A 57,671-nucleotide genomic window follows, 5' to 3' on the forward strand; every position below is an offset into this window, starting at 1 on the left:
ACTTAAGGATTTAAAGCTTAAAGTCATGGCCCGAATGATAAGTGAACCAGACGCTGCATTACAAGACCTGTCCTTTGAGGAACGACTCGGAATTATGGTTGAAAAGGAATGGCTCGCTAAGAAAAACGCCCGGCTCCAAAGACTCTTACATCGGGCCTCCCTCGGATTGAACGCTTGCATTGAAGATATTGATTATACCGTGGATAGAACGATTGATAAAAAAACCATCCAGGCCCTGTCAACATGCTTCTTTATTGAACAGAAACTCAATATCGTGATTTCCGGTAAAACCGGAAGCGGCAAATCATATATTGCTTGTGCCTTAGGAAACTGTGCCTGTCGGCACGGCTATACCGTCAAATACTTCAGAATCCCGGAACTCCTGCTGGAAATCCAGGCTGCCAAAAGTGAAAACAGGTATGCAAGGTTTATGAATCAACTTCAAAATATTAAATTGCTGATATTAGACGACATTGGTCTTAAAGCATATACACTTGAAGAAAGCAGGGACATTCTTGAAATAACCGAAAGCAGGTACAACAAAAGCTCGACCGTGCTATCGGGACAAGTTCCCCACACCCAGTGGTATGATTTGTTCCCGGACCCTACAATAGCAGATGCCATAATGGATAGGTTTATTCACAATTCATATATCCTGGCTCTTGATTCAAAAAAATCAATGCGTGCAGTGATGGCCGAAAAAACAATAAAAGATATGAAAATAACTATAGATATAGGTACGTATTCCGAGCGAAAACGATCACCAATTCCGACCGAAACTGATCACTGATACTCATTCTGAGGAAAAGCGATCAATAGTGCCTAATATTATAGACACTACCGGGGGGTTGAAAATAAAAATGTTTATCCGCTGGAAAGGGCGATATGCTTATCTGGAACGGCGTTATAAGGACAATAATGGCAAAGTAAAATCTCAATCAAAATATCTTGGACAAAACCACTTATTGACGCTGGAGAAGATGGTAACTGCAAGTGAAATTAGCGAACATGATTTCAAAATGTTAGCCGGCTGTGCTCCTGAGGGAATATTAAAAGCCACAAAGGATGGTGCGCTAACAATATATGATGAAGCTTCCTGCTTGCTCAGAAATCACAGAATAGCTATATTTTTCAATGGCAGTTGGCTGCCCGGCTTAGTGGTCAAAGATGAACATGGCTGGTATCTCAAAGATGATAGCGGCAACATTATTGGTTTGCGACCTGGAACAAGGATAAGGTTAATTCTTTGAGCCGGAAATCTTTTGTAGTGTCTAATATTTTGGACACTACGACAACATAAAGATACTTAACTTACAGTTATGTCAAAAAAAGATTTAGTTACACAAGAAGTTAGTATATGTTCTTGTGTCACCAGTGGGTTGTGGACAGTGCCGTCCTGTGGACAACCTTGCCAGGTTGACCACAGGACTTGGATAACGCTCCGCGTTACCCACACTGTCCACAACCCCGGCGGCTATATAAAATTAAATAATGATATTCTCAATGAGCACAAAAAAGGAAAGGAAGAATTTTTATGACGAATACTTGATTTAAATTGGTCAGTGTGTTATGTAAAAAGTGCCAGCGTCGCTTCGCTCAGATAACAATCGTTTTCGTTTCGGAATCACCTTAATGCATTACTGTAAAATCAAACAACCGACAAGCGGTGTCCGGATGCCTCCGGAATCACTGTCCGGATGTTTCCGGAACGGTGTCCGGATGTTCCCGGATTCGCTGTCCGGATAAACCGGAATACGCATGCCTGATTTATATGAGATTATGCTGGCCCAGGCCAGGCTGGATCAGGTGGATGACGTGCCGGTGTTCACTGTCGGCCGTTTGAAGATACCGGAAGAATCCATGATTTTAAAAAGGTTGATTGATATTTGTCTTTCCCTCGTTGCGCTTGTGGTTACCGCGCCTTTGTGTATCCTGGTGGGCATTGCCGTAAAATTAGACTCGCCGGGGCCTGTTTTATACCGGCAAAAGCGTCTTACCATGCAGGAAAAACCTTTTTATCTGTACAAGTTCCGTACCATGGTGGTCGACGCCGAACAGGAGAGCGGGCCGGTGCTGGCCTCGCAAGACGACCCGCGGGTTACCAGGGTGGGGCGCTTGTTGCGGGCGGCCCGGATCGACGAAATCCCGCAGTTGCTGAACGTTTTGAAGGGTGATATGAGCATTGTGGGGCCGCGGCCGGAAAGACCTTTTTTCGTTAACGAGTTGGTAAAACAGGACCTGGCTATTTTACTGCAGACTGTAAAAGTAATGTTGATGAAAGACAGGGCCTCTTGAAGCCAATTTTGGCACTTAAACATTTCACGGATGTTTTGTGACTGCCAGGATGGTGATTTGATCTTTATCCGGACCATAACACCAAAATATCCGGTAAGCCGCCGCGGTGGCTTGTTCAGCATATGCTTCGAAAACTTTTTCCCCCTCGGGGCCTTTCAGGCTGGTAAATTCGTGAGTTTGAAGACTTTTATGGCGGGGATTTTCAGCTAAAAGATAAAGGGCTTTTTTAACAGCTTTATATCTCTTGTTCAGCCCTCGATCGTTCTTAAGCGTATTTAATTGTTGTTTCGCCTGTTCAGTGATATATATCGTAAACATTTTTTACCCCATGCTAAAGCTCATTAAGATCCAGGCGGGAAATTTTACCCTCGGAAGCGTCTTTAATGCCTTTAAGAACGCCTTCCAGGGCTTCTCTGTCCTGAAAGAGCCATAATTCGGAGGCGGGGATTTCGACAATAGGCTGTAGAAAAACTTCGCCCCGGTTATTTTTATATATCCGTACTCTTTTATAACCTTTCATTAATTCACCAATGGTAAGCCTATTTCTTTCATCAATAGTTCGGGTATCAACTTCTTCGAATTCGCTGTTAACAAAAATAGTATTATTATCCATGAATGCACCTGGTTTCTGAAATCTAAACAAATCATTTATTTAGATTCTCTCCCGCCCGACTAAACGGGAGGCAGTTTCACAGGATTCAACTGCGTAAGCTATGGACTCTCGTCCATATTCCGGGTGGCAGAAATGCCGCCTGGTTTTACAGTTCTGCCCGGAAGGGGGTGTTACCCACCGCCTTGGTTGATTTAACCTCCGCGCCCGACTTTCACCGCGTGTCTTTGCGACGCATCATCGGATGTAACTGCTTAGAAACCTTTTCCTCTCTAAATTTTACTTAACAATCATATGCCACTCACCTCCTGTGTCTATTATAAAATAGAACAGGTGTTCGTGTAAACATATTATTATTCTTTACATGCTTTTATTTAACTATTTCGTAGCTGCTTACAACCTCCTCGTAATTATTATAATATCATTCCCATAGTGGGTCAATGGGATATGTTAATATAAATAATTATATTCCATACAGACACCGGGATATGTCTACCGGTGAATGTTAAGTACCGCCGGCCACTGGGCCAAGGATTACATTGCGACTGCGGCCGCGAACGGTATCGTCAACGGATACAGCGCGACGACATTCGGTCCTGATGACCCGATTACACGCGAGCAGATCGCGGTGATGATCGTCAGGGCGGTCATAGTGAAGATACGATTGAGCAGAGTGGCAACGTTTGGTATACTATGTTTATGTGATGCTGCGGGTCGATTTTTCTTGTTAATTGTCAAATTTTCTAGAAAATCGGGGGTGGGTTATGTTATTACTGATAATATGAATAACTCAATTTATTGGATATTGTCATAATTGCGAAAAATTATGGCAGCATTGCGAATTAGCAGCGGACCCGGCATGCTCCGGACCCGGTCAATTTTCTGGCCGGGTCTTCACTTGTAAGTTCATGATGGGTGAAAAAGCAAAACCGGCACTTTTAAATGCCGGTCGTTTGGGTTAGTAACATACCTTTTTGTATTACCTCATTATACAAAAATGTTCCTTCTATGGCTTGATTGTACTCATCTCTGGTAAAAACATGCGGCTCAACTATTAGACCAGTATCAGCAAATTCCTCCATTAAAAAAACTGTTTCATTTATATAATCCTTACCAAATACTGGTGATACCACTGCAATATCAACATCGCTGTAAGGTTTGGGGATTCCTTTGGCGTATGAACCGAAAAGATACACCCTATCAATTGGTATTTTATTACCCAAATTATTAATAACTTCTGTCAGTTTTTTGATGATGGTTTCTGTTGGGATAACCTCTCTTTTATTTTTTCTTTTAACCACTTTACCATCGCCTCCATGATACCAGGATTTTTTTAGCTTCTTCCTTATTGCATTTTGAGAATAACCTCTTTTTCCTTTCAGGATATCTGGCAGCAATCGCATAAGTTGTTAAAGCTCTTAAAAAGAACTTTTGCTCTACTGTTAATAATTCCGCAATTTCAGCATCCTGTGCAAGTATATACAGATCATGAATAGGGTCGGGATATTCATCCAGTGCTGTAATACATGCCTTCAAAATCTTTTCGACAGCTTGTTGACACATAAATGCACAATGTAAAAATTTATAATTTTTATAACAAAGATTTGCAACGTCTAGATCTTCGTCAGATATTGCAAGCCATTCTTGAACTTTTTCTCTGGTAGACATTTTTTTATTCCTTCTCCAGAATGCTTTCTTATTTGTCTATATATTATTACCTCCTTTTAATAATATCAAGCTTATGCCAAAAATATTAGTCGGAATTGTAATAGGCAGTGATTCCGACTTGCCTGTTATGAAGGATGCCGCTGCTGTCCATGACGAACTGGGAGTAGTTTATACAATTTTTTGGGGTGCGGTTAGTATAAACTATTATCTTTCATGTGAACATACATTATTGAGTTGAGTGGTAACTTTTGGTATACTGTTTTTATTCGATGCTAAGAGTCTGCCGCCCCCACCGGCGCCTGTAATCCAGTCGCCCGAGGCGCCGGTCGACAAGCCTGTAACGCCGGTTGAGCAGCAGAATCCGGAACAACAGCGACAAGTGACAATAGACGTTGTCAGTATTGTCACCCAATCACTGTCGCAACCTATTTACATTTTCGTAATAATTTGTACGTCAGGGAGCATGCTTGTTGTTCTCTCAAAATTATTATATAATTAATGTGTAAATTTTGAGAGCGAGGAGGGATATTATGCCGAATATCAGACCGATTTCGGAGTTAAGGAATAATGCCAATGAAATCTCCGAGTTTTGTCATAAAGAGCGTGAGCCGGTCTTTATCACTAAAAACGGTGTTGGAGATATGGTGGTTATGAGCATTGAAACTTATGAGCGTCAGCAAGCGTTATTGGAGCTTTACGGAAAGTTGGCGGAAGCCGAGGCTGAGATCGCAAACGGTGCGGCTGGTGAGGACTTTTTTAAGATTGCAAAGAAACTTAGGGCTGGAGTGCATGGAAAAATATAAGCTGTTGATTTTCCCTTCTGCCAAGCAGGATTTACAGGATATTATTGATTATGTAAACGAACTTTCACCTGATGGGGCTATAAAGCTATATGACGAGATAGTGGAGAAGATAGGATCTCTGTCACAAATGTCCCTAAGATGTCCTTTTGTTAAAAACCCATTGTTAAAAGTAAAAGGCTACCGTGTGCTTGTAGTGAATAATTATTTGTTGTTTTTTATTGTGAGGGAAAAGACAGTTGAGATCCGGCGAATTATTTATGGCCGAAGGCGGTATGAGTTTCTGTTTTGAGGATTAAGTCAAGCTAAACCACTGTGGTCATAAAAACACTTAGATGAAATTACAGTCAAAAAGCTTGTAATACAGGTAGACTTTGCCTTATAATGTTTTTAACGGCAACAGGAAACTGATTACTGATAAATGTTCTTAATAAGAGGGTGCCCTTTTTGATTGACCTGCATGCTCACATCCTGCCCGGTTTTGACGACGGCGCTGAGAGTCTGGAGGAAGCAGTGGCCATGGCCCGGTGTGCTTGTGACGGTGGGATCAGTGCCGTAGTTGCGACACCCCATGTTGTTACAGGACTCTATACTCCGGCAAAGGAGGCAATCCTGGAAGGGGTGGAGCATTTCCGTAATCTTTTAAGCGCGAAGGGTATACCCTTAAATATTTTCCCTGGCGCGGAATATCGTCTGGAGCCCGACCTGCCGGACCGTCTGGCGCGGGGTGAACTGCTAACTTTAAATGATTCCGGGTGCTACCTGCTTGTAGAACTCCCTTCGGTTATGGTTCCCGGCTACACTAACCGGGTGGTTTATGAATTGCTCCTGCAAGGTGTCGTGCCTGTAATAGCCCACCCGGAAAGAAACACCGGGTTTATCAAAGCTCCTTCTTTGTTGTATGAACTGATTAACCAGGGAGCTTTGTCGCAGATTACCGCAGGCAGTCTCACGGGATTTTTCGGTAGTAATGCCGGTGCCGCAGCAAGGCTTTTCCTGGAACACGGTTGCGCACAGTTTGTGGCATCGGACGCGCATTCTTCAACAGGCAGGGTGCCTGTCCTGGCTGCAGCCATGCAAGAAGTAAGCCGGTTTATAGGACAGGAAGAGGCCGACCGCCTGGTAAAGGAAAACCCCCGGCGGGTGGTTCGGGGAGTCAGCGTTGTCAAAGACGATCTTAAAGAAATAGCAACCTCCCGAAGGGGATTTCTTAAGAGGTTGTTTTCAAGATAAAGAATCCAGGTTGGTGCAATAAACATGCTTAAAAATTTTTTAAGCAAGGTGGAATTGTTTAAAAATTTGGATAATACTATTTTGGAGGAAATTGCCGGACAGTTCACAGTACAGGTATATTTGCGTAATAACGTTATATTTATTGAAAATGAGAAGGGAGATAATCTGTATGTTGTTCGTAAAGGTTCATTGAAGATTTACCGTACGGTCGAAGACGGAAGGGAGATAATGCTGGACGTTTTGTTTCCGGGCTGTTTTTTCGGAGAAATGGCTTTGCTCGACAACTTTAGGCGATCGGCGTCTGTTCAGACTAGGGAGAAATCAGAATTGCTGGTCATGCCCGGAAAAATCTTTGCTACCCTGGTCAGACAGCACCCTACAATAGCATTCAATATTATTCTCGTGATGAGCCGGCGGTTGCGCCTGGCCAACCTGCAAATGGAGAGCTTGGCCCTAAAAGATGCCCGAAGCAGGATAATCAATGCAATTTTGAGAATTTCTCAGCGGCAACAAAACCAGGAGTCTAGTAGCGTACTCCGTTACGGGATTAACCTGACCCACCAGGAGATTGGTGATTTCTCAGGGACTTCCAGGGAAACTGTCACCCGCGTTGTTCAGGAATTGCAGGAGAAAAAACTGATCAGTCTGAAAAAGCGCCGCTTGGTGGTTTTGGATCAGGATGCTTTAGAGAATGAATATAAAAAAGTGTAAAAATATTTGGGAAATGTGATGAGCATTACATATTTTAACCGGTTGACGTGATAACATGCCAAGTGAAAGGTGTATTTTTAACATGATTTTTAAAAAAACGATCGTTCTTTTAGTTGTTTTGTCCTTCCTGCTTGTTTTTCCGGCGGTCGCCGGCGCTCGCGGCGATACAGACCGGATGTTTAACGATGTTGAAAAGGAATACATAGATTACCCATTTATCAAGTACCTGTGGGAATCGGGTGTAATTGCAGGCTTTCCCGACGGCACCTTCCGCCCCGGCGAAAATATTACCCGGGCACAGGCCGCCAAAGTGCTCGTGCTGGCCGGTGGACTTACTGCAACATCTTCTTCTTCGGAGAAGTATTTTGCGGACATGGATGAGAACCACTGGGCCTACGGCATGATCCAGTCTGCTGCCGGTGCCGGTCTGCTCATGGGTTATCCGGACGGCAATTTCAGGCCGGAACAACCTGTCAGCCGGGCGGAGTTAGCCACCTTGCTTTTGCGTTTCGGCAATACCCCGCGGGTTAATGTGGAATTGCCAGAATTGGCGGATATGAATGCAACTCACTGGGCCGCCTATCCCGTGGGCGTGGTTTTGAAGGCCGGCCTGCTCGGCTTGTCGGGTAAAGATGCCTTTGCCCCCGAGGAGCCTGCTACTCGTTCAGATATGGCCCGCGGCCTGGCTCTAATTAAAACTTTGAGTCCGGATCTTAGGAAGGTGCAGCTTGCAGGGAAATTAGCAGTCAAAAAAAACGGTGTGTTTTTGTTGCCAAAAGACACACAAACCAGACACCCGGTCAGCGAAGCGGTGTTGTTGAGCGTAGGCGATACAATAATAGTTGATCAAAATGGAGAGGCAGAGATTGTTTTCGAAGACGGTAGCGGTATAAGAATTAACCCTAACACCGAACTGGAAATAAAAAAATTAGACGGGTTCCTCTTTTTGAGAACGGACGGAACAACCGGGAGCGCGGTGGACAGGCTTGAGATCAAGTTAAAAAAGGGTGTGATCCACGGCGCTCTGGCCAGCCGATATAATGAAAAAGAAGAGAAGGCCGCTCCGACTACTTCCCTTAAAAAGATGCAGCCCGGCTATGGTATGGAAGCCCCCGGTAACCCTGGGGAAGAGGGGCTGGCGCCTGTTTTACTGGCATATAAAGGAGTAGATACTGCAAGCGTTTATAGCGGTTTGTATGCCGCCGGAGAACAAGAAGAACAGGCCGGGCCGGCTGAAGAGGTCGCTTGGTGGCAAGAGCCGTATGAGCAGAGAACCAGGGTAGTGGTTGATATGCCCTGGGGGGTTGCGGCGATTAGAAGTACTTTCTGGACGAACTGGGTTACCTCCGATAGCCAGGGCACTAACGTGCTGGTCGGCCAGGCAGTGGTAAGTGTGGGTGGCCGGCAGGTAGTGGTAGACCTGGGCATGAGTTTTAAAATTGCCGACCCCCTGAGGCCCCCTGAGTTACCTGCGAAGATGACAGAAGATGAGAAAAAAGAATGGGCGGAAATAAAGTCATGGGTCCAGGAGAGGGTCGAGAAAATACTGAAGGAAGTAGCGCAGAACCTTTCCGCAAACCCACAGGTGACCTTGGTTCAGAAAGACCAGGTAGTAACAACGAAACTAGAGACGCTGACGCCGGAACAACAGAATGCGATAATCGAGCAGGAACTACAAACAAAACTTAATCAGATTACTAATGAAATAACCGAACGATATAAAGGTCTATTCAAGGAAACGGGGTTGGATATTAATATATCCGGTCCGGGCACAAGTGCAAATGAGCAACAGCAGCAACAGCCCCAACAACAGCAGCAGCAACAGGAACAACAGCCAGTCAGCAGCGGTGGCGGAGGAGGCCATAGTAGCAGTCCGGTGGATACCGTTGCGCCCACAGTAACGGCTACCAGCCCGGTTGACGGCACCACCGGCGTGGCGGTGAACAGCAGCATAACAGTAACCTTCAGTGAAGAAATACGGGGGGTGAACGAAAACACCTTCACGCTGAAGCGTTCCAACGATAACAGCGTAGTGGCGGCTTCAGTTTTTTACGACGCAGCTAAAAGAACTGCGACGCTGGTTCCCGCCGGGGACCTGGCGGCAGGCACGCGGTACAGCGTCGTGCTCACCGGCGGCATAACAGATACAGCCGGAAACGCCCTGGCGTCTTATACCTTTTACTTTACCACTGCTGAAGGTATTACTGTCACGACTGAGTTGAACTTTATTCCGGCGATGCTGAATATCACGGCCGGGGATACGTTCAGTGTAGATGTAGTTGCTAAAAATGTACAGGATCTTTACGGTGTGGACCTTGAAGTTTTGTATGATCCCGCGTTGGCAGAAGCGCAGTATGTGGTTAGCGGTGCAGCGTGGAATGAGGAGTGGGCCTTCGTCCAGAACGGTATTGATAATAAAAGCGGCAAAATTTCAATGATCTTAACCAGGAAAAAACCCTATGGCGGGTGCAATGGGTTGGTAACCATAGGCACAGTTGTCTTTAAGTCCTTATCGCCCGGCGCGTTGCGGCTAAGTTTTTCATCACAGCATGATTTGTGTAACAGCATACCGGAATTTATAGTCCATCAAGTTTCAGCTTGTGATGTCGATATTTTAAGGTAAGGAGTGAGTAAGACTTGAGAAGATACTTACCGGCTGCCGTGTCCAGTTTGGCTGGGACAATCTATGTCTTATGCGTTGTTTCATTTACGGCTCTCCTTCTGCAAGGAGCAGGTGTTGCGGCGGCTCAAGCGCCGGACGGATTTGAAGTTTTCCTGGAAACCGATAAGCCGGAATATGTCCTGGGGTTGGATAGCGCCACAGTTACAGGCAGGGTTTATTACGGGGCACATGTTCTGCCTGGAGCCAACTTGACCCTGGAGTTCTCTGATATCAACGGGCCGCTTGCTATCGATCAGGTTCTTACTGACGGCCAGGGTGCATTTCAATGGGTTGTCGCACCTGGTACATTTAAAATAGAAGGATTGCATAAAGTTTATGTTAAGATAAGCGGTACGGCTAGCCTGTCATCAGTTGAGTTCCGGGTAATAGCGCCCGTTTTAATCGCCGGTTGCATAAAAAAGCGGGACGGCGGCGCATTTAGCGGAGCGAAGGTCACGCTGATCCAAAACGGGCAGCAAAAATATGAAACTATTACTGATTCCCAGGGGGGGTTCACCATACCGAACGTGTTGCCCGGCAACTACCAAATGGTATCTTTCTTTCCCGGATACCGGAAGATATCTAGCAACCTTGAAGTCAGATCCGGGGCAAACATGGCGCTGGAACCCTTGGCCCTTGCGGCAACCAGCCCCTGCGACCTTGACGGTAGCGGTAGTATAACTGACGATGATTTAATAATTATTTTGAGTTATTACCGGCTCAAAGCCGGCGATCCAGGATGGGATCCCGCCTTCGATGTTTTTCCGGATGGGAGAATAGATATTAAAGACTTGGTAATAACGGGCAAGATTTTTGGCGACAGTTTTTAGATGTGTTGTATTGCAAAAAAATCTTTCGTTCAGCAGGAATTGTAGAGAAATTATAGAAGGCTTTTATGGAGGTGTTTTCCTATACGCGCCAATTATTTCTTAAGGGAAGTGTAATTTACTTTTTTTATTTATCCTTGTTCTGTTTTAGCTTACCTGGATCAGGGAAACGTCAAAGTCGTTTCTTAAACACAATATATAGTAATTAATTATATATGAAAATTATCTATATATTGTTATAAAAATTGGACTTTGGAGTTTCCCTTTTGTATGGATTGAAGATATTTTCCCCTGGAGGTGATTGTTTGGCAGTTATTTAAAGAGGTCCGTTAAGAAAATGTAGTAACGGGAGGGGATAGTGAAATCCCCTTGGTTGGCGGGGAAACAATTTAACTATTTATGCAAGTGAGGTGAAGAAAAAATCAATGATAAGGGTTAAAAAGCAGCATTATCGGGTATTTGCCCTCTTGATGGTATTATCACTGCTGTTTTCCTCGGCGGCATCGGCGGCTGTACCCGCAACACCGGGAATAAGCCCCACCCCGGGAACTTATTCGGGAAGTGTTACCGTAAGTGTTTATAATCCCGAAGGGCCGGATTATAATACCGTGGGGGCGAAAGTGTATTACACTACAAACGGCGATAATCCAATAACGGAGGGCACTCTTTATACAGCACCGGTTGTGTTGAGTTCCAACGCGACAGTCAAGGCGGTGGCCTACAACGACGACGGCTACAGTGATATAGGTACGGCCTCTTATACAGTTACAGCAAAGACCGTTTTGGAGCGCCTTAACGACTTGAGTCCGGTTTTGGATAAGTTCTACAAATTGAGTCCTGAACAAATGAGTTCCGTTGTCGAGATAGTGTACAATGAGTTAGGTATTTTATGGACCGAGGTGCTGAGCGATTCCGAGAAGGCCAACCTGGCCCGTAAAGGTATCACTGAGGACGCCTTGAAGGGAGTAGTAAATGCGTTTAAAAGCTATGTGAACGATTCGGTTCATTCAAGCGGTGGCGCAAGCGGCTACGAAGGCTTTAAAAACGCCATCCAACCGGTTCCAAACCGTGACTTTAACTATTTGGGAGCCTACGGTCCCGGTCTGTACCAGTGCATACGGGGTTCTTTCCCGTTGAGCTTCAGAGATAACCTGTTGGCTATGGGTACCAGCGTCGAGGACTTAATCGATACGATAATCAGTCTGGCCGACCTGAACTTGGTAGCGGGACTAACCCTTACTCCGGAATTAAAAGCTCAGGCTAAAAGTATCTTTGAAACTAAAATTGTTAACACCAGCAACATTACTTTACAGATGCTTATCAACAACGGCCTGACTTTTGAGAATGCTCAACAACTGATTGACAAATTGAGTGATCCTGATAAGTATATCTTGCGGGCAGCTATCTGGACAATGGGCTACCTTGGCTCGCCTAAAGCAAACCCGGCGCCGGGAAACTACCCCGGACCGGTGACGGTTTCGCTCAGCAGCGATACGCCCGGAGCGAAAATTTTCTACACTTTGAACGAAACACCGTGGTCCGTCAATGTGGCTACCTATCTTAGTGAAGGATCTCTTAACTTGACGTCTACTACAACTGTACATGCCGCAGCTTACGCAGACGGGGTTTATACTGAGCCTGTCGACTTTACTTACACCATTGCGGCGCCAGTGACACTGAGCAGCATCAGCCTGGACAGCGCCAGTTACAGCCTGAACATAGGCGGCACCCACAACACCGTAGTGACAGCGACCTATTCAGACAGCAGCAGCGCTGACGTTACAGCCGCCGCCAGTTACAGCAGCGGTAACACAAACGTGGCGACCGTAAACGCAAGCGGCGTAGTCACAGCAGTAGGCGCAGGCGACACAGTAATCACCGCGACCTATGGCGGCAAGAGCGCCACAGCGAGCGTCACAGTAAACGCGGCGCCAGTGACACTGAGCAGCATCAGCCTGGACAGCGCCAGTTACAGTCTGAACATAGGCGGCACCCACAACACCGTAGTGACAGCGACCTATTCAGACAGCAGCAGCGCTGACGTTACAGCCGCCGCCAGTTACAGCAGCGGTAACACAAACGTGGCGACCGTAAACGCAAGCGGCGTAGTCACAGCAGTAGGCGCAGGCGACACAGTAATCACCGCGACCTATGGAGGGAAGACAGCCACAGCAACCGTGACCGTAAGCGCGGGTGGCGGTACAGTGAAAGGATCAGTAGTCCCGCAAGGTCTCAGTGCGGGCAAGTTTGCCGGGATAAATGTTATACTGCTTAACGGTAGTCAACAAGTAAGCAGTGTGTCAACTTTGGCCGACGGTTCTTACCAGATGGACAATGTGCCGGAAGGCAATTACACTGTTATGATCGAAAGCCCTAAATACTTGAGCAGTAAAATTTCCAGTGTTGCAGTTTCTGTTGGTTCAACAGTAAATTTAAGTCCGGTCACCTTACTGGTTGGCGATGCCAACAGCGATGACATGATCGGCGGCCTTGACTTCTCTGCCTTGCTTTCGGCATGGAATAAGAGTGAAGGACAGTCCGGATACAACCCGCTCAATGATTTCAACGGAGACAAAACAATAGGCGGTCTAGATTTCAGTTTGCTGTTGCAGAATTGGAATAAAAAAGGCGTTACTGTACCATAAGAACTTAGTTTAACTGTAAGCAGGTGTATGTAATGAGGAAGCGCAAGGTAAATATTACGGTTCCGATGGTAATTGTATTATTTATCTGCGCTTTCCTCTATCCCCATATTTTAGCATGGGCTTCGGGTTCTATTAATAATGTTACAATTGAAGCGTACGACAACTACACAAATGGAGCCCGGCTGTTGGACCCAAGTGCGTTAAAGCCTGGGGAAATATTTTGGGCAAAGGTAATGGTTAGCGGAGGTGATTTGCAGGGAGTAGATATTTTTTTGAAATATGATCCCACTGTGTTGGAAGCTAAAGACGCGAGAGTAGGCGTAATAAATGGAGTTACTTTATTTGATCCAGCCGGCGCCGGCAACATAAACAATAATGATGGCTGGGTTAAATGTGTCGCCGCAAATAGTTCTGGAAGGGACTATGCAATGGCCCCTATCCTTAACGTGGAGTTCAAAATTAAGGATAACGCGTCAAGGGCTGGTAAGGTATGGTGGGATGGGGCTGTCGGTGGTTCAACAGTAGCCATTGACTCTGCCAAAAACCCAATTAGTCTTCCGCAAGTGTACTCGCTTTATGTAATGGCCCCGAGGCCTTCTATAACAGTGGGGAGCAATTATCCCGCCGGCGCCGGTGCTGCGGTAAGTGGTAATATTATAGCGATCTTTTCGCCGGTAGTAAAAAATTCAAATCAAGTAGCTGTTGAACTGGCGCATGACGGCATAGTTGATACTGTTTTCGGTACTGTAAATGGAAATATCTTAATTGTGCAATATTCGGGTTTGGCTTATAATTCCAGTTACTCAGTAACAATACCGGCAGGGAGCGTATTAAGCGAAGTTTACAATTCTGCGAATGAGTCAATAAGTTGGGATTTTACTACGACGCAGGCAATCGCTGGTAACACAATTTGCCTGGAAGGCCTGCCGTCCGGCAGCTATGGAGGAGTCAAAGTCAGGGTGCTTGACAGCCAGGGAACTGAAGTTGCGGCAATAACAAGTAAAGCCGACGGGTCTTATGACCTGGCTGGTATTTCTCCCGGAACCTATACCCTGGAATTTTCCGCCGACAGGCACCTTGAGAAAAAGATTGACAATGTTATATTTAAAGAAGGCGGAATAGCTGAAATTGGCGCGGTAACCCTGCTGACTGGTGACGCGAACAACGATGACATGGTTGGCGGCCTTGATTTTTCCACCTTGCTGGCAGCGTGGAATAAACATTCGGGAGAGGCCGGATACGGCGACAGCTGTGATTTCAATGGGGACGGCCAGATTGGCGGCCTTGATTTCAGTTTAATGCTGGCTAACTGGAATAAAAAAGGTGCGAGTTGGCAGCAGTAAATCATTGTAAGTTGACTCTGTTTATTCAAATTTAGATCTTTGAGTGCGGTTATCTAATAGTTTTAGGAGGTGTATAGCTTGTTCAAAAGGAAGTTTGTCTCTAGGGGTGTTACTTTAGCATTTTTACTGGCGGTAAGTCTGTTTTTGTTTGCCTCAGTTTCTTTTGCGGCAGGCCAGAATGGAAGCATAGACGGTGTTTCTATTGAGCTTTATGACGATAACAGTGGCGTTCCCGGTAATGCTATTACAGCAAAAGATTTAACCGCGGGTAAGTTGTTTTGGGCAAAAGTATTTGTAAATAACCCTGTCAAGCTAAGAATGATTGATCTTATGTTAGAGTATGATAAAGAAGTGTTGTCTGCTCAGAATAGCAAGATCATTAAAGGATCTTATTATCAATATGCTGATAGTAACTTATTTGATGCAAATTATGATCCACTTATTGTTTCGACAGTTTTCACTAGTAACGCGGCCGTAGCTAATGCAAGCGGTGCTATTAAATATAATCCAGGTGTAAAAGGAGATACACTTCCTGATATACCTGCTGAATATTTAACTGGAAACAAGTTAGAATTATTAAGCGTTCAGTTTAAAGTAGCAACATCAATACCTCATGATGGTTATATCAGATGGATTAGAGCTAGCGCTGATGATTTGGCCGGTAAGCTCTTAATTGGTACAGGTGAAAGCGGCAACGAGATACCTTTCCCGACTGCTGCGCCTATCATCACCATTAAAAAGCCCGTTCCTGTCACCGCAATCACTGTTAGTGGAGAAGCCTACGCAGATTCCATCACTGCAAATGGCGGCACCCTGCAGATGTATGCTGATGTGCTGCCTGCGAATGCAGATAATACCACTGTAACTTGGTCTGTTACCGCACTTGACGGAACAGCCACGACCAAGGCGACAATTTCATCTACAGGTTTATTGACGGCTGCAGGAAATGCCTCCGCTAACGGAGACGTTCTGGTTAAAGCAACTGCCAACGACGGATCAGGCATTTACGGGACAAAGACAATCCATATATCCGGTCAAATTGATCTGGTGACATCTATTACTGTAACAGGCCAGAATAACGTTTCGGCAATTACTACAAGTGGCGGAACACTACAGATGCTGGCTACAGTATTGCCAGCAACCGCCAACCAAACAGTAATTTGGGCAGTTTACGCCGCAAACGGAACAGACTCTACGACTATTGCCACGATTGATACCAACGGCTTGCTGACTGCCAGCGGCCTAGCAGGCAATAACGGGGATGTAGTGGTTAAGGCAAAAGCGATAGACGGGTCCGGGGTATCCGGCACTAAAACGATCAATATCTCCAACCAGACAGGCCCGGCCTTGGCTGAGTTGAGGATCGTGGGTACGTTACCAACATCCTTAGTGGTCGGCCAGAGCATTGACCTGTCAACCGTGGCGCAGGTATACGGCAGGTACAGCAACAGTACGGAATTTGTGCCGTTAACCACCGGCTTCACCTGGGTGAGCAGCAACACAGCGGCGGCTTCTGTTTCTGGAAGCATAGTCACCGCTATAAGCAAAGGGACTGCAGATATCTATGTTCAATCCGGTAGCGTCAGCAGCAGCAAGACTACAGTGAGTGTTGAATATCCGTTAAGCGTCGACTTCACTGCCCAGGATTTGAACGGCAACCAAGTTACAACGTTTGCTGCCGGCGGCACCTATAACTTCGTGGCAAAAATAAACGGCACGCTAGCAACAGCGGATAACGTCCTGCTCATTGTCCAGATGAAGGATAATAATGGTGTGGTTTATAACATCGGCAGTATGCTGGACAAGAATGCTACTTCGTATAACAATAAAGAGCTTAGCGCCGGATTCAAGCTGCCTGCCACTGCCGGAACCTATACGGCTGAAGCCTTTATCTGGAACAAGTGGCCCAGCCAGAGCGGCACTCAGTGGATCTGGGCGCAAAAGCAGACGCTGCAGGTAAATGTGCAGTAGTCTGACAAATGTCTACAAGAAGGTTTAAGGCATGGATGCAGGATTTAAATGATGGAATCTACTGCCCGGACCCCGTTGACACGGGGCCGGGCAGGGATCCTTTCCTCAATTCTTGAAAGAAGAGGTGAAGAAATATAAATGAGAATTAATCAAGCAGTCCGCCGAAAGGCAATGACTGTAATTGCTATGGTTATATGTCTGTCAATGTTGATGCCCGGGCCGTTTGGCATTGTAACGGCAGCTACCGGTGGAGGCGGCGGCAGCATTGGTTTTCCTGTTATTGCAACTGTTGGTGACACAGCTATAACCGTAAATGGTAATGTTGGTTCTGAGTTTAATGGTTTCGTGGCAACCGTGGTATTGAAAAAGATAATTGGCAACGATGAAAGTCTCATTACATCTGAGGAAGTTCGGGTTCAAAACGGCAGCTTCACCTGGGTTATTCCGGCGGATACCTTGCAGGGAGCGGGAAGTTACAAGGTTGACGCCTCGATAAATGGGAATGCCTTACAGGGACAGGGTTCTTTTTCAGTAGCACAACCTGCAGCGCCCACAGCGGACCCGCCGGAGGGGACTTACCAGGGTGCCCGCCAGGTAACGCTTTCAGCTGAGGCAGGGGCGAAGATTTACTATACTACTGACGGAAGCCAGCCAAGTACAAAGAGCACACTATTTACAGCTCCTTTCAGTATTACCCAGACCACCACGGTTAAGGCCATCGCCGTCAAGTACGGCGCAGTGAGCAATACTGCCATATTTACCTATACAATTACCGGCGGTGGCGTCGTAGTTCACGTCACTGGCGTAACTGTGGCTCAAACTCTTGATCTGATCACCGGCGACAGTAAAACTCTAGTGGCAACGGTCAGTCCGGCCAATGCAACTAATAAGTTAGTAACATGGACGTCTGATAATCCAACTGTGGCTTCGGTGGACAGCAGCAGCGGCAAAGTTACTGCCAACAGCGCTGGTACTGCTAATATTACTGTAACAACCGTTGACGGGAATAAAACCGCTACCTGCAAAGTAACCGTTTACCCGCGCCGTGTGACCGGTGTGGCTCTGGACAAAGATACAATGAATTTGCTGGTAGGTAACAGTGCCAATCTGATCGCCACTGTCGAGCCTTCCAATGCCACAAATAAAAATGTCGTATGGTCGTCCAGCGATCCCAGCGTGGCCTCTGTAGATAGCACTGGTAGGGTAACAGCTGTCGCGGTTAAGCAGGGCGAACAATTCAGTGTGGCTGATATTACAGTGACAACTGCTGATGGCGGCTATACCGCAATTTGCAAAGTGAAGGTGTATCCTGTTGTAACAGTTCAGCAGCAAACGCAAATCAACCAGAATGCAGCAACTGTTATTTCTTCAACATATAATAGTACGGTTATTACTCAGCAGGTAAGCACTGTTGTGAACAGCCTTACTGCTCTGACGGTAAACACCGGTATTTCTGCAAACGAGCAGTTGACAACTGTACAGCAAACCATTTCCACGGTCTTCTCACAAACTGTGACTAGTATGCAACATGGTTATGTAAGTCAGGACTTCGTTGCTGAACAGGCCAATACCATACTTAATGATGTAATTGGCAATGTTTTAAATAATGTTGGAGCTGCTGGATTAAATGATCAAAACATTCAGGCTGCCCAAGGGTCAATAACTACACTAATTGATACAGTTGTAGTAAATCTAAGCAAAACTGTTGTTCAAACGCAACTCGCCGGCACTCTTACCACTACAGTGAATACGCTGTTGCAAAGGGTTGACCATGTAAGCGTAGTTGCAACAGGTGGTGCGACTAGTGTAGATGTTGATGCTGCTTCCGTTGCAAATGCGGTCTATAATGTAAACAGCATTGCCAACGGCCTGCTGAACAGAAACCTGTCCGATAATACCTCCCTTGCCTCATTAGTTCATGTTCAAAAGCAAGTGGAACTCTTCGTCCAGTCTACAACTGTGACAAGCGTATCAATCTCAAATAATATCGTTAACACATTGAATAGCAATAACTTCGGTTTGGCATTATTCAACAGCGATAATGCCGGTATAGCATTGCCACCTCTATCAAGTATAGTTTCCACAATCCAGACGAACGTGCAGGTGACCATTCAGAAAAACACTACACTAGTGACGGGTCTTCCAAATGCCAGCGATATTTATGATTATCAATTGATAGTCGACAACACAACCGTTACCAGCTTCACCAGTTCAACATGTACCCTAAACATTCCCTTTGGCAGTACCCAGTTAGCGGCATCCAGTCTGTTGCCATACTACTTTAATAACCTGAGCGGCTGGTTGCCGGTAATGCTCCCGAGCGGGACATATGCTTCAGTTATCAGAACTACCTATGGCTATAGCTTCCAAACACCTCACTTGACACCGTTTATGGTAGCAGAGGCTGTTGTACCGCAGGTGATAGCCAACTACCCAGCCAACGGCGCGACCGATGTAGCGGTAGATGCAACAGTAAAAGCAGTATTTGACAGCGATATAAGTGCCGCAAACCTGAACGGTGTTGTGATCAAGGACAGTGCTAACAATATTGTTAGTGGTGTTTCAGCTTCAATTGATGCTAACATGCGCACGTTGCTTATCAATCACCCGAATTTCAGCAACAGCACACAGTACACGGTTACCATTCCGGCAAATACCGTTATAAGTGTGGCTAACAGCACCTATAACAGCGCCGTTAACTGGAGCTTTACCACGGTTGCCGCTTCTGGCGGCGGCGGCGGATCGTCAGCAGCGGCCAGCGTGACCACCCTGTCTGCTGACGACATCGCTAAAGCACAAACCTTTACCTTGAAGAAAGGCACCGACACCGTTGCCCTGACTGCCGCTGCCTGGGCTAAGCTGGCTGAACTGAAATCAGACTTTACCTTGAAAAATGATGCCGGCACCGTAGTGATAAAAGTATCTCCGGATGCGATCGATGTACCCTCCGGATTTACTGTAAGCCTGAAGGCGGCGCAACTCAGTGACGCCAGGGCGGCGGCCCTCCTGGCCGGCGCTGCGGCGGATTTCAAGGCTGCCAGTGCAATTTATGAAATCACTGCCACTGTTGCGGAAAAAGAAAAGGCAGCGAATCCAGCCACGATTAAGAAGTTCGTTTTCATCACCATGTCTTATGCCGGAGCCGCGGTGGATGAAGACAAACTAGGCGCTTACTGGTACAACGAAAAGGCCGGCCAGTGGGAATATGTCGGCGGCAAGGTCAACAAGGCGGACAAGACCGTGACCTTTAAGACCGCTCACCTAAGCAAGTACGCCTTGCTGGAAAGCCTGAAGACCTTTAAAGACATAGCGGACCACTGGGCCAAACGGGACATTGAGATCATGGCGGCCCGCGGTGTGGCCAAAGGTATGAATGCCAACGAATTTATGCCTGATGCCACTGTTACCAGAGCACAATTTGCCGCTTTACTTGCCAGGATTACCGGCGCAGCCTATGATCCGGCCAAACAGCCTGCCTTTGCGGATGTGCCTGCCGGCGCCTGGTACGCCAAAGAAGTGGCTGCCGCCTACGCCGCCGGCCTGATCAAAGGCTATGACGAAAGCTCTTTCGGGCCTGATGATCCCGTTACCAGGGAGCAAATAGCGGTTATGGTGGTGCGGTCGATGAACGCCGCCGGGGTAATTAAGCCGTTGGACGAAACATCTGTACAAGTCAGGCTGAGAACCTTCAGTGACAGTCAGGGAATCTCCGAATGGGCGCGCCAGTCTGTGGCTGATGCCGCCGCAGCAGGTATCGTGCGTGGTTATCCCAGTGGCGCATTCCAGCCGTCAAGCGACTCAACCCGTGCTGAAGGAATTGTCATGCTCAAGCGGATGATGGATCAACTACCTTAATCATTAAAAGCTGTGCAGGGTAAACTTACTGTTTACCCTGCACATTGATGCTTGAATTGATGCTTGAATTGATGTGACGTATGGAACCGAATTCATGAAAGTGCGGAAAAGAGGAATTTAATTATGAGAGCTAAAGGTGAACATGAAAAAGTTCAAAAGTATTTCTTATCGGTTCTAATTGCCGCTTGCTTGACCTTGTTATTTTCTTGCGCTGCAGTTGCAGGGGAGATTGTGTTAAGTGTTAATACTGATAAAGCCGGCTACTTGCCAGGTGAAAATGTTACCATTACCGGCGCAATGCAATCCGGCGGTAAAGGTTTGCAGGGAGATCTGGCCTTGCAAATAAATGATCCCGGTGGAACTCCTGCGGCGGTGGAAATGGTGAGAACGGACGCTCAGGGTAGTTTCTCATTCAAATATCAGCTTGGCACAGATAATGTGAAGTCAGGGAATTACACTGTTTATCTGGCCATCGGAGATTACAAGGCCAGTACGTCATTTACTGTTTCATCAACCGGCACAAACTCCGGTAGTAATGATAACGGCGGTGGTGGTAGCAGTAGTGGTAGTAGTACTTCAACAGCGACGACATCTTCCGGCAATGTTTTCACTGCCGCTGATTTTCAGAAAGCAATAAGCGCAGCAAATGCCGGCAGCGTCGTTATGCATGACATTGAAATGAAGAACGGTGTTGCTTCCCTTTCTATCGAGCCAGGAGTTTTCACCGCATTGAGCCAGCAGCAAAAGAGCCTGGCTTTCCGTGCCGGTGAAGTAACCTTGCAAATTCCTCCAGGTGCGCTGAACAAAGAGGACCTGGATAAACTGGCCGGTGCTGCCGCCGCTGGAGTGAAGTTGACTATTGCTGAAGAGGAGCGATCCGGAGCGGGCAGTTTTCTGGTGAGCGGTCTTTCCTGTGCAAAATTGCTGAGTCTGTCTATGGACATGGTAGCAGGTGGCCAAACAACGGGAAATGTGGAACAATTCGCAGCGCCTGTGACCGTTCAAATTAAATTGTCTGCCAGTGAACTGGCCGGGCTGGACCCAGACCTGCTTGGCGTTTACTATCTCAATCCGGCGTCCGGCAAGGCGGAGTACCTGGGCGGAAAAATCGATACAAGTACCGGGATCGTTACTTTCAGCACCAGTCACTTCTCCGGCTTCGCCGTAATGGAATGCAAAAAATCTTACACCGACGTGCAGTCCACTCACTGGGCATACCGGGATATTTTAATCATGGGCGCTAAACATGTCATGGAAGGAACCTCCTTGAACAGTTTTGCCCCGGAAGACAGTGTAACCCGGGCGCAATTTGCCGCCATGATAGTCCGTTCAATGGGCCTGAAAACAAGCGGTCCGGAACCTGGCTTCGGGGATGTTACACCGGACAAGTGGTACTATAAGGAAGTAACGGCTGCCTATCAAAACGGACTGGTGGGCGGTTATGACGCTGCCACCTTCGGGCCGGATGACCCTGTTACCAGGGAGCAGATTGCAGCCATGCTTATACGGGCGCTGAATAAGCTGGGCAAAGCACCTGTCCTCGGTCAGGACGAAGCCGGGACAATATTAAATAACTATAACGATAAAGAAAGCATTAGCGGCTGGGCTAAGGAAAGTACTGCCGCGGCCGTTAAAATTGGCCTGGTGAAAGGACGCGGCGCAGACAATATTGCGCCCAAGGCGACGGCCACACGGGCGGAAGGTGCGGCGTTGCTAAAGAGATTCATGCAAAACGCGGGGCTAATCTAAAAGGCGACAAGTACGGATAATAATTTTAAATTACAATTACTTGTTATATTAGTGTCTTTGCAATCAAAGGCACTTTTTTGTTCGTTATTGCATAATGATAGCTTCTTTATAACACTTCTCTACAAATAGAAGGACTTTCCTCTGTTGTGTAGTAATATTATATAGAGGTATTAATTTCAATTGTTTTATTTTTGTGATCACCGTTACATTTTAATCTTTGGCGAGGGGATAAAATCTTAAGGCATAGTAGATTAAGTCACTTGCATGGGGGGTGGTGTAAAGGCACTTGTAACCCAACCACCAGGTTGGCTGTTTACCAGAGAATGATAGCTGTTTACCAGAGAATGATAACGGAGGTGATTTTTAAGTTTTAGTTTCTTTTTGAGAAGATATTCTCTACGGATTTCGAAAAATTTGTATTGCTTAGTTTTAAGAGGGGAGGCCCATTCGTGAATTTACAAACTTCTTCTCTGCGAAGCATTTCCTTGGCGCAGAGAATAATGCTCCTTTTTGTATTCGCACTGTTGCTGGCCATGGTAGTATGCGTACCGGCTTACGCCAGTTTGTCCAATGTGACGGTAAATGCGGATAATCCTACAAATCCTACAGTATATGCGGTTTCTGATTATACTTTTAGTTTTAGCGACTCCAGCGGCATGAGTGTAAGCGACGATGTATACATTGCGTTTGCACCGGGTTTTGATGTGAGCAGTATTAATCTTAATGCTGTGACAATGACGGTAAGCGGTAATGTATACCAGGCTCCGGCAAGACTTGAAGGTTCTACGTTGATCGTTACAGTGCCGGAAAATGTCGCTGCCGGTCAAGACGTATCTCTCGTCATTAAAGGAATTAAAAACGCGAGTTATATTGGTAGTAACTATTTCGCTGAAATTTATTTGAGTAGCAATCTTTCGTACGCAAGACCTGCTTCTGTCAACCTGGTCGCTCCAAAACTCGTCATAAAACCGGATCTCGATACTATAGAGGTATACCTGCGTGACAAGTTGACATTAGAGTTGCAGGACAGCAAGGGCAATCCATTAAACGCGCCTTATGATGTTTATGTAAATAGTTTCAAAGTCAATGATTCCTTCTACTACAGTGATGAATTCTATCCCGATATTGCCAACGTAAGCAAGTGCTCTGGTATTTATATTAAAGCAAACAGCTCCAGTGCCGTTCTCTATTACCGGCCGATGTCCACCGGTACTAAAAAAATAACGGCGTACACGTACTCATTTAATGGTGTAAACGCCAACAGCACCAAGGATATCAATGTCACACCGGCAAGTCAGGTGAAAAGCTGGCTGGCTTTAGTGAATGATACAGGCAGCCTGACGGTAGGGCAACCCGGGAAGTTTGAAGTACAGGTCAATTATACCGACCAGTACGGCAACCCGGTTGACAGGCCCAGCGACCTGACGGTAAGCCTGGCGGCCACCCAGTTTGGCGGAGGCACTGCCAACGGAAAGCTGTACAAGGCAGATGAAAATGGGTTCATAACAAACTTTGAGATCACAGGCAATGTGGTGGTTCCGAAAGATCAGTCCAGTATTATCTTCTATTATGTTGACACCAAGTCCACGTCATACAACGGCTACAGGGTTTTTCTGAACGCTGCCGCGGACAGTTATACTGGTGCCAATATGGAGATATCCGTTTACCCGGGCAACGCCAGTGTGCTGAAAGCTGTTCCGGCCAACGGTGCGGCCAAGCCGGTCGGCGATACTTTTGCCTTGAACATCCAGTTGCTCGACCAGTACGGCAACCCGGCTAATGCCCAGCCGTATACCGGTAACTACCCGACTTCATTGACGGCTGATTTAAAGAGTTCGTCAGGTACGGGTAGTTTCTACGAGGATTCTTATGCGGAAGAAAAAATTTCCCAAATAACCTTCCCGTATGACTGGTGGACCGGATCAAACGGTCAGAACAAAACAGTTTATTACAAAGACACTACGGCAGGTGACGTGACAGTATCCGCGGAGGTATACTATCTCCAGTCCGAAACGGCAAGCCTTAAAGTACTTCCGCTGCCCGGATCTGTCGACATCTCTTCCGGCATGTCGAACTGGATTCTCAAACAGCGCGGTAAAGTAACTGTCACCCTCAAAGATGCAAATGGCGGCATTTACACTGTACCAAATGAGTTAACCGGCGGCATCAATGTGATCTTAAATGCCAACCCGGACGGAAATTATTATGACGACCCGGTCGGCGGCAATGAGCTTTCTTATATCTGGAACTACGGCGGCAGGGTGGTAAATATACCGGCTGGCAAGAGCGGCGCCGATGTTTATTTTGCCCCGGCAAGCGCCGGCAAGAATGTTCTTTCGGCCATGGTTCAGGGAAATGGTAATACCACGCCCGGCAAGCTGGAAATAGATATCGTCCCGACCGGCGGGGTCAGACTGCAAATGAGCGGTCCCTTGAGCTTCCTGGCGGGGCAGCCCGGCAAGGTGACGGTATACGTGAAAGACCAGTACGGTAACCCTGTTAACTTAACCAGTGAACTTACCGTCAATCTCTCTGCGTTCCAGAACAACGGCGATTCAGTCACCGGCCAGGTTTACGGCGCGCAAGTGCTTAACACACCCAACCGCAAGGCGGACATCGTCTGGGTGCTGGACAACACCGGGTCTATGTCCGACAAACAAAACGCCGTGGCGAACAATATTTCCGAGTTTTGCAACCAGCTGGCGTCCAGCGGCATGGACTACAACCTGGGCTACCTGCGCTACAATGACTATACCGGCACGGTGTTGAATACGTTTAGCAATGGAAACCTCTTTACCAGTAATGCCAATGAATTCAGCCAGTCGATCCTGGCGACGTCCAACAACACTAATGGCAGCACCGAGTATACCATGGGGGCTGTGCAGGCTGCGTTGAACTATCCCTTCCGCAGCGACGCGGAAAAATATATTATTGTCGTGACTGATGAACAAGGCGATGACAACGGCCTGGAATCTTCAACGGAAGCTAATGCACGCGCTAATGACGCGCGCGTATATGCCATCTGGAACACTTATGATGCCAATTACTCACAAATTGACGAACTGGTTAACAACACCGGCGGCATGCAGGTCGATATCAGCGGGAACTGGAGCACGGCCCTGGCCAGCATCGGCAGCGACATCGCCGAAAGCACCGCTCCGACTTCCAATGTTATTGACCATGTGGTAATTCCCGCCGGGAAGAGCAGCGCCACCTTTTATTATCAGGACACCACCTCTACGATTGGCACCAACTATAGTGTAAATATCGAGGCCGAAGGCGGCAACCTGGAGAGCGCCCAGACCGGCGTCACCATCAACCCCCTTGAAACCGGTAAGGTTTCCATCAAGCCGGTTAACGGGACCTATCAAAAGGCCGGCGATGCATTCACTCTGGCCGTTCAACTGGTTGACCAGTACGGTAACCCGGCTGCACCGCAGCGCACACCGCTTACCTTGGAACTGGGGACAACTTCGGCAACAGGTAAATTCTATAGCGATTATTGGCTTAGCAACAGGATTACCCAGTTGACTATGCAAGATTATTATTACAATTACAGTCAGGGCAGGTATATTTACTATACCGATACCACGCCGGGCGAAGTAACAGTATCAGCTTCAACGTATGAAGTAAAGAGCGGCTCGGCCACCCTGAAAGTGCTGGCAAACCCTGCCGTCAGCGTTGCAATTGAACTTTCTTCCCCGGAAACAAGCTGGCTGATTAACCAGCGCGGCAAAGTGACAATTACGCTGAAAGATAAAAGCGGCAATGTTTACACCGTGCCTTCCGAGTACAATTACGGCTTGGAAGTAGGCCTGGATGCCAAATACGGCAACTTCTACAGTGATCTCGTCGGCGGCTGGGATTTGCCTACCATGTGGTATCCGGATCAGGATTGGAACTGGCACCGCATCACTTACCTTACTATTCCCGCCGGCAAGAGCAGCGTGGACATTTATTTTGCTCCGCTGAACGCCGGGCAAAACACCCTGACGGGCAGCCTGCTGGGATATAGTGTAACCAGCAATACCTTTACGGTGAATGCCAATGCCGCCGGTGGGGTCAGAGTAGTCTTCGACCAAAGCTGCCTGTGTTTCACTGCCGGCAAGGCCGAGACGGTCAATGTGCAGGTTATCGACCAGTATGGCAATCCTGTGCCCCAGGCAAGTGACTTGACCGTAAATCTTTACACGGAGACAGGTGACGGCACGCCTTCAACGACAGGCAAATTCTACAGCAGCATTAAGGCTGACGGCACACCCGACGGCTCCCCGGTCACATCGATAATTATACCCAAGGGCAGTGACAGCGCTTCTGTCTACTACTACGATACCAAGACAACCGGGCAGAACTACAGCCTGTACCTTGGCTTGAATGCCGCGCCGGTCAACGGCAGCCTGACCCCGGCGGAAGTGTATCCTGCAAACTCAAGCAGGTTGCAGGTGAAGGTAAAGGATTATAATGTTTACAATGTAAAAGTAGCCGGTGGTGATACCTGGCAAGTAGCAGGACCTGGCGGCGACACGCAAGATCTGCAGAGCGGTATGCCTTTCCCAATGACGGTTAGTATTGTCGATGCGCAAGGCAACCCTGTGCCGCAACCTTCCAGGCTGGTGGTAAACCTGTCCACAGTCTCCGGATCGGTTTACGGGAAATTCTATCTGGACAAAGTAATGACTATGCCCGTTACCCAGATTGCCTTTGATCCCGACTATTATTACTGCTTCCCGGGTTATGAGCAGGAAGACGGCGGCAGCGGCTATTACGACATTGAGCACGGCGGCGTTGTAAATCTCTACATTAAGGCTGACGGCACCGGCAGCGCGACCGTGAATGCGAAAGCGAGCGGCCTGGTCGACGGCAACTACGACATCAGTGTATATGCCGCGAATTCAGCAGGTCTTGCCATTCACAATCAATATGGTTATATATGGGACGAAAATCAACAGCAATATGTAATGGCTGAAGAAAGCTTCATCGAGCCGGACCAGCGCAAAGCGGTGGGAGTATTCTTGATTGACGAAAAAGGGCGTCCGGTTATGGCCATAAGCGACACCACAGTCACCCTGGCCGCCGATAAAGGAGCCTTCTATGCCAATAGCTGGAGCGGCACGGAGATTACCACGTGCACTATCCCGAAGGGAGTAAGAGGCACCGCGGTATTCTATCAAGCCCCGGATACGGATCAGGGTAAGACGTTTGAAGGTGATGTAAGTCTAACGGCTTCCAAAAGCGGCCTGACAAGCGCAGCCGCAACCATGAGGGTCGGGCCTTTACCGTATTTCGGCACTTGCCTGCAGCGCGGCTGGAACATCATTTCAACTCCTGTTGCTCTTGAGCGCAGTTCATTGGATCAATTGATCAGTGACCCGAGTTATATTGAAATAGCTTATCTTTTCGATGACTCGCAGCAAAAGTGGTTCCCGATTTTCAAGGATCTCGCCAGCGGAAAATGGTATGTCGACAAGGGGCTGGGCACTGCAAATCCAAACTTTTACGTAAAGCCGATGGAAGCGGTATATGTAAAGGTTAAAGGTTATACTTACACCAAGCATTGCCCGTACCGCAACCCCAGCGGTCCTTATACGCGTGCGATGAACCCCGGGTGGAACCTGATCAGCCCGGCTATCGACCTGGCCGAAGGCGGATTCTATAATGACAGTAAAAAGTTGGATCAGGTCCTGGCTAACATCAAAGGTAAATATACCCAGGCAGTCAGCCCCGGTATCGGCATGCAAGACGCGTGGTCCTATGTGCCTGATTCCGATGCTTCCGGCTATAAGCCCTGGATGAGAGCCGGCTGTGGGTATTGGGTATACATGAAGGAAAGTGGGACACTGACCGGATTTAGCTATACTCCGGTTAAGAAAATCACATCCTTGTATAGTGGTAGTAGCGCCGCTGCTGATCAATAAAGTATGTTTTGCAAGGAAGTAGGTGGAATGATGCAGAGGGCCTTACTATTGATTGCGGGGCTCCTGGTCATGCTTCTGGGTGTGTCGCCGCATTTAGCGGCCGGCGACACACCGCCGCTTCCGGCGGCATATTACGGCAGCGTGACATATGATGATGGTAATCCGGTTCAGACGGGCACCATCGAAGCGGTTATCGACGGGGCCATTTGTGGACAAACAAGTATAAGCAACGGCTTTTACGGCTCACCAAATACTGGGGAGCAGAAGCTGGTTGTTCAATACCCGGAAAACATCCCAGGCAAAATTGTCTGTTTTATGGTAAACGGTGTTGAAGCAGGACAGTCTGTCGAATGGCAAAGCGGTACTAGTGTCAGGCTTGACCTTGTGGTTAACAAAGCTTCTTTACCCAAGGTGCCGGCGTTCAGCCCGAACGGCGGGATATTCACCAACAGCGTGACGGTAGGGATCGACAACATAGCGTCAGGCTGCGACGCGTACTACACCCTGGACGGCAGCGATCCGACATTGAGCGGCACAGTATACAAAACGCCGTTCACGCTGACAGCGTCCGGGACAGTAAAAGCAGCCGTGTACGACAGCAGTACGGGACTGTGGAGCAGTATAACAAGCGCGGCATTCACCATCAACAAGGCCGTCGGCGGTACCGTAAGAGGTTCGGTAGTCCCACAAGGCCTCAGTGCCGGCAAGTTTGCTGGAATAAATGTCATTCTGCTTAGCGGTAGTCAACAAATAAGCAGTACGTCAACATTAAACGATGGTTCTTACCAGATGGACAATGTGACGGAGGGTATTTACATTGTTATGATCAAAAGCGATAAGTACCTGAGCAGTAAAATTAACGGCGTTTCAGTTTCTGCCGGTTCAACAGTAAACTTAAGTCCGGTCAATTTACTGGTTGGCGATGCTAACGGTGATGACATGATCGGCGGCCTTGACTTCTCTGCCTTGCTTTCGGCATGGAATAAGAGTGAAGGACAGTCCGGATACAACCCGCTCAATGATTTCAACGGAGACAAATCAATAGGCGGCCTGGATTTCAGCCTGTTATTGCAGAACTGGAATAAAAAAGGCGCTACCATACCTTAGATTAGTTCAGTGAAACAAACAGGTTATTGTGACGAGGAAGCGCAGGGTAATTATTACAATTTAATCATTTTATTGTATTATTTCCCTGCGTCTTTTTCCTTTGCCATAATATTGCATGGACTGCTGATTCCGTTCATATGTTTTAGTTGTTATTTATTACCGCTAGGAAGCCTGTCCAATTCTGTATTAAATTTAAAATAAGTATTAAATAATGGAAGTTAATTGTTTGGGTAAGTTCAGAAGCACAATTTTTATTTGTATATTGTTGTCATTGTTTTTTTCGGTACCGTCTTTTGCCCCCGGTGAACCGATGATTCCCGCGGCATACTGGGGTAGTATCAAGTATAACAATGGCGTTCCAGTTTCATCTGGCACCCTTGAGGCGGTGGTAGATGGTGTTGTTTGTGGTTCGATAGCCGTTAACAACGGGTTTTATGGACAGACAGGGACAGGGCAGAAACTTGTGGTGCAGGGAAATAATCTCGAACCCGGTGATACAGTATATTTCCGGGTTAACACAGGCGGCAGGGTAATAAATGCGTCAGAAAGCGTAGACTGGCAGTCCGGCGACACCCGTCCAGTCAATCTAACGCTGCAATCTGCCGGCATTATTGGAGATGTTAACGGAGACGGTATGGTCGGTGGACTTGATTTTTCTGCCTTGCTGGCTGCCTGGAATAAAAAGGAGGGGGAAAGCGGCTATAACAACCTTTGTGATTTCAACGGGGATAAAACAACAGGCGGGCTGGATTTTAGTATAATGCTGCAAAATTGGAATAAATCAGTATATTAATGGTAATATATTCTAAATTAATGGAAGTGATTTTGGCATGTTTAAGAATAGAATTATTCTTCTTATTTATGTTTTATTATCTTTGCTTTTATTATTACCAGCTCTTGCCTCTGCCGAGCCTATGCTTCCCGCTGCTTACTGGGGAAGCGTCAAATACAACGACGGTGTTTCCGTCCCGTCAGGCACCCTCGAGGCGGTGGTGGACGGTGTTGTTTGTGGTTCTATAGCCTTTAGCAACGGGTTTTATGGAGAGGCAGGGACGGGGCGGAAACTTGTGGTACAGGGAAATAATCTCGAACCCGGTAAAACAGTATATTTTCGGGTTAATACAGGTGGAGTGGTGATCAATGCGGCAGAAAGCGTAGACTGGCAATCCGGCGATACCCGTCCAGTCAATCTAACGCTGCAATCTGCCAGCCCTGCGGGCGGATCTAACGGCAGCAGCACGAATCAAAACAGCAACACAAATCAGGACAGCAGCACGAATCAGGACAACAGCACCACATCAGGCGGCACCACATCAGGCAGCACCACATCAGGCGGCACCACATCAGGCAGCACCACATCAGGCGGCACCACATCAGGCGGCGGTGGCGGTAGTGCGGCGCCGGTTGGAACCACGACACCGTCAAACAATCCTGCGCATGAGAACATCAGCAAGACATATTCTGACGTTCCGTCCAGTCACTGGGCATATGCGGATATCCAGTTTATGGCCGCGAAACACATCATGGTCGGTGTCGGCGACGACAGTTTTGCCCCGGAGGAAAACATGACGCGGGCACAGTTCGCCGCCATGCTGGTGCGGGCAATGGGCCTTTCCACAGACGGAGCCTCGGTTGCATTTAAAGACGTGACATCTGACAAGTGGTATTACCGTGAGGTGGCCGCCGCCTTCCAGAGCGGCCTGGTGAGCGGGTACAATCCGGATGAATTCGGCCCGGAAGACACGGTCACCCGGGAGCAGATTGCGGCCATACTGGTGCGGGCTCTGATCAAGGCGGGCAAGCTGCAGCCTGTGGCGACAGGAGAGATTGATTCAAGCCTGGCGCCGTTCAAAGACCGGGCAAACATCGATGACTGGGCAAGAGAGAGCGCTGCCGCGGCGATTAAAGCAGGTTTGGTCAAGGGGCGCAGTAACGATACATTTGCCCCGCAGGCCACTGCTACAAGAGCTGAAGGCGCTACCCTGTTAAAGAGGTTTATGCAGGCCGGCGGGCTGCTATAAGTAATGTAGTCTGGTTTAATTGCACAAAAGCTTTCAGGGACAGCCTGAATACCCGGCTGTCCCTGAAAGATAAATAAATTGGCTGACTTCTATCCCCGTAGTTAAAATAAAGGAGAAATTTGTACCTGATATGGCAAAAGCTAAAGGACAAGCTCTTATTATTGATTATTGCGCGGCCGGAAAAGTAATGATCCAGTGTTTCATGAAAGCTTCCGTTATCAGCCTGACAGTGCTGTTTTTCTTTTTTCCACCGGTGCAGGCTGCTTCGGCCGGTCCTCTCTATGATCACTATCAGGATCTGAAAAATACTTACCCGCAGTTTTTTCAGCGCCTTCTTGACACACAAATGGTCAGTGACAACGAGATCCGGAACTGGCTTTCGGATATAGACGACTACCTGGCAAACAGGAACGAGGTTGTAACCCAGACAAATTTTAAAGCATATATGACCAACGCTCTGTTGAACACACTTTTTATTGATGAAAACAAGGCTGTCTACGACGCGGTCATATCTGCCTACAACCAGGAACTAAATGAATATTTTAGCACCGGGAACGTGAGTGGTACTTTGGCTGGTTTTTATGATGCAGTTAAGACGGTGATCCTGGGCCATGTGGTAATTGCCGATCCCCCATCAAATAATAGCCGGCTGACTAATTATGGAGGACCCTTAAAAGTAAATATAAGCGGCTTCCTGAAAAGTGTTCAATATTACTATACGCTGGATGGTAGCACACCCACGACATCCGGTACGCTCTATACCGGAATACCAATTGAAATTAGTATGGCAAACGGGCCGAAAACATTGCGTGCAATTGCCGTAAAAAACAACACAGTCAGTGATACTGCTGTATTTACATACGATACCGCAAGAGGAACTATTCAGGGGGTGGTCTGCCAGGAAGCGACGGCGCTGAGAAGAGTGAGGGTGTATTTGGAACTGGATGGGCGGGAGTTTGACGCATCAGTGGATGAAAAGGGGAGTTTTAAACTGGAAAATGTGCCTGCGGGCAGCCGTATTATTAAAATTGTTTCCGATAAATACCTGTCTGAAGGGATACAGGTCCAGTTAATGCCCGGCCAAATCGCCGTGGTTCCGGAATTGACCATGCGGGCCGGCGATTTGAATGGAGATGGCAAGATTGACACGGCGGACTTGGGGATCTTGAGCAGTGATTACGGGTATAAAAAAAGCGGTGAAGCGCCTTACAGTGCGGCCGATATCAACGAGGACGCAGTAGTGGATCTGTCCGATCTCGGGTGGATCGCAACGAATTACGGAGCGACGGCTAATTGATGTAAACCTACAACACAATACGACTACTGGGTCTACATGAACTCCGGTAGTGTAAAAAGCGGAGGGAGCAAATTTGTTTAATAATATTAAAAATAAATATATTTCCAGGGGAAAAATGTTTCTTGCGGTTTTTCTTGTTGCGCTGGCCGTTATCCCCGTGTATGGCGCTGCTGCCGGTACGCTGTCGGACAATTATGACCAGCTAAAAAACAGTTACCGGCAGTTTTTTGACCGCCTTACGGGCACCGGCAAAGTGACCGATACGCAATTGCGGAACTGGGTCGGCGATTTGGACGGCTACCTGAGCGGGGAAACGGTGAGCGACAGCAATTTCGACTCAGTCATGCGGCGCGCTATGGCCGCCACCCTTCTGGCGCCGGAGAACCAGGCCGTTCTGGATGCGGCCAGAGAAGTTTATAGCCAGGAAATTCAGCAGACGATTGCCGGGAATATTCCGCAGGAGTTCAGGGGTTTTTACGATACGGTCAAGAGTCTGATTATAAAGCGGGAAAGTAGTGGTTCGGGATCGTCGTCCGGCGGCGGTTCGTCCGGCGCATCGTCAGGCTCGGGATCATCCACGGGCACCAGTTCGGGCGGAGACTCGGCAAGCTCGTCTACCACCGGCAGTACCAGCAGTACCAGTAGTGCCGGTAGTTCCGGCAACTCCGGCTCATCCGGCGCTACCGGCACGCCTGGCAGCGCGCCTGATGCCGCTGCTTCAAGCGCTCCCATGTTCAAGGATATTGCCGGCCACTGGGCCGCAGGCGATATAGAGTCAATGGCGTCCCGCCAGGTGGTCAAAGGTGATCCGGACGGCCGGTTCAGGCCGGACGATACCGTAACCAGGGCCGAGTTTACGGCCATGCTGGTACGCCTGCTGGCGATCAACGGCGGGGAAGGCGGTAACCGTGTGTTCGACGATGTCGGTGCTGACAAATGGTACTATAGCGCCGTAAACGCGGCTGTCGCGGCCGGCATTGTCCAGGGGTACAGTCAGGAAACCTTTGAGCCGGAGTGCCCGGTAACCCGCGAGCAACTTGCCGCCATGGCGGTGCGCGGCTATGTGCGCGGCGGCGGCCGGCTGCTGGATGGTCCGGCGGCGGAAGCGGTACTGGCGCCGTTCAAAGACCAGGGAGAAACATCCGGGTGGGCGTCAGTTTTCTTGGCTACCGCCGTGGATAAAAAGATTGTCACGGGTTATCCGGGCGGCCTCCTGAAGCCGGGCGCTCAGGCCACCCGAGCGGAAGCGCTGGTCATACTGAAAAGGCTGGCGGCAGTAGCGGCAGTACAGTGAAAATTACAACGCGCCGCGCATTTGTGCCATGGCCTTTGCCATCAACTGCCTGCGTTGGGCGTTCTTTCTGGCAATGTAACTGTCACGGATTTTTGTTGTGATGTCCAGAGGCAGGTTGCAGGCCTGTAGTTCAGCTTCCATTGCGGCCAGCGTGCTGTCAAAGCGTTGGTCGCATTCTTTTTCCTGGGAGCGGCCGGCGGCAATATACTTGTCGGCCATTTTCAATAGTGAGAGGTTTTTTTTGCCGCCGTTCTGCCGGTACTCCTGAAGTGCGGAATTAACCAGTTCGCCCAGCTTTTGCTCATATTCGCCCTGCAGCAAAATAAATTCAGCCTGGTACTTGCTTACGATGCGGCAGTATTCATAATACTGCGCAGGTTCAAAGGATGAGTTGCCGGCTTGCGCGGTAAAGGCCGGCCATTCGGTCGCCGCCGCGATTTCCGGAAACGCCGCCGGATCGGCCGGGCCGGTTGCACCCGCCGGCAGTCCAGTTTTACCCTGGACCGCCTCGCCGCCCGGCAGCGCTATCTGTTCCCGGCCGGGACGCAAAATATAATTAAGCGCAGCCATATACAGGTATTCAGGCGAGTAGATCAGGATCAACACAAACGCCTGCAAAAATAAGATTATTACAATCATGGTTATGGTAAATAATTTCAAGTTCTTACCGTGCATGCGACTGCTTGCCCCCTTGCTAATAAAAGTATGTTTGTATAGTTTGTAAATTTGTATAATTATAACACTTTATTTTGTGATCATGATCACTGATATTTTTCAAATAATTACTATAATAAAAGTAAATTTTATATAGCTTCTCATTTTGTGCCAATGTTAGAAGGATTTCCGGTTCTTTTGTCGAATGTAATCTTATAAAAAGCAGTTGAAATGTGATACGGCAATTGGCCGGTTTTTATTTGCCGGGGGCGGTATTACCGGCTGTGTAGCACGGGGAGGTTTCAGGCAATTGGAAGGCAACAATCACAACAACCCGGTCGAAATAGACGAACAGGTCATTGATTTGCGGGTGTACGTAAAAATATTGAAAAAACGCCGCGCATTAATCGCGCTGGTCACCTTGCTGGCCATACTTACCAGCGCTTTCCTGAGCTTTTTTGTTCTGCCGCCGGTCTACGAGGCCGGGACCCTGCTCCTGGTTACCCAGGCCACGGACAAACAGCAGCAGGTGACGGGCCAGCAGGGCGATCTTAATTCCATTGTCAACACCATTTCACGTATCCCGGTCCTCACCATGAATACTTACGTGGGCCAGGCCAAGAGCGAGGCCATTATGCAGCGGGTGATCGATAAACTCGGGCTTGCCGAAAAGGGTTATACTACCCGCAGTCTGGCCGGACAAATTAAGGCTACCGCCGCCAAAGACTCCAACCTTATCGAAGTGACGGTGAGCAATACAGACCCGTCGCTGGCGGCCGACATAGCCAACACCTTGAGTCGTGAATTCCTGGAGCTTATTTCTGAGAAGAACCAGGAGCAGATGGAGCGGTCCGTGAAGTTTATGCAAGAACAGAAAAGCTCAACTGAAAAAGAACTTGATCAGGCCGTCGAGGAATTAAAGAAGTTCGATTCCGAGCCCCGCGGCGTAGCTATCCTCCAGCAGGAGATGGCCGCCAAGTCCCAGGATTTGAACAAATACCAATCCGAACTCACCCGGGCGGAGGTGGAGCTGCAGCAGATAGCGGCGGCCAAGATGAGCCTCGAGGAAGGTCTGGCTAACACTTCGAAAACGATCCGCGTGCAGAAGTACGACCAGACCCAGGGCCGGGTGGTTTCCAGCGAGGAGATCAATCCAGCTTATACGTCCCTGGTGGAAAAACTTAATGAAAAAGTGGCCGCCCAGGCGGAAAAGGAAGCTCAGGTAACGGGCACAAGGGGTGTGCTTGCCGTCATGAACCAGCAGATCGACCAGCTCCAGGCGGAGCTGACCGATAAAAAGACCAAACAGGACCGTCTCCAGGCGGAGGTTCAACGTCTTGAGAGTACCAGAAAACTGCTGGCGGACAAGACCGCCCAGACCCAGATTGCCCGCTCCATCGACCTGGGCAGCACCAGCGTGGTGGTGTTTTCCCCGGCCATGGCCCCGGCCGAGCCGGTGAAGCCGAAGAAAAAGCTCAACATAGCGATAGCCTTTGTTCTGGGGTTGATGGCTTCTGTGTCGCTGGCTTTTCTACTGGAGTTTCTCGACAACACCATCAAGAATCCCGAAGATGTGGCCCAGCACCTGGAATTGCCCGTGCTCGGGATGATCCCCCTGGCCGATGTGCGGTCAAGCGAATAAACGGAACGAGGTAGAAAAATGCATGTCAGCAGAAACGGAAACAGTGCCCTTTACGCTTATTTCAAACCGAAGTCGGCGATAGCCGAAGCCTTTCGCACCTTAAGGACAAATATTTCATTTTCTTCACTGAACCGGCCCTTCAAAACCATCATGACCACCAGCGCCGGCCCGTCGGACGGCAAGTCCACGGTGACGTCCAACATGGGCGTGGTCATGGCCCAGGCCGGCAGCCGCGTCCTGATTGTGGACTGCGATCTGCGCAAGCCCGTGATGCACAAAAATTTTGAGACTGACAACCACCGCGGGCTGACCAACCTGTTGGTTCAGGACCTGGATATTGCGGAAGTAATCAAACCCACCAGGGTGGAAGGGCTCAGCCTGCTTACCAGCGGCCCGATCCCGCCCAACCCGTCGGAACTGCTCGGATCGTTGAAGATGAAGAACTTCCTGGAAAAAGCCGCCGGGATGTACGATATAGTGTTCATCGACTCGCCGCCGGTGATTGCCGTTACAGACGCCTCCGTGCTGGCCCCGCTGGTGGACGGCGTAATGCTGGTGGTGAAATCGGGCGTCTCCAAGATAGATATGGTCAAGGAAGCCAAGAACCAGCTGAAAAAGGCCAAAGCCCGGATCATCGGGGTGGTGCTGAACGAGGTAAAAATGAAGAGTGAGGACTACCACTACTATTACTACTACAAGAGCAGGAACAAGCCGTCAAAAGAAGTGGTGCTTTAAGCATTATCCACATGTGACAAGGCGCAATGTGAGCAAGCTTGATTTTTTTATCATGAATTTAGGACTTATTTCATAGAAGAAATGGGACTATGGTCCTGGAAAAATGAGGTGGTTCTAAAATGGTTCCCAATGAAAGCCGGGTTGCAACCGTCCATAACGCCACAATAGGCGCCGCCCAATTGTTGACAACACTACCGCGGCCGCTGAAACTGCAACTGCGGAAAGTGATCGAATTAACGTCTGTTTTAACCGTTGATTTGGGCGCCTTGGGAATTAGCGTCGCTTTGGCTTATTTCGCGCGCGTTTTCATATTGCCCTGGCTTTCGGGCGCTTTTCCCCCGGAACTGCCGCCCAACCTGCCGGAGCGCTTGTGGTGGCTGCCGGCAGTGTTTTTGGGTGCTATAGTTTACGAAGGCCTGTACACCAAGAGATATTCTTTCTGGCGTGAGTGCGGCCTGTTGATCAAGGCCGCCACTCTGGCCTTCCTGGTGTCGCTGTCCATAGTTACCCTGGCCAAAACAGGCGGGGAAGTGTCGCGAACCCTCGTCGTCCTTATCTGGTTTTTTTCCCTGGTAATGTTGCCGGCCTTCCGTTATACCGGGAAGAACCTCCTCGCCCGCGCCGGCATCTGGGAGAAAAAAGTGCTGGTGCTGGGCGCCGGCAGGACGGGTGAACTGGTGATGCAAGCCCTGGACCGCGAACCGTACATGGGCTACCGGGTAGTGGGACTTTTAGATGACGATCCGGAGAAGAAATATAGAATTTTTACTGTCAACGGCGGCGCCAGAGTGAAGGTATTGGGGGGATTCCGGGATTCAGACAACGTAATGGCTGAAACCGGGGTTTACAATGTGATAGTGGCCGCTCCCGGCCTGGCGGGCAATGTTCTGGTGGGCCTGGTAAACCGCCTGCAGCGGGTTTGCGATTCTGTAATAGTGGTCCCTGATTTATTCGGTTTGCCGGTTATGGGTGTGGAAGCGTCATACTTCTTTGACGACCGTTTTTTAGCGTTGCGTTTGAAAAACAACCTGGCCAGCCGCACGAATATCTTTTTGAAGCGCGCTTTTGACTTGACCGCCGGCGCGGTAGTCCTGCTCCTTCTGCTTCCCGTGATGGCCGCTATAGCCCTGGCCGTGAAGCTTGATTCCCCCGGCCCCGCCGTTTTTGCCCACCGCCGCATCGGCCGGGGCGGCCGGGAGTTTATGTGCTATAAGTTCAGGACGATGGTAGTTGACGCGCAGGAAGTGCTGGACAAGCTTTTAAAAGAGAATCCTGTTTTCCGTGAGGAATGGGAAAGGGACTTTAAATTAAAGGACGACCCGCGCATTACCAGAGTAGGGAGATTCTTGCGCAAAACCAGCCTGGACGAGTTGCCACAGATATTTAATGTCATTAAAGGCGAGATGAGTCTGGCCGGTCCCAGGCCAATCGTGCGGAAAGAGATAGAAAAGTATAAAGAGAATATTAAATATTTCTACCAAGTCCGACCCGGGCTGACCGGCCTCTGGCAGATCAGCGGCAGAAACGAAATAGAGTATGATGAACGAGTGCAATTGGACGCTTGGTACGTGCGCAACTGGTCCCTGTGGCTGGACATTACCCTGCTGCTGCGCACCGTGGCTGTGGTTACGGCAAGAAAAGGGGCTTATTAATAAAAAAACGAAATATTTTAAACACGGGGGGAAAAATGAACGTTTCGATCATTGGCCTGGGCTATATCGGGCTGCCTACGGCAGCGCTAATAGCATCCAACGGTATAAAAGTTTATGGTGTAGATATAAACCAGGGCGTAGTAGAAAAGATTACCCGTGGCGAAGTGCATATTGTCGAGCGTGACCTGGACGGATTAGTGCAAAAGGCTGTGACAAACGGTTTTTTAACGGCTGGCGCGGTGCCGCAAAAGGCCGACGTTTTTATCATAGCAGTGCCGACACCGGTAACGGAAGGCAACAGGCCGGATGTTACATTCGTCGATAAGGCGGTTGAGAGTGTTATTCCTTTTTTAGAGAAAGAAAACTTGCTTATAATCGAATCCACCTGCCCGGTGGGTATTACGGACAGGCTGGCTGGCCGCATATTCTATCGCAGGCCGGATCTCGCGGGCAGTCTATTCATTGCCTACTGTCCGGAGCGGGTTTTGCCCGGCCGGATTTTATATGAATTAGAACATAACGACCGGATCGTGGGCGGTATTAATGAAATATCGGCAAAAAAGGCGGCTGAATTTTACGCCGTTTTTGTTAAAGGAAGCGTATTTCAGACAGACGCCAAGACTGCCGAGATGTGCAAGTTGGTGGAAAACGCCTACCGTGACATCAATATCGCCTTTGCCAATGAGCTTTCCATTTTATGCGACAAGGCCGGCGTAAATGTGTGGGAATTGCTCAGCCTGGCCAACCGGCACCCGCGGGTGAATATTTTGAATCCCGGCTGCGGTGTGGGAGGGCATTGCATTGCCGTCGATCCCTGGTTCTTGGTGAGCCAGTTTCCGGAAGAAGTCAGGATTATTAAAACGGCCAGGGAAATTAACGATTTTAAGCCTTCCTGGGTTGTGGAGAAGATCGAGGCTATGGCCGGCGACTTTAAAGAAAAACGAGGCAGGCCTCCGGTGCTTGGTTGCCTTGGCCTCTCATATAAGCCTGATACGGACGACACCAGGGAGAGCGCGGCTTTAAAGATAGCCAGACAGTTGATTGACAGAGGCTACCGGGTTCTGGCCAATGAACCGAATATAAATAGCGATTTCGTGGCGGGGATTAAGAATCATACATTATCCAGTGTATTGCGGGAAAGTGATTTGATCATTGTTAACGTGCTGCATTCAGCATACAGTGGCGTTGTAAATAAGGCGGCAGAAAATGTCATTTGTTTCGCCGGCTGAGGTGGATAATTGTGCTGCAGGCAATAATCAAAAAAGGTAAGATATATCCGGAAGAAGTTCCCGTGCCGCAGGTGCAGGAGGACAGTGTCCTGGTAAAAGCTGTTTATTCATGCATATCTGCAGGCACTGAGATCAGCAGCCTCCAGGAGGCCGGGAGGTCCCTGGTTAAAAAAGCCCTGGAAAAACCGGACAAGGTGAAGCAGGTTCTGGAAATGGCCGGACGCGAGGGTGTGGGCCGCACCATGGCCAGGTTGAAAGAAAAGCTTGATGCCGGCAGTCCCACAGGCTATTCCGTGGCAGGTGTTGTTGTGGCTTCAGGCCGGCGCATTAACGATTTTAAAACAGGCGACAGGGTGGCTTGCGCCGGCGCGGGTATCGCCAATCACGCCGAATATATTTCGGCGCCCCGCAACCTGGCGGTGAAAATTCCACCGGGAGTGGAGTACGGAGAAGCTGCCACCGTCGCCCTGGGCAGTATAGCCATGCAAGGAGTGCGGCGCGTGCAAGTCCAACTGGGGGAATTCGTGGTCATCTTTGGCCTGGGCATCCTGGGACAGCTTGCCCTGCAGATGGTCAGGGCCGCCGGCGGCCGGTGCGTAGGGGTGGATATCGATCAGCGCCGCCTGGTGCTGGCCGGCCGCTTTGGCGCCGAATTGATTTTAAATCCTAATGAGGAGGATGTTGTCAAGCAAGTCCTTCATCTTACCGGCGGGCACGGCGCTGACGCCGTGATTTTTACCGCCGCCGTCACCGACCCGGCAGTCCTATCCCAGGCATTCACTCTGACCCGCCGCAAGGGGCGTCTGGTGATGGTGGGGGTTTACGGCAAGGAACTAAACCGCGACGACATATATAAAAAGGAGATCGATTTTCTTATTTCCACCTCTTACGGGCCGGGCCGTTATGACGAGCAATACGAACTGAAAGGCCTGGACTACCCTTACGCTTACGTGCGCTGGACGGAGGGCCGCAACATGGAAGAGTACCTGCGGTTGCTGGATGCCGGCATAGTAGACGTGAAGCCCATAATTGAAGCTGTTTACCCTATTGCGGAAGTGCAAAAAGCCTATGAATCTTTAAATTCGCCTCAGCGCCCTTTAATCGTGCTGCTGGAATACGGCCAACCATCCGACAGCCTTGCAGACGAAGCCGGTCGGTTTCGCAAAACCGCAGCGCCGCGAGTACGGACATCACAGCGTGAAGGTGAAATAAGAGTGGGCCTGATCGGCGCCGGCAGTTTTGCCTCCGGCATGCACTTGCCCAATATGCAGAAACTCAAAGGCAAATACCGCCTGCAGGCGGTATGCAGCCGCACCGGCTATACGGCAAAAGCGGTGGCCGGGCGGTTCCAGGCCGGCTACAGCACCACCGATCCGGCCGATATTTTTAGTGATCAGGATATAGACTTGGTAATTATTTGCACACGACATAATAATCATACTGATCTGGTCATGCAGACCCTGCAGGCGGGCAAGCATGTTTTTGTGGAAAAACCGCTGGCCTTAAACCAAGCCGAACTAAACCGGATCAAGGAATTTTATGCCGGCGGCGCAGACGGCAAGCCGCTTTTGACGGTCGGGTTCAACCGCCGCTTTTCAAAATACGCGCGGGAGGCAAAAAAACACACTGGCAGGCGTATCAACCCCCTGTTCATGCATTACCGCATGAATGCCGGTTACATCCCTTTGGATCATTGGGTGCATACTGAAGAAGGCGGCGGTCGCATCATAGGCGAGGCCTGTCACATAATCGACCTGTTTACATTTTTCACCGGCTGCGCCGTGCGCTCCGTGGCTGTGAGCAGCCTGTCTCCAAACACAGACAGCCTCAGTTCCTCAGACAATAAGGTTATTACCCTGGAATATGTGGATGGCTCCGTGGCCACGCTGGAATATTTCGCTGTAGGTTCAAAGCAGTTACCAAAGGAAACCATGGAGATTCATTTTGACGAAAAGTCTATTATCATTGATGATTATAAAGGTATTAAGGGATACGGGTTGAAAGTACATGATTTAAAAAGTTCTGTCAGCGAAAAGGGCCAGCTGGAAGAATTGGAGGCGCTTTACGAATGCCTGGCTTCCGGGGGCGGCAGGTGGCCCATTGAGCTTTGGGACTTGGTGCAGACGACGGAAATAACATTTATGGCAGTATTTTAACGTGATTAAAAAAAATAAACTTATAGTTGGTTTATATAATTATTCTTATTAAGAAGGTATACCATGCCCGGTCAGTCGCTTAAAATTTTTATAAAAAAATATTCTAAGATCGAAAACCTTGTAAGAAATCTAATAAACATTGCCCCTTTATCTATAAGATTCGGCAAAGACTTTTGGGATTGGTACGCTTTTTTTGAGGTGACTGAATCTTGGTCCCAGGAGCAGATTTTGGAGTACCAATTAGAAGCTCTTAAACTTTTACTTAATGAACTAGTTCAAAACAGTGAGTTTTATCGAGATAGACTGTCAGGACTTAATATTAATCAGTTGGATTCAATCGATAAGTTTCGCTCAATTGTTCCGGATTTGTCTCGTGAAGAGTTTAGGAATAATTTTAATTATATTTTATCAAAGAGCGCAAATAAGAAAGCTATTATAAAAAGCCAGACTTCAGGTACAACAGGGATGGCATTACAGTTTTATCATCTTAAAAAAGATAATGCCCGGGAATGGGCAGCTATCTGTCATCAATGGAAGCGAGTTGGTTATGATCCCGTTAAATCACGCCGGGCAGAGTTTAGAGGATTAACTCAAAATAACAAAATTATAGATTTTTTCCCCGAACAAAATATGATTCGCGTTTCAATATTGCACCTTAAGCATGAATATTTAAAATACATTTCAAGTGAAATTATAAAAAATGAAGTAGATTATTATCACGGCTATCCAAGTGCCATTTATTTGCTGGCAAAAGAAATTTGCGATTATAGCATTAATTTTCCACAACCTAAAGCAATCTTACTGGCTTCAGAAATGGTACATAAATGGCAATTAAGTCAAATTCAAGAAGCATTTCCAAATACAAAAATATTTTCTCATTATGGTTGTGCTGAGCGCACTGTACTTGCAGGTTGGTGTGAGTACCGGCAAGAATATCATATCTTCCCGCAATATTCGTTAGTCGAAATAGATGAACATACTTATGAAATAATAGGTACAAATTTATTTAATACGATTAATGGTTTTGTACGATATCGGATGACGGATGCTGTTCTCGAATCCGACTTTGATATTTGTCCTGATTGCCATAGGCCGTATACTCCTAGATTAATAAAATTAGGTGGCCGTGCTGAAGATTTTCTATATAGCCCTGAAAATGGCTGGATTGCGCCTGCAATTGTGACCTATCCACTAAAAGGTTTAAAGAGCATTCGAGAGATACAGTTTTTCCAAAAAGAAAGGAACGAAATTTTAATACGATATACGATTTCTTTAAGTAATGAATTTTTATTGAAAAACGATCTTGAACAAATAGAAACCGGACTATATTATCTTTTCGGTAAAAATATGATACTAAGATTTGAACAGGTGGATGATTTTGCACGGGGCTCATCTGGAAAGTTTAAATGGATTATTTGTGAATTGGATCGCTATATTTGAGTAGTGAATTTGAATAGTTGACAATTTTATAAAAGCTGTAAAAGATTTTGTTTTTAGAATTAAGTGGAAATTTTAGATATAAGGAATGGCGTAAATGAGGGAACAAATTGCTGTTGGTGTTACAATTCCAGCCTATAATAATGAAGCACCATATCATCCGTATGTTTCCTACCCTGAGGTTCCTTTTTCAGAAACGTCGAAATACCCAAATTTCCCATATCATCTTTTGAGACAGTTATTTTTAAAACTTGGCCTTGATAAAGAGCATTATGGTACTCCTCATTGGAACCCGCTCGGCGCAATTATCCGGCTGGGCCAGACTGTTTTAATCAAGCCGAACTTTGTTTTAAGCTCTAATCTAAGCGGTGGCGATTTGTTTGCTGTGGTAACTCATCCGTCAATCATACGTGCGTTGATTGATTATATTTATATTGCTTTAAAAGGAACCGGGCGAATAATAGTTGCCGACGCTCCGCAGATGGATTGCGACTGGGAACAGTTGATGGCAGCTCAGAGACTGGATACTATCCAGACTTTCTATCGTCGAAAATTCAGTTTTGAGATAGAACTATATGATCTTAGAAATTTTGCATTAATTGATCCTTCGAAACCGGCTTATTCTGAGAATAGAAAAGAGCTTCCCGGCGATCCTCAAGGCAGCGTGATAATTAATCTCGGCAGAGAAAGTGAATTTTATGGCCTTCCAAGTGAAAATTATTATGGTGCCGACTATAATCGAAATGAAACAATAAGGCACCATCAAGGAGAGATACATGAATACTGCGTATCTGAAACGGTTTTGTCCGCGGATGTTATTATTTCCGTTCCTAAAATGAAGGTGCATAAAAAAGTCGGGGTTACTTTAAATCTGAAAGGTCTTGTCGGGATTAACACTAATAAAAACTATTTAATTCATTACAGGGTAGGTACAGCAGGTGAAGGCGGAGATCAGCTCCCAAATAACCTTAAAGCAGATGACCTGTTATTAATAAAAATACAGCGCTGGCTATATGATCACGCGCTCGCCAAGCAAAATAAGATGGGCGATTCAATGTATAAATGGGTGTTATCATTGTACAGGTTTTTTATCAAACCGTTTATGCATGTAGATAACTCCATAGCAATGTATGATGGAGGAAACTGGCATGGCAATGATACGGCTTGGCGCATGACTGCCGACCTTGCCAAGATACTTTTTTTTGCAGATTCTCAAGGCAATCTCTGCGATAAAATACAACGCAACTTTTTTTGCGTTGTTGATGGGATAGCAGGTGGTGAAAATAACGGTCCATTAGCTCCTGATGTTAAGCGATGTGGTTGTTTGGTTGCGGGGCGGAATCCTCTAGCGGTTGATTTGGTTACAGCCAGATTAATGGGTTTTGATATAAAAAAGATAAAACAATTTAGCATGATTTTTAAAGAAGGCAGTAAGATTTTACCTTGTTCAGCTGAAGATATCAATATCATATTAAACGGATTAATTATTAAAGGGCGACATTTTTTTGACGATCATTGGGATGATCCGGTTTTTGGCTTTAAACCACATCCCGGCTGGACAGGACATATCGAAATATCTCAAGATAGGTTAGGTAGGTGAATAAAACGGCAGAAATAGCAATTGTTGGAGACTTGGCGCTTCATTATGGCCCTCAAAAATGTGATAAAGATATTTTAGATTGTTTAGGTTCAATGAGTTTTGTAATTGCTTGTTTAGAGGCTCCGATATGTTCTTATGGGACAGGGCCGAAATATAAAAAGAGAACGGTTTTTCGTATCGATCCATCCCGGGCCGAAAGGCTAAAAAAATATAACTTGAAAGTAGTATCATGCGCCAACAATCACATTATGGATTTTGGGAAGCGGGGAATCGCCGAAACATTAACAATTCTCAATAAAATAGATATTTCTCCCATAGGGCTGAAGACACCTTCTGCGAACCATACATTTGTTGACTTGAAAGAACCTTTTAAAATGAGGATCGCTGCTGGTATGGGCAAAGGTCTTTCTATTGGTTCATTCTACATATCTTCAATTAAAGATGTGGCGAATGCTTTGAAAAAAGCCCCTGAAGATGTGCTGCGCATCGCTTATTTACACGGCGGCACTGAATACGTGTCATTTCCGGATCCACACCAGTTTAGAGAGACGTTGCATTTATTAAGAGAATGCCGGGTGGATATTATCTGCTGGTCACACTCCCACGCGCCGGCGCCTTTTACCGTGAAAGGCGGTGTCTTTATTGCCTGGGGTCTCGGCAACTGGGACTTGACCAGTCCTGAAAACCGCCAAAGGAATGTTTCAAAGCGCGCGCTGGCGCTTACCATTAGTAGAATGGAAACAATAGGTCTTAATAATTTATTAACTGCTTTTGAGCGAAGGATACTACCGGATGGAAATAAAGATGTTTTACATAAAAGCACATATGAATGGTCACAAAGAATAATATCAAATATAAGTTGTGAGGAAATTGCAGAAATTCATAAAAAATGGGCTGAAATAGACGCCTGTGTGTGGCTGCCGCAAACATGCGCCGCTATTAAGTGGAGGATCCAAAAATATGGCTATCGAACGGTGGTAAAAGATTTAATTAAAATTATATTGTCCGGTAGATGGTGGAAAGCACTATATAAAATCAACTTTGACAGGATGAATGAGGCATGTGCCGAATGGGATGGGTTCAAAAAAAGCTTGCGGTAAACAGTTTCTTTGTTGCGTCGGCACAGGTTATAACAGGTCTGTTAGGTTTGGGCACACAGGTTCTGGTTGTGCGGAAGATTGGTGTGAGCGGGGTAACGGATGGTTTTTTTGTTGCTTACGTGATACCGGATGTTGTCGGCGGTATTGTTATGTCGCTTGCCTTGCTTGTTTTACTGCCCCGTGTCGTCGACAAAGAGGGGCTTTCCCCATACGGGCGTAATCTTTGCTGGATGTTTGCTTTATTGAGCGCGGTCATATTGTCAATAGCAGCCTTAATTGTTATTGTAACGAATATTTCACTCGCTGCATTTCTCGGCCCCGGCTTGACGGAAGAAGGGGTAAAAGTGGCAGGAAAAGCATTGTCTATCATGGCTCCAGCAATCATGCTTCAAGGAACCGGAGGAGTAGCCATAGCAATGCTGCAGGCTTGCAATTTTTTTGCGGCTGCTTCTTTAGGACGCGTATTTTTTATGTTGGGGCCTTTTATAGCTGCAGTTGCGTTAGTGGATATTTATGGGATATATTCGCTTGCTTGGGGTGTATTGGCCGGTTCTTTTTCGGCTTGCATTTTCCTTGTCTTAATCACCTTGGCGGTTACAGGGCGACCCCTGCTTTATGAGGTATGGGCTACCCGGTTAGAAGCGGTTGAGATAACAAAAGGCGCCGTCCCCGTTCTATTTGCACGCTGTGAAGGAGAAGCATGGGGGTTTGTTATCCGCGCCGTTGCCACTACTACATTGCCCGGTGGGGTAACGCTACTGGTTTTAGTTCAGAAGCTCGCGAATTTATTATATCTGGCAGGCAGCAGTATATCTACGGCAGCTTATCCTGATATCGCCCGCGAGAGCAGGTTTGGAAGCGAAGGTTTTATCGGCCTTACCCGGAAGAGAGCGGGACAGATATTTTTGGTGATGAATGTTCTTGCCTGGCCTTTGGCTGGCGTGGCAGCCAGCATAATGAACATGATAACCAACAGCACTGTTTATGTAGAACCGTCAATTGCATATTTCGCACCCGTATGTTTGTCGCTTTTTTCAATAATGGCACCCTGGGTGAGCATAAACGGTCTCATAGGCAATGCAACCTGGGCTGTTGGAAGGGTGTGGGGACGACTTGCCATTGAAGCAGCTACTCTCTTTATGCTCCTGCCGGTATTGTGGTTTTGCGCAAGAATATGGGGTTTCATAGCAATACCAGTTATTTTTTTCGCCGAGTGGCTCATTTTAGTTTTTGCCGGCGAGCTTCTATTAAGATATTCCCTTCGTCAACCGGTCTTATCAAAAAATGATGTTATCGCTTATCTTGGCATAACGGTTGGAAGCCTGCTTGGGGGTTGCGCGGCACGGATAACCGCAAATGTTTTAGACAGAATGCTCTCTTTTTATCTGTTTTACCAATTTCTTTCTTCAGTTGCAGCTTTTATTGTTGGTGCCGTTGTATCGGGGCTGTTTGCTTTTATCATTGTGCGCAAGGTCTTGAAATATGAATTTGCTTAATTATTGCAAGAAAATAGTATCCCTTCCTCCCAAAGTTCTTGCCGTAAAAGTGGTTCGTTTGATGAAACGCAGGTTGATGGAGAGAAGACAGCGTTACTTTGACCAACTCTGTATTACTTTTGATAAAAATATTGTTAAAGGTAAGTTGTATCAATATTTGACTGGAATTTCAGTCAGTCGTTTAGAACCGTACAGAGAGACAGTAATTTCACTGGTGGAGCTTTATTTGAATCACAGTTTTGACCTGCTTGGTTCTGGATGGGTTCAGGTGAAACATGGGATGAATTGCCGCGGGCTCGAAAATTATCGTTACGAGATGAGTAAAGCAATTTTTGCGGATAAAGAAGGAAGATGGCTGGAAGGCCGGATTAATACGACAAACTCAAAAGAATCTCAACGTATCTGGAGTCTTGTTGACGACTATTATGTACCCATTGACTGGCACCTTGACTTTAAGTCCGGTTACCGCTGGGACGAGTCCACCTGGTACAAGGACATCCGTTATGGACATAAACCGGGCGTGGATGTCAAAGTGCCCTGGGAACTGGCCAGAATGCAGCACCTGCCGTTATTTGCCTGGGCCTATGCCTTGCAAAAAAACACTGCGCGCTACGGGCCAACGGGCCAGGCTGAATTCCTGCCTCCTGAATTGTACGTCCGTGAATTTCGCAACCAGGTGCTGGATTTCATAGCCTCCAACCCGCCCCGTTTCGGCGTAAACTGGCACTGTACCATGGACGTGGCCATCAGGGCGGCCAACTGGCTGGTGGCATACGACATGCTGCATGCTTTTGGGGCAAAATTTGATAATGAATTTCTTGAAGTGTTTCAGCATTCCGTATATGATCATGGCAGGCACATAATAGATAATCTGGAGTATACTCCCGAACTGCACGCCAATCATTACCTGGCCAATATTACCGGCCTGCTGTTTGTGGCAGCTTACCTGCCCCGCACTGAAGAAACAGACCGCTGGCTGGCCTTTGCCGTACAGGAACTGATATCCGAGATGGATTACCAGTTTAACCCGGATGGAAGCAATTTTGAAGCGTCCACAAGCTACCACCGCTTGTCGACGGAAATGATGTTATACGGCTCCATCCTGTGCGTTACCCTGCCCCCGGGGAAAAGGGAGGCATTGAAAAATTATGAAACAGCGGGCCACAAGGTGAGGCCGAGGCTGAAGCCATATCACGAGCAATTATATAATGTAGACGACCCTTTGCTTTTTCCGCCCTGGTTCTGGGAGAGACTGGAGAAAGCCGCCGAATTTACCTTGCATATCACGAAACCAAATGGAGAAGTCCCACAGGTGGGCGATAACGACAACGGCCGTTTTTTGAAAATATGGCCGTCTTACCGGAAAATGACAGTAAGAGAAGCTGTTAGAAAATACAAAAATCTGGAGAACTACAATAATCTGCCGCCAGACGCTGTTTACTGGGAAGAGAATATTCTGGACCACAGACATATCACCGGAGTGGCAGGGGTGCTTTTCCGGCGATCTGACCTCATTAATTTAATAGAAATGAGTAATCCAGAGGTACAGTTGGTGCAGAACTGGTTAAGAGATATTTATGTGCCTTCGTATCATGTCGACCCGGGGCGGCCTCACCCTGCTGCTGAAGGCAGGACGGCAGGTGATTGCATATCCCTGGAAGCCTGCTTGGAACAACTGAAGAGCGAATACGGGGAGCCTGTGATAACTTTTTTTGGAGCGGAACGTCCCGGTCCGCCTCTGACGCAGGACTTGGAAATAATTTCGTACCCCGGCTTCGGTTTTTATCTTTACCGCTCGCAGCGGTTGTACCTGGCTGTACGATGCGGCTCTCTCGGCCAAAAAGGTAACGGCGGCCACGCCCACAACGACCAGTTGAGCATTGAACTGAACATAGATGGCAAAGATATCATCCGTGATCCGGGAACTTACCTTTACACACCCATGCCTGAAAGGCGTAATCATTTCCGGTCCACTGCAGCTCATTTTACGCCTCAAGTGCCGGGAAAAGAGCAAAACGAGTGGTTTCCCGGAATGAGTGGACTTTTTCAATTAAAAGACCGGGCCAGGGCAGAATGCCTTTATTTTAATAAGGATGGCTTTACAGGTCGCCATTTTGGCTTTGGTAAATGTGTGACGCGGTTAATAATGATTGAAAAAGAAGGCGTTTATATTTACGATTTTAATGCGTTTTCTCCAGGTGAAACAGCAAAGTCTTATTCAAATGGTTATGGTTTGTTAATTGAAAAAAATAATTAAAAAAAGTTTAAGAAGAATAATTCAAGAAAGATCGAGATTAGAAGAATATATGTTAATGAATAAAGATTGGCCCCAAAAAGCTAACAGGAAAAAAGTATTAATGGCTGTGGGAAATTACTGGACATCGCCATTTCAGGTAGGAAGCCATCATATCGCTAAAGGTTTTGTAGAAGCTGGTTGGGATGTTGCTTTTATTTCCGATCCAATATCACCTGTTCATTTGTTAGGTGGGAATTTGGAAGATTTAAAGAAAAGGTTTAAGATATACGGTACTGGCGGGAAAAACTATTTGGAAGGAAAATTATGGACGTATATTCCTTTTGCGATGTTTACTCCACATAATAAGCCATTTCTTCGTTCACAATTTGTTGCTAAAAACTGGTATAAGTTTACTGTTCCCAATCTGGTAAAAAAGATAAAAAATGCTGGATTTGAAGAAGTGGACCTGCTTTACTTTGATAGTATAAATCAGTATTTCTGGCTTGATAAGATTAATCATAAAAATTCTATTTTGCGTATAGCTGATAAAAATTCCGGTTTCAGAAAATATACCTCTGCGGCCAGGGTGATGGAAACAAGACTGGCTCAAAAGGTAGATGCTGTTATTTATTCTGCGCATAATCTAGAAGAATATGTTAAATCATTGCGACCAAAAAAAATGTTTCATGTACCAAACGGCGTTAATTTTGAACACTTTGCCGGCGGTTCACGGGCAATGCCTCCAGATTACAGGAATATACCAAGGCCTATAGCTATTTATGTAGGAGCTATGGATTTATGGTTTGATTATGATTTAGTAAGTGAAGCGGCTCGAGAGTTGCCTAATATTTCTTTTGTCTTAATTGGTCCTGCCGAATTGGCGCGAAAAAAACTGCAATTGCTTCAAAACATCCATTTGTTGGGGCCACGTAAATATGACGAACTACCGCCCTATTTATATAACAGCGATGTAGGCATAATACCTTTTGATGTAAAAGGTCATGCAGATTTGGTAAATAGTATTCATCCTTTAAAGCTTTATGAATATATGGCCTGCGGCCTCCCGGTAGTGTCTGTAGAATGGCAAGAAATAAAAAAATTAGGGAGCCCAGCAATTTTATGTAATTCAAAAGAAGATTTTGTAAAAAACCTCTTGGAACTCCATTTTATTTCAAATAATAAAATAGATTATATAAATTATGCAAAACGACAAAATTGGGTGAAAAGAATAGATAATCTCATTAAAATTTTAGGAGATCTATGAAATGAGAATTAAAATAATAATTATAAATAATATGCTTATATTTATTTTTTTGTTTTTCTTGTTATACTCAAATTTTATTAGTAGAATTATTGGTTACAATTTAAATGCGCTATTTTATTTATCATTTCTTTTGTTATTAATTTACTCCTTAAGAAAGTATTTCTTGAATAAAATTATAATTTTTCAATTATTTATTGTTTTATTCTTTGCTATATATATTTTTGATACATCATTTGATTTTTCTGCAAATTTATTAACTATAAAAGATTTTATTGTTCCGCTTTTATGTTTGGGAATTGGAATGTTTTTTACTGAAAATAAACTTACAGCAATTAATTATTTAAATATATTATATTTATTTTTTATTGCATATGGTATAATTCAAGAAGTTTGTTTTTATACTGGATATTTTTATTTTTTGCCCTGGGATGTGAATTATAGTGAATTATGTATTGCTAATGGTGTTGTTAATATATACCAAGGGAATCTTTTGCGCTTTTTTGGAATGATGAATTCTTCTATAGAATATCAAGTATTTGTTTCAATGATTCCATTGTTTCTTTTGCTAAATTATAATGTTATAGTTAATAAGCGGATTTTTATTATAAATTTTATATTGTCAATTTTGTTTTTAACATTCTCATTTGAAAGAAGTCCAATAATAATGTTTTTAATAGTGTTAATTATATGGAAATTCAAAGATGTTTTAAAGTTTAAAAATTTTATTATAGTTTGTTTTATGGTATTAACAATATTTACTTTTATAAATTATAATATTGATTTTTTATTAAATAATGAATATACAAAGTATGCATACCAACGATTAATAAATGGTTTATTTTTAAAATATAATGAAGATGCTGCAATATTGGAAAGGAATAATTTACAATGGAAAATATCTAAAGATATAGCTACTAAAGAATTTTTCGGTATAGGACCAGGTAGAATAACTCCTTCAGCTTCAGAATACAAGGGATATATAGGTCCACATAATAATTTTCTTGCCTTTTATTTGGCTTACGGTATAGTTGGCTTAATTTTGTTTTTAATATTTATACTATTTATTATAATGCGATTATCTAAAATTAAAAATAATTTTAAGTTATTTGGATATGGTATAATAGTAAGTTTTTTTGCGATGGCAATGTTTAATATGCCATTCAGCGGTAAACAAGGCATAATATTTTATATGTTATTGGGATATTTAATTAATGAACCATTATCACAAACTATTGTGCCTCTATCAAGCAAATCAACATTGAAATTAAAAGAATCCATGTAAGTAGTTGGTTAAAAGAGGTGTATAAATTGGTAAGTATAAATTATAGGTTCATAAATCAAAATAATAAACGATATATGCGCTTTATTTCAAGAATTGATAAAATCGGTTATAAAATTTTTAATAAAAATAAGAATAGAATAGATTATTCTTCTGTAAAAAGTGTAGCTATTTTACAACTTGCCCATATAGGAGATTTTATTTTAACATTACCTTTTGCCAATTTATTGCATCAAAAAATAAGTTCAAAAATAATTTTTGTTGTTAATAGTACAAATGCTTTATTGGCAAAAAAATGTTCATTTATAGATGATGTGATAGAGGTAGATGCGCCATATTTTGCAAGAAATAAAAATAATAATAACTTATTTTCCTTTGTAAAACAACTTTCCAAGATAAATGCTGATCTTATTTTTGATTTGCGTGGAGATATTCGTAATTTAATATCGGTTTATTTTGCATCAAAATATAAATATCTTGTTGGTTATGCCGAAGGTGGCTGTGGATTCTTATTAAGTAAAAGATTGGATTATCCATGGCATGGGCATATATCTGAAACTTTTAATAAATTGTTACTGGAATTTGATATAAATGAAAATCCTATTGATTATTGGAATAAGGATAATATTCCTTATATTGATTGCAGATTAAAACTTCCTAAAAATTATTTATTGATTCATATCTCTACTGCTGCCCAAGCAAGACAATGGCCTATTGAAAATTTTATTGAACTAATTAAAAAAGTTTCTAAATATATTCATGTCATTGTGCTTGGGGTAAAAAATGATTTAACACCTGCGCAATTTGCTGATATCAAATATATACCAAATACTACAGTTTTAATTGGAAAAACTAATCTTTTAGAATCAATTGATATCGTACGTAAAAGTAGTTATTTTCTTGGATTAGAATCTGCATTTGTGCATATAGCTGCATTATTAGGTAAACGTGTTGTCGGAATTTATAGCGGCACAACAAATAAGTTGAGATGGGGTCCATTTTCTCTTTATCCTGATCAAATAATAATCATTAAAAATAAACCCTCCTGCAGTGGTGAAGATGGATGTGGAAAGCTAAATTGTATAAATAATATATGTATGATGCAAATAAATATTGACAGAGTTTTTCAAGCAGTTAATGAAATGATAGAAAAAAATTAATTTAGTTTTTTGGGGGGATATGGGTATATGATTAGTAATAAAATTATAAAAGAACATATTTCAATTATTAATGCTTTAATAGAAGTTACCATGCGCGATATTGAACTATTCGGATCTTATTGCCAAAAAACTATTATGCTAGGCAATACTATCTACCTTCTCGGCAATGGTGGTAGTGCAGCTGATTGCCAGCACCTTGCGGCAGAACTGGTCGGCCGTTTTAAAAGTCAGCGAGGAGCTTTACCCGCTGTAGCTTTAACAACGGATACTTCCATACTTACGGCAATAAGTAATGATTACGGCTTTGAGGAAATATTTGCAAGGCAGGTGGATGCCCTTGTAAGGCCTGGCGACCTGGTGGTGGGCATTTCCACTTCGGGTAACAGTCCAAATGTGGTCAGAGCTATTCAGTTAGCTAAAGAAAAAGGTGCACGGACGGTGGGCTTGACTGGTAGGCATGGAGGAAAGCTGGGTAATATCTGCGACCTGTGCGTTAAAGTGCCGTCTGATGTGACAGCCAGAATCCAAGAAGCCCATATCTTGATTGGACATATAGTATGTGAAATGGTTGATGAGGTGGCGGACGGTGTTTAATAATTTAAAAAAAGTAACAACTTTTTTAAGCGAAGAAATTCAAGAATATAAAGTATTGGTGTTGGGTGACGTGATGCTGGACAAGTATTATTTCGGTGAAGTGAGTCGCATTTCCCCGGAGGCTCCGGTGCCGATAACGCGGGTTCTGGAGGAGCGTGCATCCCTTGGTGGCGCGGCAAATGTTGCCCATAACCTTTCTCTTCTGGGCTGCAGGGTGTTATTGGGCGGCATTGCAGGAGACGACGAGAATGGGAGGTATCTGATACATCTGTTGGATGAGCGGGGTATTGATTGCAGGGGGTTGGTTTTTTCCAGCAGGCTGACTACCACTAAATTAAGGGTGTTCGGTGCCCACCAGCAGGTGGTACGGTTGGACTTTGAAGAAACAGGCCAGTTGGATAATGAAGTGGAACAAAAACTGATTGAGTGGATTGATGCAGCTATGGCTTCGGGGGTACACGCCCTGGTGATTTCTGATTATGCCAAGGGGGTCTGTACAATCGGCCTGTGTCAGTATGTAGTGGGGGAATGCTCTAAAAGGGGAGTTCCTGTACTGGTCGATCCCAAAGGGACTGATTGGGATAAGTATAGAGGGGCGACCTTCATTACTCCCAACTTAAAGGAACTGGGTGAAGCAGTGTCTCAAAGCCTGGCGAACGATGATAAGGCGGTAGAGCGGTGTGCGGTCTTGGCCCGTGGACGGTATGGGTTGAAAAATATCGTTGTAACCAGGTCGGAAAAAGGTTTGAGCTTAGTCAACAGTAAAGAAGTTATGCATATATTAACGCGGGCGCAGGAGGTTTACGATGTTTCCGGCGCCGGCGACACGGTTGCTGCAGTTTTGATTGCTGCAGCGGCTGGCGGGCTCGACCCGGTGGACGCGGCGCACCTGGCCAACCTTGCGGCCGGCGTCGCGGTGAGCAAGATTGGAACTTATGCCGTGTCCAGGGCCGAACTGATGAACGCTGTACAGCAGGCTTGCAGCGTCTCTGGGCTTAGCAGCAAAATTGCCGGGTTTTCCGAAGCCGTAAATCTGGTGGAAGGCTGGCGGAAGAAAGGGCAAAAGATCGTTTTTACCAATGGGTGTTTTGACATTTTACACGCAGGACACGTTATTTATCTGGAAAAAGCCAAAAAATTGGGTGACCGGCTGGTGGTCGGGCTCAATACCGACGATTCGGTCCAGCGCATAAAAGGCTTTGCAAGGCCTGTCAACAGTGAAATGGACAGGGCCAGACTCCTGGCTGCCCTGGAATGTGTCGACTGCATTGTTCTTTTTAATGAAGACACTCCTTCAGAATTGGTTTGCGCCATGAGGCCGGACATTCTAGTAAAGGGAGGCGATTACCAGGTGGAAGAAGTAGTAGGGCGGGAATATGCCGGCAAAGTAGAAATCGTCCCATTTGAAGACGGGTATTCTACCAGCAAGATAATTGAAAATATCATTGTAATGAATATGCGATAGGCTAGTGATAAAGTTTTATTAGCTAAAAACATACTTATTGACAATTAAAATATGCCATGGCTGATTACTGTCAGTACCTTTGGAAAGAATGGCGGGTATTTGTATTGATTTCTCTTGGTCGTGTATTAAAACCCGCGGCCTTTATGGACCGCGACGGTGTACTTAATGTAGATACCGGCTATGTATTTCGCTGGGAGGATTTTGTGTGGGTGGCTGGGGCGAAGGATGCGGTGAAGCTGTTGAACGAAGCGGGCTACCTGGTTTTTGTGGTGACAAACCAGAGCGGCATAGCACGGGGGTACTTCAAGGAAGCTGACATTGTTGCCTTGCATTGCTGGATGAACCAGGAGCTTGGTGCATGCGGCGCCCATGTTGATGCTTTTTATTACTGTCCTCACCACCCGAATGCTACGTCAATACCCTATCGGAAGGTCTGTGGTTGCCGCAAGCCAGCGCCTGGATTGCTTCTGCAAGCGATGGAAGAATGGCCGGTGGACAAGAGTGGATCTTTTCTGGTGGGCGATAAGAGGAGTGATCTTGAGGCTGCGATCGGTGCCGGGTTGCCGGGGTATTTGTTTAAAGGTTCCGATCTGTTTGTTTTTATAAAGAATCTTTTGGTAAAGCGGAGGGGGTATGCTTTTGAGAGAACGTGGTAATAAAATCTTAAAGTTTTTTGATAAGTTTATAGGTATCCCGCTTATTTTTATACTCGGCTTAACGAAAAAAAAGAAAAAATTTAATTTTGAAGTTATAAAAAATAAAAACAAGCTAAAATTTATTTTGTTGAAGACTGCTGGCATAGGAGATACAATTCTTCTTTCTGCCGTTGTATGTGAATTAAAAGATAGCTTTCCCTGTTCCAAAATAACGCTGGTTTGTTCAAGTAATAATTGCCAATGTGCTAGGTATTTGCCCGGTATTGATGAAGTTGTTTTGTTTAACATGTCTAGGCCACTGGAGTCGTTGAGGTCTATAGCAGCGCTGGATGAATTCGATATTCTGTTTGATTTTGCGCCATGGGCTAGGATTAACAGCTTGATTTCGTACTTTGCCAGGGCTGAACTTAAAGTAGGTTTTAGAAGGAAAAATATGTTCAGGCATTATGTATACGATATAAGCGTGAATCATATGGATGATACTCATGAAATAGAAAACTACCGTAAGTTGTTACGTGCTGTTGATATAGACATAAAAAATTTTAAACCTGCATTTTTGATAAAAAATAGTCTTTTACAAAACACTGCCTGGGTATTGGAAGACGGTAGGCGTAGCGTGGTAATGCACCCCTTTCCTGGTGGCTCAAAAAGTTACTTGAAAGAATGGCCTTTGGAGAACTGGGTGGAAATTGGTATGCAATTGATAAAAGAGGGATGCAAGATCTTTATCAGTGGGGGAAAAGAAGATATAGGTAGGGCTGAATATATAGCGAGGGAGATAGAGAAAGGTGGAGGGGAATGTTCCGTTTTAGCGGGGAAGCTTTCCCTAAATGAAGTAGCTGGAATATTAAAAAAGTCTTCATTATTGATAACTGTCAATACAGGTATAATGCACATGGGAGCAGTAGTAGGAATTGATCTGGTAGCCCTGCATGGGCCAACCTCACCTTTGCGCTGGGGGCCGGTGAGCGATAAAGCTGTCGTCATCAAGCCAAAGATTGAATGCTCGCCGTGTATTAGCCTCGGTTTTGAGTATGGGTGTGAAGATGGTGGCTGCATGGAGACAATAACGGTTGAAGAGGTGCTGCTGGCTGCGAAGGGTATATTAAGTAGGAACGGATGAAATGGTAGCCTGATCAATTCGGGCTAATATCTGAACGCTGTCATAAAGGTAAGGCGTTTCAGAAATGATAATCAGGTTTCCCTGGAGTAACGTGGTAAATAGCTTATTTTGATGAAATTCTGGCTGGCTTAATCGGGCCGGGTTGCAAACAAAAGAAAAACGGGGTTGTGTTTTATGCGGCGGTGGCTTT

At 46.3% G+C, this 57,671-nt stretch carries 45 protein-coding genes and 1 pseudogene (1 of these 46 running past the window's edge); 40 read left to right on the forward strand and 6 right to left on the reverse strand.

The annotated features are described in order from the left end of the window. The 3 genes from istB to L7E55_RS00015 all read left to right on the forward strand — a co-directional run. Positions 1–790 (forward strand): IS21-like element helper ATPase IstB (gene istB / locus L7E55_RS00005; protein ID WP_277441898.1); only part of this gene is annotated, 790 nt, incomplete at its 5' end. 70 nt (positions 791–860) lie between these two features. After that, positions 861–1,250, forward strand: coding sequence for a hypothetical protein (locus tag L7E55_RS00010; RefSeq protein ID WP_277441899.1), 390 nt, complete (start codon positions 861–863; stop codon positions 1,248–1,250). A gap of 508 nt (positions 1,251–1,758) precedes the next feature. Next, the gene (locus L7E55_RS00015) at positions 1,759–2,295 is read left to right on the forward strand and encodes a sugar transferase (RefSeq protein WP_277441900.1); all 537 of its coding nucleotides are present in this window, start codon (positions 1,759–1,761) and stop codon (positions 2,293–2,295) included. A gap of 24 nt (positions 2,296–2,319) precedes the next feature. Here L7E55_RS00015 and L7E55_RS00020 read toward each other — a convergent pair whose 3' ends face one another. Both L7E55_RS00020 and L7E55_RS00025 read right to left on the reverse strand, forming a co-directional pair. Then, positions 2,320–2,613 carry a type II toxin-antitoxin system RelE family toxin gene (locus L7E55_RS00020; protein ID WP_277441901.1) on the reverse strand — a complete coding sequence of 98 codons (294 nt, stop codon included), beginning with the start codon at positions 2,611–2,613 and terminating at the stop codon, positions 2,320–2,322. 13 nt (positions 2,614–2,626) lie between these two features. Then, complete coding sequence (locus tag L7E55_RS00025) at positions 2,627–2,908, reverse strand: hypothetical protein (protein WP_277441902.1); 282 nt, start codon at positions 2,906–2,908, stop codon at positions 2,627–2,629. A 499-nt stretch (positions 2,909–3,407) separates the two neighbouring features. Here L7E55_RS00025 and L7E55_RS17625 point away from each other — a divergent pair, with 499 nt between their 5' ends. After that, positions 3,408–3,719: an S-layer homology domain-containing protein gene (locus tag L7E55_RS17625; RefSeq protein WP_420851980.1), complete on the forward strand. Its 312-nt coding sequence runs from the start codon at positions 3,408–3,410 to the stop codon at positions 3,717–3,719. 124 nt (positions 3,720–3,843) lie between these two features. Here L7E55_RS17625 and L7E55_RS00030 read toward each other — a convergent pair whose 3' ends face one another. From L7E55_RS00030 to L7E55_RS00045, 3 genes are all read right to left on the reverse strand, one after another. Next, positions 3,844–4,206 (reverse strand): nucleotidyltransferase domain-containing protein, encoded by a 363-nt coding sequence (locus L7E55_RS00030; protein ID WP_277441903.1) that lies wholly within the window; start codon positions 4,204–4,206, stop codon positions 3,844–3,846. Between the two features lies 1 nt (position 4,207). Then, positions 4,208–4,573 (reverse strand): HEPN domain-containing protein, encoded by a 366-nt coding sequence (locus tag L7E55_RS00035; RefSeq protein WP_277441904.1) that lies wholly within the window; start codon positions 4,571–4,573, stop codon positions 4,208–4,210. A 262-nt stretch (positions 4,574–4,835) separates the two neighbouring features. Beyond that, a complete protein-coding gene (locus tag L7E55_RS00045) occupies positions 4,836–4,985 on the reverse strand; it encodes a hypothetical protein (protein WP_277441905.1) in 150 nt (49 codons plus the stop codon). Between the two features lie 118 nt (positions 4,986–5,103). On the opposite strand from L7E55_RS00045, the gene L7E55_RS00050 reads away from it, so the two are divergent. The 17 genes from L7E55_RS00050 to L7E55_RS00130 all read left to right on the forward strand — a co-directional run bounded on the left by L7E55_RS00050 (position 5,104) and on the right by L7E55_RS00130 (position 34,003). Further along, positions 5,104–5,376, forward strand: a complete 273-nt coding sequence (locus L7E55_RS00050; protein WP_277441906.1) for a type II toxin-antitoxin system Phd/YefM family antitoxin — start codon at positions 5,104–5,106, stop codon at positions 5,374–5,376. Further along, entirely contained in the window at positions 5,363–5,665 is a 303-nt protein-coding gene (locus L7E55_RS00055; RefSeq protein ID WP_277441907.1) for a type II toxin-antitoxin system RelE/ParE family toxin, read from the forward strand. The genes L7E55_RS00050 and L7E55_RS00055 overlap by 14 nt, the downstream gene beginning before the upstream one ends. A 155-nt stretch (positions 5,666–5,820) precedes the next feature. Then, positions 5,821–6,606 (forward strand): tyrosine-protein phosphatase, encoded by a 786-nt coding sequence (locus tag L7E55_RS00060; protein ID WP_277441908.1) that lies wholly within the window; start codon positions 5,821–5,823, stop codon positions 6,604–6,606. Between the two features lie 24 nt (positions 6,607–6,630). Then, positions 6,631–7,317, forward strand: coding sequence for a Crp/Fnr family transcriptional regulator (locus L7E55_RS00065; protein ID WP_277441910.1), 687 nt, complete (start codon positions 6,631–6,633; stop codon positions 7,315–7,317). A gap of 82 nt (positions 7,318–7,399) precedes the next feature. Beyond that, entirely contained in the window at positions 7,400–9,940 is a 2,541-nt protein-coding gene (locus L7E55_RS00070; RefSeq protein ID WP_277441911.1) for an S-layer homology domain-containing protein, read from the forward strand. A gap of 14 nt (positions 9,941–9,954) precedes the next feature. Then, the gene (locus L7E55_RS00075; protein ID WP_277441912.1) at positions 9,955–10,809 is read left to right on the forward strand and encodes a carboxypeptidase regulatory-like domain-containing protein; all 855 of its coding nucleotides are present in this window, start codon (positions 9,955–9,957) and stop codon (positions 10,807–10,809) included. A gap of 422 nt (positions 10,810–11,231) precedes the next feature. Beyond that, positions 11,232–13,451: an FN3 associated domain-containing protein gene (locus tag L7E55_RS00080; RefSeq protein ID WP_277441913.1), complete on the forward strand. Its 2,220-nt coding sequence runs from the start codon at positions 11,232–11,234 to the stop codon at positions 13,449–13,451. A gap of 32 nt (positions 13,452–13,483) precedes the next feature. After that, a complete protein-coding gene (locus L7E55_RS00085; RefSeq protein WP_277441914.1) occupies positions 13,484–14,794 on the forward strand; it encodes a cohesin domain-containing protein in 1,311 nt (436 codons plus the stop codon). Positions 14,795–14,872: 78 nt separating this feature from the next. Further along, positions 14,873–16,765 (forward strand): Ig-like domain-containing protein, encoded by a 1,893-nt coding sequence (locus L7E55_RS00090; RefSeq protein ID WP_277441915.1) that lies wholly within the window; start codon positions 14,873–14,875, stop codon positions 16,763–16,765. A 138-nt stretch (positions 16,766–16,903) separates the two neighbouring features. Continuing rightward, the gene (locus L7E55_RS00095) at positions 16,904–20,620 is read left to right on the forward strand and encodes an S-layer homology domain-containing protein (RefSeq protein ID WP_277441916.1); all 3,717 of its coding nucleotides are present in this window, start codon (positions 16,904–16,906) and stop codon (positions 20,618–20,620) included. 123 nt (positions 20,621–20,743) lie between these two features. Beyond that, positions 20,744–22,369, forward strand: a complete 1,626-nt coding sequence (locus L7E55_RS00100) for an S-layer homology domain-containing protein (RefSeq protein WP_277441917.1) — start codon at positions 20,744–20,746, stop codon at positions 22,367–22,369. Between the two features lie 449 nt (positions 22,370–22,818). Beyond that, complete coding sequence (locus L7E55_RS00105; RefSeq protein WP_277441918.1) at positions 22,819–28,284, forward strand: vWA domain-containing protein; 5,466 nt, start codon at positions 22,819–22,821, stop codon at positions 28,282–28,284. Between the two features lie 27 nt (positions 28,285–28,311). Next, positions 28,312–29,391, forward strand: a complete 1,080-nt coding sequence (locus L7E55_RS00110; protein ID WP_277441919.1) for a chitobiase/beta-hexosaminidase C-terminal domain-containing protein — start codon at positions 28,312–28,314, stop codon at positions 29,389–29,391. A gap of 226 nt (positions 29,392–29,617) precedes the next feature. Continuing rightward, positions 29,618–30,184 carry a dockerin type I domain-containing protein gene (locus L7E55_RS00115; protein ID WP_277441920.1) on the forward strand — a complete coding sequence of 189 codons (567 nt, stop codon included), beginning with the start codon at positions 29,618–29,620 and terminating at the stop codon, positions 30,182–30,184. 37 nt (positions 30,185–30,221) lie between these two features. Further along, positions 30,222–31,412 (forward strand): S-layer homology domain-containing protein, encoded by a 1,191-nt coding sequence (locus L7E55_RS00120; protein ID WP_277441921.1) that lies wholly within the window; start codon positions 30,222–30,224, stop codon positions 31,410–31,412. Positions 31,413–31,542: 130 nt separating this feature from the next. Further along, a complete protein-coding gene (locus L7E55_RS00125) occupies positions 31,543–32,709 on the forward strand; it encodes a chitobiase/beta-hexosaminidase C-terminal domain-containing protein (protein WP_277441922.1) in 1,167 nt (388 codons plus the stop codon). A gap of 73 nt (positions 32,710–32,782) precedes the next feature. Beyond that, complete coding sequence (locus tag L7E55_RS00130; RefSeq protein ID WP_277441923.1) at positions 32,783–34,003, forward strand: S-layer homology domain-containing protein; 1,221 nt, start codon at positions 32,783–32,785, stop codon at positions 34,001–34,003. Between the two features lie 3 nt (positions 34,004–34,006). Here L7E55_RS00130 and L7E55_RS00135 read toward each other — a convergent pair whose 3' ends face one another. Further along, the gene (locus L7E55_RS00135) at positions 34,007–34,678 is read right to left on the reverse strand and encodes a hypothetical protein (protein ID WP_277441924.1); all 672 of its coding nucleotides are present in this window, start codon (positions 34,676–34,678) and stop codon (positions 34,007–34,009) included. A 349-nt stretch (positions 34,679–35,027) separates the two neighbouring features. Between L7E55_RS00135 and L7E55_RS17630 the strand changes: the two are divergent. From L7E55_RS17630 to L7E55_RS00225, 19 genes and pseudogenes are all read left to right on the forward strand, one after another. Beyond that, positions 35,028–35,303: pseudogene (locus L7E55_RS17630) on the forward strand (Wzz/FepE/Etk N-terminal domain-containing protein); the annotation flags it as partial. Between the two features lie 606 nt (positions 35,304–35,909). Continuing rightward, positions 35,910–36,299 carry a GNVR domain-containing protein gene (locus L7E55_RS17635; RefSeq protein WP_420851982.1) on the forward strand — a complete coding sequence of 130 codons (390 nt, stop codon included), beginning with the start codon at positions 35,910–35,912 and terminating at the stop codon, positions 36,297–36,299. A gap of 18 nt (positions 36,300–36,317) precedes the next feature. Further along, on the forward strand, positions 36,318–37,034 hold the full coding sequence (locus L7E55_RS00145) for a CpsD/CapB family tyrosine-protein kinase (protein WP_277441926.1): 717 nt from the start codon (positions 36,318–36,320) through the stop codon (positions 37,032–37,034). A 119-nt stretch (positions 37,035–37,153) separates the two neighbouring features. Next, entirely contained in the window at positions 37,154–38,686 is a 1,533-nt protein-coding gene (gene wbaP / locus L7E55_RS00150) for an undecaprenyl-phosphate galactose phosphotransferase WbaP (RefSeq protein WP_277441927.1), read from the forward strand. Between the two features lie 35 nt (positions 38,687–38,721). After that, positions 38,722–39,915, forward strand: a complete 1,194-nt coding sequence (gene wecC / locus L7E55_RS00155) for a UDP-N-acetyl-D-mannosamine dehydrogenase (RefSeq protein ID WP_277441928.1) — start codon at positions 38,722–38,724, stop codon at positions 39,913–39,915. An 11-nt stretch (positions 39,916–39,926) separates the two neighbouring features. Beyond that, positions 39,927–42,071, forward strand: coding sequence for a bi-domain-containing oxidoreductase (locus L7E55_RS00160; RefSeq protein WP_277441929.1), 2,145 nt, complete (start codon positions 39,927–39,929; stop codon positions 42,069–42,071). Positions 42,072–42,134: 63 nt separating this feature from the next. Beyond that, positions 42,135–43,511, forward strand: coding sequence for a phenylacetate--CoA ligase family protein (locus L7E55_RS00165; protein ID WP_277441930.1), 1,377 nt, complete (start codon positions 42,135–42,137; stop codon positions 43,509–43,511). A 94-nt stretch (positions 43,512–43,605) separates the two neighbouring features. Continuing rightward, complete coding sequence (locus L7E55_RS00170) at positions 43,606–45,108, forward strand: DUF362 domain-containing protein (RefSeq protein ID WP_277441931.1); 1,503 nt, start codon at positions 43,606–43,608, stop codon at positions 45,106–45,108. Then, positions 45,105–46,208 carry a CapA family protein gene (locus L7E55_RS00175; protein WP_277441933.1) on the forward strand — a complete coding sequence of 368 codons (1,104 nt, stop codon included), beginning with the start codon at positions 45,105–45,107 and terminating at the stop codon, positions 46,206–46,208. Before L7E55_RS00170 ends, L7E55_RS00175 begins: the two co-directional genes overlap by 4 nt. Beyond that, complete coding sequence (locus L7E55_RS00180) at positions 46,178–47,704, forward strand: lipid II flippase MurJ (RefSeq protein ID WP_277441934.1); 1,527 nt, start codon at positions 46,178–46,180, stop codon at positions 47,702–47,704. The genes L7E55_RS00175 and L7E55_RS00180 overlap by 31 nt, the downstream gene beginning before the upstream one ends. After that, positions 47,691–49,961 (forward strand): alginate lyase family protein, encoded by a 2,271-nt coding sequence (locus L7E55_RS00185; protein WP_277441935.1) that lies wholly within the window; start codon positions 47,691–47,693, stop codon positions 49,959–49,961. Before L7E55_RS00180 ends, L7E55_RS00185 begins: the two co-directional genes overlap by 14 nt. Further along, complete coding sequence (locus L7E55_RS00190) at positions 49,945–51,204, forward strand: GumK N-terminal domain-containing glycosyltransferase (RefSeq protein WP_277441936.1); 1,260 nt, start codon at positions 49,945–49,947, stop codon at positions 51,202–51,204. Before L7E55_RS00185 ends, L7E55_RS00190 begins: the two co-directional genes overlap by 17 nt. Before the next feature lies 1 nt (position 51,205). Further along, entirely contained in the window at positions 51,206–52,486 is a 1,281-nt protein-coding gene (locus tag L7E55_RS00195; RefSeq protein WP_277441937.1) for an O-antigen ligase family protein, read from the forward strand. A gap of 26 nt (positions 52,487–52,512) precedes the next feature. Then, positions 52,513–53,643: a glycosyltransferase family 9 protein gene (locus L7E55_RS00200; protein ID WP_277441938.1), complete on the forward strand. Its 1,131-nt coding sequence runs from the start codon at positions 52,513–52,515 to the stop codon at positions 53,641–53,643. A 27-nt stretch (positions 53,644–53,670) separates the two neighbouring features. Beyond that, positions 53,671–54,237 (forward strand): D-sedoheptulose-7-phosphate isomerase, encoded by a 567-nt coding sequence (locus L7E55_RS00205; protein WP_277441939.1) that lies wholly within the window; start codon positions 53,671–53,673, stop codon positions 54,235–54,237. Beyond that, positions 54,230–55,702 carry a bifunctional D-glycero-beta-D-manno-heptose-7-phosphate kinase/D-glycero-beta-D-manno-heptose 1-phosphate adenylyltransferase HldE gene (hldE, locus tag L7E55_RS00210; protein WP_277441940.1) on the forward strand — a complete coding sequence of 491 codons (1,473 nt, stop codon included), beginning with the start codon at positions 54,230–54,232 and terminating at the stop codon, positions 55,700–55,702. The genes L7E55_RS00205 and hldE overlap by 8 nt, the downstream gene beginning before the upstream one ends. 104 nt (positions 55,703–55,806) lie before the next feature. Further along, positions 55,807–56,358: a D-glycero-alpha-D-manno-heptose-1,7-bisphosphate 7-phosphatase gene (locus L7E55_RS00215; RefSeq protein WP_277441941.1), complete on the forward strand. Its 552-nt coding sequence runs from the start codon at positions 55,807–55,809 to the stop codon at positions 56,356–56,358. Continuing rightward, positions 56,342–57,481, forward strand: coding sequence for a glycosyltransferase family 9 protein (locus tag L7E55_RS00220; RefSeq protein ID WP_277441942.1), 1,140 nt, complete (start codon positions 56,342–56,344; stop codon positions 57,479–57,481). The genes L7E55_RS00215 and L7E55_RS00220 overlap by 17 nt, the downstream gene beginning before the upstream one ends. 174 nt (positions 57,482–57,655) lie before the next feature. Beyond that, positions 57,656–57,671, forward strand: the 5' end (the start) of a protein-coding gene (locus L7E55_RS00225; protein ID WP_277441943.1) for a VanZ family protein. It continues 443 nt past the right edge of the window; only the first 16 of its 459 coding nucleotides appear in the window; its start codon is at positions 57,656–57,658; the stop codon falls past the right edge of the window.

This window comes from Pelotomaculum isophthalicicum JI (assembly GCF_029478095.1).
Taxonomy (GTDB): domain Bacteria; phylum Bacillota; class Desulfotomaculia; order Desulfotomaculales; family Pelotomaculaceae; genus Pelotomaculum_D; species Pelotomaculum_D isophthalicicum.

Coding starts and splice junctions, on each gene's coding strand:
- L7E55_RS17635 (WP_420851982.1), top strand. CDS start 35,910: ATGAACCAGCAGATCGACCAGCTCCAGGCGGAGCTGACCGATAAAAAG.
- L7E55_RS00135 (WP_277441924.1), bottom strand. CDS start 34,678: ATGCACGGTAAGAACTTGAAATTATTTACCATAACCATGATTGTAATA.
- L7E55_RS00015 (WP_277441900.1), top strand. CDS start 1,759: ATGCCTGATTTATATGAGATTATGCTGGCCCAGGCCAGGCTGGATCAG.
- L7E55_RS17625 (WP_420851980.1), top strand. CDS start 3,408: ATGTTAAGTACCGCCGGCCACTGGGCCAAGGATTACATTGCGACTGCG.
- L7E55_RS00025 (WP_277441902.1), bottom strand. CDS start 2,908: ATGGATAATAATACTATTTTTGTTAACAGCGAATTCGAAGAAGTTGAT.
- L7E55_RS00165 (WP_277441930.1), top strand. CDS start 42,135: ATGCCCGGTCAGTCGCTTAAAATTTTTATAAAAAAATATTCTAAGATC.
- L7E55_RS00180 (WP_277441934.1), top strand. CDS start 46,178: ATGGGATGGGTTCAAAAAAAGCTTGCGGTAAACAGTTTCTTTGTTGCG.
- L7E55_RS00035 (WP_277441904.1), bottom strand. CDS start 4,573: ATGTCTACCAGAGAAAAAGTTCAAGAATGGCTTGCAATATCTGACGAA.
- L7E55_RS00050 (WP_277441906.1), top strand. CDS start 5,104: ATGCCGAATATCAGACCGATTTCGGAGTTAAGGAATAATGCCAATGAA.
- L7E55_RS00145 (WP_277441926.1), top strand. CDS start 36,318: ATGCATGTCAGCAGAAACGGAAACAGTGCCCTTTACGCTTATTTCAAA.
- L7E55_RS00125 (WP_277441922.1), top strand. CDS start 31,543: ATGGCAAAAGCTAAAGGACAAGCTCTTATTATTGATTATTGCGCGGCC.
- L7E55_RS00195 (WP_277441937.1), top strand. CDS start 51,206: ATGAGAATTAAAATAATAATTATAAATAATATGCTTATATTTATTTTT.
- L7E55_RS00065 (WP_277441910.1), top strand. CDS start 6,631: ATGCTTAAAAATTTTTTAAGCAAGGTGGAATTGTTTAAAAATTTGGAT.
- wecC (WP_277441928.1), top strand. CDS start 38,722: ATGAACGTTTCGATCATTGGCCTGGGCTATATCGGGCTGCCTACGGCA.
- L7E55_RS00080 (WP_277441913.1), top strand. CDS start 11,232: ATGATAAGGGTTAAAAAGCAGCATTATCGGGTATTTGCCCTCTTGATG.
- L7E55_RS00185 (WP_277441935.1), top strand. CDS start 47,691: ATGAATTTGCTTAATTATTGCAAGAAAATAGTATCCCTTCCTCCCAAA.
- L7E55_RS00205 (WP_277441939.1), top strand. CDS start 53,671: ATGATTAGTAATAAAATTATAAAAGAACATATTTCAATTATTAATGCT.
- L7E55_RS00120 (WP_277441921.1), top strand. CDS start 30,222: ATGTTTAAGAATAGAATTATTCTTCTTATTTATGTTTTATTATCTTTG.
- L7E55_RS00170 (WP_277441931.1), top strand. CDS start 43,606: ATGAGGGAACAAATTGCTGTTGGTGTTACAATTCCAGCCTATAATAAT.
- L7E55_RS00085 (WP_277441914.1), top strand. CDS start 13,484: ATGAGGAAGCGCAAGGTAAATATTACGGTTCCGATGGTAATTGTATTA.
- L7E55_RS00010 (WP_277441899.1), top strand. CDS start 861: ATGTTTATCCGCTGGAAAGGGCGATATGCTTATCTGGAACGGCGTTAT.
- L7E55_RS00020 (WP_277441901.1), bottom strand. CDS start 2,613: ATGTTTACGATATATATCACTGAACAGGCGAAACAACAATTAAATACG.
- wbaP (WP_277441927.1), top strand. CDS start 37,154: ATGGTTCCCAATGAAAGCCGGGTTGCAACCGTCCATAACGCCACAATA.
- L7E55_RS00095 (WP_277441916.1), top strand. CDS start 16,904: ATGAGAATTAATCAAGCAGTCCGCCGAAAGGCAATGACTGTAATTGCT.
- L7E55_RS00110 (WP_277441919.1), top strand. CDS start 28,312: ATGATGCAGAGGGCCTTACTATTGATTGCGGGGCTCCTGGTCATGCTT.
- L7E55_RS00070 (WP_277441911.1), top strand. CDS start 7,400: ATGATTTTTAAAAAAACGATCGTTCTTTTAGTTGTTTTGTCCTTCCTG.
- L7E55_RS00055 (WP_277441907.1), top strand. CDS start 5,363: ATGGAAAAATATAAGCTGTTGATTTTCCCTTCTGCCAAGCAGGATTTA.
- L7E55_RS00100 (WP_277441917.1), top strand. CDS start 20,744: ATGAGAGCTAAAGGTGAACATGAAAAAGTTCAAAAGTATTTCTTATCG.